Here is a 57671-nt window from a genome sequence, read left to right as displayed (position 1 = left end):
TGAACCAACAATTGTTCCCAAATATTCTAGAGATATTTCTGATATTGAAGATAAAATTATCTCTATGTATGGGCGTGGAATGACTATTTCTGAGATTAATGCTCATCTTGAAGAGATTTATGGATTGACGTTCTCAGCGTCGCAGATTAGTAGAATTACTGATAAGGTTTTTGAAGAGATAGATACTTGGAAAAATAGGCCATTACAAAAATGTTATCCTTTTGTTTTCATGGATGCAATACATTTCAATATTAAAAGTAATGGTAAAGTTTCAAATAGAGCTGCATATGTTGTTTTAGGAATAGACCTAGAAGGAAAAAAGGATATTTTGAGTATTGTAATAGGAGAGAATGAAAGTTCTAAATTTTGGTTAAAAGTTGTAGACGAATTAAGATCTAGAGGGGTTGAGGATATTTTTACTGTGTCTATTGATGGTTTAAAAGGATTTGGTGACGCAATCTCAACTATTTTTCCAGAGGCTCAAATACAACGTTGTATGGTACATCAAATTAGAAATACATTAAGATTTATGAATTATCAAGATAGAAAAAGCTACGCCCAACAACTTAAAAATATTTACAATGTTACTAATGCGGAATCAGCATTTCAAGCTTTGGAAGCTTTGAAAAATGACCTTCCTGAATTTGCGCCAGCTCTTAGAAGTTGGTATACTAATTGGAATGAGTTATCGCTTTTTTTCAACTTTCCTATGGAAATTAGAAAGATGATTTATACAACTAATATAATTGAAAGTTTAAATAGCCAATTTAGAAAAGTTAGTAATTCTAGATCTATTTACCCTAGTGAAGATGCTTTATTAAAGATTCTTTATCTTTCTAGTAAAAATATTATGAAAAAATGGAATCAAAAAATTAGAGGTTGGGAAGGAATTTTAAGAATGTTATCAATAGAGTATGAAGGTCGTTTAGAGAAATATTTGAAATAAAAAAAGCTATCTTATCAATAGGTACTTTTAAAAGTACCCAAGTTAAGATAGCCTATTTGGACATTTAAAATTTGATAGCTAAGAAGTTAATTTACACTAAATTTGGTATACTCCCCTTCATAGGCTCTTATAATGCATTTTACAAAGCCGTTTTTATTTATATTTTTCTAAAAACTCTACTATTGCTAAATTTAGCAAACTTGTTTTCGAATATCTCTTTTGATCAGCAACAAATTTATTGAACCTCTCTTCTATAGCCTTTGAGAGTCTAACTGTTGAAACTTTAACATCTTCTAACTTCACAAACTCATCTGGAACATATAATATATTTATATCATCTTTATCACATACTTTATCCTTCTTCAAAAGCTCTAACAAACTATCAGCATTATCCAACAAACTCTTTAGCTTTTCAAGGTCTTTAGTTGTTGGTATAAACTCTATTTGATTTTCTATCCCTTCATGCTGTATAGTTACTTCTAGGTTTTCTCTAACTAAATGATTCCCAAACTTTTCTATCCATTCTTTATAAGATTTAGGACTGCTTCTAAACTTTGTTTTTATAATTTCTTTTTCTTCAACCCCATTGTTAATCATTTCTTGAATCTCATTTATTTTTTTTCTCGTAGCTGGTTGCATTGTTGACGGTCCCCCTTAATGATATAGTCTAGCTATAATATATCATAGTTACAGGCAATAATTCCAATACTTTTCGAAGTAGTATACTATTAACATAACTGAATTACACACAATCTTTTTTCTAAGGGTTTTCGAATGTTTTCTTCTTTTAGTAAAAATTCATATACTACCCTTAGGATATAATACTACTATATCTAGATTTTTCAATACATTTCAGTGTAGTATACGATTCATACATTTGCGTTATACCGTAGCATTCATTTCTTTTAATATTTTGTTTACTCTGTTATTTAGTAACATACCTCTTAGTTTATTGCCGTTTTTATCCAAAAGTTTCTCTTTAGGAATATCCTCAACTGTATATATTTTTGTCTGCTCTAATTTAGGTTGTTCAAACTCTACAATTTCATATTTAGATTTATTAGCTATATCAAAACCTTTTTTATAAACGGATTATGTGTTTCTCTATTTTCTTCCAGGTATTTTTTATATAATTCTTCATAGTCAGCTTTAGATATTTTAATTTTATCTATTTTTTCTACTTGATTTACTAATTTATTTTCTTTTCTCTCTTGGCTTTGATCTTGATATTCTTTCAAATCCTTTTCCCCTAAGAATTGCTTTTTCTTTATAACTGAATTTTGTTCAACTTGCTTTTTCTTTTTAGCTTTCCAGGTGAAAACTAACGTTTCAACATTTCTTCCTTTTTTCAATTCTTTAAGTTCTAATCTTTCAAAGTTTTTTCCCAATTCTTCTAAACAAGGTTTAAAAATCTTTTGCCTTATATTTTTCATCAAATAAGTGTTAGGAATGCCCATTATTTCTCTAAACTCATTTATTTTTACAATATATTCTCCTGTACTCTCCCATTGTTTTAATAGTCTAAACAATGTTTTAGGATATATTCCTTTTAAACTCACAAGCTCTCTTAAATCAAACATTGTAAAATTTTTTACTAAATCATCTATCATATATTTAAATATTTCATTTACTGAAAAGACTATACTTTTATCCTTTGGTTTTATTGTTATAACATCAAACAACCCAAAAATAACTATGTCCCCATTTGGTAATTCTATCTCTTGATTTAATTCTTTTAATTTTCTTGATACTCCTCTTATATAATTAGTTAGTCTAGCTTGGTTTTGTTCTTCTTGTATTAACTCTTTAATTTCAGAGTAAGATATTATTATATCTTTAGTTTTTTCATCTCTAGACTTTAATAATAGACTAAAAAATACATCTAATTCTTTTGTTGTAAAATTCCCCAACTTCAATTTATTAATATCATTATGATATTTAATTAAGTCCATTCGCTCCCCCTTTTTACAATTTACTTTAATAGTAGTCATTAGGTTACCTTTCTTATATGAAAATATTTATCAATCAAAGAATAGCACCTTGAAAGGTAACTTGTCAATTACTAAATATACCTTTAGTAGTCATTAGGTTACCTTATAGTAGTCATTAGGTTACCTTATATTAGTCATTAGGTTACCTTATAGTAGTCATTAGGTTACCTTATACCATCTCAACTTCCTCTATAATTGATGTAAATCGACACTATTAAAAGTATTTAAAAATATTTAAAAGTATTTAAAAGAAAAATTTTTTAATTTCATGTAAATAAAAACCTAATTTAAATTTCCCAAATTGTAATAAGATATTTTTATATAAAAATTTAAGTTTTTTGAAATTATAGAAACTTCAATCTAAATCTTGTTTTAAAATCCATTTAAACGAGCTTATATACCTTTAAAATCGATTATAAACGCAATTACGATTAAAAATTACTTATACACATTTGTACATAGGTTAAAATTGATTATAAACTGAAAAGCTATATTTCAATTTCAAAAAAATTGCGGCATGTTAGTTTAATTGCTGATTTAAATTGAGAGAAATGGCTTAAAAAGTATTGTATTTATTGATTTTATAAACCCTTCTTCGCATTTGGCTACCATCTTTACTTGCAATTAAACTAACATGCCGTTCTTCAAATCAGACAAAGTATCAACAGCAGTGTTTCTGAATACAGCTCTACCGTTTACTATGCTTCTACCTTTTGCAAGACCTTGTGCATTAGTAGCAGACATAGTATTGATTTCCTTAACGTCTAACTGTAGCGAGAATTGTAACATTCTTAGCATACCAACTTTATATGCTACCCAGTCACCATCTAATCTAACAGTTTGTCTATTGGGACCAGTTACTTGCTGTCCGCCTTTGTAACCAGCAACGTCGCTCATATATCCTCTTCTGAAAAGCACATATGTTTTAACGTCTAAACCACTTATCGTATAATCGAAAAAGTTTTCCATATTGTCTCCTTTGTTAAAAAAAGAGGTGCTGAACCCAGCCAACACCTACTTTTCAAATATTATAATTTTGCTAATCCACCAGAGAACTCAGCAGTTTTGAATTTCTTAGTATCTACTACTTTGAACTTAACTGATAAGAATCCTTTAGAATCTAATTTAGACATGTCAGCTAAGAACTCAAACTTAGATATGATAGCGTCAGCTAGAGGTAATTCATTCTTGAAGATGTCTCTCATTTCATCTTCGAATAGAACCTTTTGCTCTTTCTGAGGGAACTTCTTACCTTTCTTCGAGTTAGCAACTTCTCTTAATCTCTTCAGGAAGTACAGTACACAACCGATTTGCGATCTTTCTTTGAAGTCAGAGTCGATTCTTGTCATTAGAGGACAATCAACAACTATTCCTTTTCCAGATACAGGATCAACATTAACAACAGTGAATCTGTTAGCTAATAAGATTCTTTGAGCTTCTCCAGGGAAGTTAATATCACACGCACCAGGTAATTCTTGTGCAACTGGCGATCTATCTTTCTCACCGTATGCTTTAACAGCAAATACAGCAGCAGTGTAAGAACCAGTTCTATCTTTAGAATCAACATTTGCGATCATAACATCAAATCCGTTTAAGTCGAACATTGCAGTATCAATCATTGTATCTAAAGTTATCATAGTTTTTCCTAAAACAATTTTAGCAGATAAAACTCTAGCTTTTAACACAACAGCTTTAACACCAACATAAGTTCTTAACTCAACGTTCATACCAGTTCTGAAAGCATCAGTGTACTCAACAAATAACTTGTCAGTGAATGGTTTTACTTCTCCAGCTCCACCGTTAGTTCTTTCATAATCGAAAACTCTAACTTGAGGGAAGTTAGAAACTCCACCAATACCATTAACTTTTTGAGAACCTACTACAACCGATAAGAACATTCCTAAGTCAATCTCTTTAGATGCAGATAGTCTCTTTTTAAATCCTCTTTTGAATTTAGGTAACTCAACTAAAGCATTTGCATATTTGATTAACTCTTCTGGATCGTTAGACTCAGGTGGCTTAACTCCCCAAACGATTAATGTTTCTGATAAGTTCTTAGTTAATTCTTGTGCGAACTCTAATGATTTCATAATTGGCTCTGCACCTTCAGGAACAAAGTTGATTATTTAAAAATCACGTGAATTGCATGAATTAGAGATGTAATTGAGCATTTTATCATGAAAAAATATGAGGTAGACGGTTCGTCTCATGATAAGATTTTTTTTGAAGAAAAATCAAAGATATGAATTAAAGCTTTTGAAATTGAAAATAAGATGGGTATTAATTTCAGGTGTAAAAATATAGCTAAAAACGGCTGGACTATTGTTAAAATTAAAACTGTAAGGTTTAGAGACGTTTAAAACTATAGTTTAGAATTGATTAGAAATATAAATTGAATTTTAATGAATAAGATGAGACGGTTCGTCTACTTTTGTGATCAATTGTTGATGAAATATAGTCCAATTAAATTTTATACAAACGAGTAACATTTGTTGTATAATAAAACCAACTGAAACTTTTAATATTTTAAATTTAAACTACTCACTAAGAAAAGAGGCCAACCGCAAGGAAGACCTCTTTTTTTAACTTAAATATTACTCTCTTCACACATTACCTTAGCTTGTTTTAACACAAGTTCTGTTGCATCCTCTGTATCTTCTGGAGGATAACCAAATTTTTTAAGAAGTCTTCTTATAGATCTTCTCATTTGAGCTTGTACACTCTCTTTATCATACCAATCTATAGTCATACTTTTCTTAATAGTCTCTGTCAGCTCTTTTGTTATCTGTACCAGTATATCGTCACCTAACATCTCTTTTACTTTTTCATCACGAGTTAAAGCATCATAGAAAGCTACCTCATCCTCTGTTAAACCAAGTGAATCTCCCTCTTTATGAGTCTCCATAAACTCCTTAGCCATCTTTATAAGTTCTTCCATTATCTCTAAACTTGTTAAAGCCTTATTTCTATAAGAACTCATAGCCTTTTGAAGTCTTTCTGAGAACTTCTCAGCTACTACTAGATTTTTTCTACTAGAGTATTTAATCTTACCCTCTATTAGCTTTCTTAACATCTCAACAGCTAAGTTTTTATACTTTATCTTCTCAACCTCTTTTAAAAACTCATCTGAAAGAATAGATATATCTGGATTATCAAGTCCTAACTCTGAATAAACATCTATAACATCTTCAGATATAATTGTCTTAGCCATAAGTGAAGCTATTTTTTCATTTATCTGAGCCTGAGTTAGTTTTTTAGGATTATCTTTATCCTCAGTTTCTAATTTAATAACACTAGCTTTAACAGCTTTAAAGTAACTTATCTCCTCATTTAAAGCCTGTCCATCACGAGTTGTTATACATAGAGAATGAGCCTTAGCCAGTGCTAAAACATTATCAATAAATCTTTTCTTAATTCCAGGTTCATCATTTTCAAAACCTAAGATGTAATCCATCCCCTCTATAATAATTCTAGCACGCTCTAAAGCACTATCACTTTTATATTTTGAATAATCAAAGTGATGGAATATCTCTTTTACAATCTCATAGTGTTCAATCATAAGTGCCACAGCTTTTTCTGTATCTACTCCTGTTGTCTTTTGATCGTTTGCTGTATATTGTCTTAGTGCTTTTTTAAGTGCATCTCCTATTCCAATATAGTCTACAACTAAGCCACCACTTTTATCTTTGTATACTCTATTTACCCTTGCAATAGCTTGCATTAAGTTATGCCCTACCATAGGTTTATCAATATACATAGTATGCATTGATGGAACGTCAAACCCTGTTAGCCACATATCACGAACTATAACAATCTCTAACTCATCACTGTCATCTTTCATTCTATTAGCGAGCTCTTCTCTTTCCTGTTTTGTTGTAAAGTGTTGCTTAAACTCCATAGGGTCTTTACTAATATCACTTGTCATAACAACTTTTATTTTACCTTTAGCTTTATCTTCATTGTGCCACTCTGGTCTTAAACTTACAATCTCATTATATAAATCCACACATATTTTACGAGACATAGCTACTATCATACATTTTCCAAAAGAGTTATTTTTTCATCTCCCAGTGTTCTATGAAATCCTGAGCCAAAGTTCTTATTCTATTTTGAGAACCAATAATAGCTTCCATTTTTGTAATATCTTTTTTGGTACGTTCAACAGTCATTTCTTCTTGACCTTCCATAATCTCTTCAAAGTCACCATCAAGTTCAGATAAAACAGGATATGGAATGTCTAGCTTTATAAATCTATTTTCATAATAGATTTTAACAGTAGCTCCATCTTCAACAGCTCTTGTCATATCGTAAGTATCTATATAGTCACCAAATACAGCAGTTGTAGATTTATCATCAAAGTCTATAGGAGTTCCTGTAAATCCAATATAGTTTGCATTGGGAAGTGCATCACGAATATGTTTAGCATACCCGTATTTACTGTTTCCATCTGCATCCATTTTAGCATCTAATCCATACTGCGATCTATGAGCCTCATCGGCTATAATATATATGTCATTTCTAGTACTAATAGCTTCTACAACTTCTCCAGCTTTAGGAGCAAACTTCTGAATTGTAGAGAATATTATTCCACCACTACTTACATTTAGTAGTTCTTTTAATCTATCTTTATCATCTGCTTGTTTTGGTGTCTCTATTAGATAACTTTGAGCTTTTGAGAACGTTCCGAAAAGTTGATTGTCCAAATCATTTCTATCAGTTAAAACTATAACTGTTGGATTGTTAAACTTTTTCATAAGTTGCCCTGTATAAAATGTCATAGTTAGAGATTTTCCACTACCTTGAGTATGCCAAACAACACCGATTTTTCCATCATTGCTACGAGCATCTGCTGTCTTTTCCAGTGCTTTTTTTATGGCAAAGAACTGGTGATACTGAGCTAATATCTTTATTTTTTCGTTTTTACTTTGAAGAAACAGGATATAGTCATGAGTTAATTCTAATACTCTTTCCTTAGATAACATTCCACGAGTTAAAACTTCCATCATTAAAGAGTTTGTATCTGCTATTGTAATTCCATCAATACTTCTAAAGCTCATGTATCTTTCTTCACTTGATGATATAGTTCCAGCTTTTGCATTAACTCCATCACTTATAACGATAAAAGAGTTATATTTAAAAAGATCTGTAATCTCATATTTGTATCTTTCAATTTGAGTATATGCTTCTTTTATACCTACGTTGTCATTACTTAGAGATTTTAACTCTATAACTACAAGAGGTAATCCATTGATAAATAGTATTATATCTGGTCTACGTTTAGTGTTTCCCACTATTGTAAATTGATTTATAGCTTGAAACTCATTTTTTTTAATATTTTTAAAATCTATTAAATATACTTTTCCACCAGAACGTTTGTTCCCATCTTTGTCTTTATACTCTCCTACATCCACTCCATTGACTAGCATACTATGAAACTCTTCATTACTCTTAATCAAGTTAGGATATGAAAGCTGTTTTACTTTTCTAATAGCTTCCTCTTTAGTAGAGGTTGGCATATCTTTATTTATGTTATAAACTGCTTCTCTTAAATTCTCTTCTAATACTACTGAATGGTAGTCATCTCTTTCTAATTTTCTACCATCAATACATTCCCATCCCAAATCTTCCAATATTTCAAGATAGGCTGCTTCTAATTCGTCCTCTGTAAAATTCATTGCTACCCCCTAATCATTAAAAATACTTTCTAATATTAGAAGTCTATATTTTCTAATATTTTATTCATAACTTCGTTAAAAAATTCGATTGTTTCATTATTTTTTTCTATTTTTTCAATATATTTTATATCAAAGCTTAGTTTGATAAGGTTTCCTACACAAATATTTACAAAGTTTCTATTTGAGTCTTCAAAATTTTCTTTAAATTGTGTTAAAAACGATTTTTTATCTACTACATATTTAGATATGTTATCTTTTAAATTTTCCCACTTTTCCTTATTATCTTTATAAGTAATTCCACTTATTTCATAATATATTTTGGCTATATCATCTCTAGATTCAAAATCTTCCCAAAAGATACCTTTTCCCATAATATGACCAAAACGTATATATTGATGTGTTGAAACATTATAATTCTCATCAAGTTTTAAATCTTTTACATTTAAATTATTTTTTAGGTTGTGTTCTACTTTTTTCAAGTTAAAATTTTTCTTGTATAAGGTTCTTGCTTGAGAATTACTATCACCAGGCCAAATATTTAAACTTATTTGATTTCCTTCTACATATATTTTAAATCTCTCTGCAATACGGGAATCTTTTAATTTTATAAAATCTAATTCTTCTTCAAAATCTTTTCCATGAAGACTTTGATTAATCTCTTTTTCGATTTGCTTTACTCTTCGCTCTATTCTCTCTAAAGAATGTTTTTCTGAAATTGGAACTACTGGGAGTAATTCAGGATAATTACCTTCTATAAAGTGATTAAATTCATTCAAAAATATATTGTGTGAATTTAATTTTTTATTAAATTTCTCCATAGAAATAGCAGCATTTAACAAGTCTCTCCAAACTAAAGAAACATAGTTCCACTTTTTCTCTTTATTACCCCACTTAAGGTTTTCCATTTGGTTATTAAGTTGAGCCCTTGGATCTTCATCGTGAGGCTTTACCTCTATAATAATCAAAACTTCTCCTATTTGAATAGATATATCTGTTATAGGTTCTCTTATTCGATTTTTTTCAGGAATATTTTCATTATAAAGTACAGTATTTAAAGTAGCTCCATAAATTTTTTCTATTCCTTCTTCTATATCAAAACTACTAGAAGTTCTTTGAGTATCTATTTGTATCTCGTCATCTAGTGATTTTTCTGTTAAATAGTTTCCTGTTATTTTATTTAAAAATATACTCAAAAATAATGGTTCTTTTTTTAGTAATATTAACAGTGCTCTTGTTAAATTATTTTCTCTTCCAGTGTATGAAAAAGGATTAAATATACTTAAATGTCTATTCATTAAATTATCCCCCCAAAATTAAAGCTAAATTCATATTTTTTAGCTATATTATAATCTAGTTATATCTTTTATTAAACTTAAGATATACTCTAACTCATCATCATTAGAAATTGAAACCTCATAATCTCCATTTCCCCAATGTCCTGTACTAGATACATCTTTTGATAAATTCTTAGAATCGTTTAAAGTACCCTTCTTTGCATTTAACCACATTTTAAGAGCATTCTTTTATAATCTAAAATCTATTATATTTTTTTTATTGCTTTTAATTGCAATATATAATTTTTTAGGCTCAATCTCTACATCTGGTATCATGTCTTCTATTTTTTCTAAAAATAATTTATATAGCTCAATTATGTTTCCATTAGAGTTTGTATAGTGATCATCTAAAGTGTATTTCTTTATCTCTTTAGATACTTGATTTATTTCCTCACTTTTTGATGAAATGGTATTTATACTTTCAGCATTATCTCTACCTTTTACAGTTTCAAAAGAAATAATATCTCCCATATATCTTTTGATTTCCTACAACACAATACGCAAATCTTTAAAGTTTAAACTATCTTTTTGAAATTTTGAAAAACTTTGAGATATAAATACTATTCTAGTTTGACTGCAATCTATCTCATCTCTTTTAAGAGTTTTATTCATTCTTTCGTTATATTCTAAAATTAACTCAGCTTTATTATTTAGCACGGTTGAAAGATAAGAATATCCTTGATCTATAACACTATAGCTAGTTCCTCTTTTATATTCAACAATAACGAAAGTTTTATTTTCTTTATCAAATCCAAGTGTATCAATTCTATATTTTTTCACTACAAATTCACTTTTTACTAATTCTAAGTTTAAGAGTTCTTGAAGATTATCTTCCATGAATTTTTGTAGCTCTTTCTCTAATTTAAACTCATTTTGTAAAATCCTTTCAGCTTTACCTTTAGATGTTTTAATAAGCATTAAATTATCTCACCCCCCACAACTTTAACATTTATACTTCTATCTCTCCACTCATAAGTTTAGGAAGAAGAATATCTCTTATTTCAGTTAGAACTTGGATTTCTTGTTGGTTTTCTCTTATTTGCTCAAAAATCTTTGTTATAATCTCATTAAATTTACTCATTAGTTTTTCATTGGGTAAATAAAAAGGTATATTTTTTATAATTTTAGAATTTACTGCTGTTGCGATTGATGAAGTATTTCCTAGAGAATTATAGTTAAAATTCTTTAAATAAAGATATAAAAATTCTGTCATATTAGTAATATTTTTATTTGTAAAGTGTGCGATAGCCTCATTAGTTGCCATAGCTTCATTGGTTATTACTACTCTACCTATTGTAAGTTTAAAACTTAATATAACTGTATTTGATTCCACCTTTTTTATATTAAATTTTTCAATGGCTTCTCGTGTAATTTTTTCTCCTGTATTTAAAATGTAAACCCCTGCTTCTCCTAAATCTTTTATTGAAGCCCATTTTATATCCTTTTCTTTTTTAGAAAACCATTGTGTTTCCTTTCTAGGAGGTGTTTTACCAATTGTTATATCAAAAAATTCAGAAATATTATCAAAACTCCATCCTTCTGGAATCTCTCCAAGTTCACTCTCTACCATTTTTCCACCACTACTTCTATATGGCTCTCCATTCTCATTTGGGAAATCAAAATCTATAAACCATCTTTTGAAAAGAGTTTGTGCCATCTCTTCAAGAGTTTTATTCATTTCATTATTAAGCTCTATTTTATCATCAAGAGCTGATAATATTGAGGCTATCTTCTGTTGAACTTTAATATCTTCTGGAATATAAAATTCATACTGCATAATAGCTGCTTTATCCCCCCTTGGCATTTTTGTTCCTTTAGAGGTATTTACTGTATAATCAAAAAATTTTTCTTCTGACATAATATAATATAGATAGTCATTTAAAATATTTTTTGAATTCAAACTTCTTATTATTAAAACATCGTTTGATGCTCCACCATTAAAATCAGCTTTCCATAATTTTTTAAAATAAGTTCTTATATTAGAAAAAAGTATATCATTTTCACTGAAACAATTAACCTTAGCATTTTGAGGTATATTTGTAGCTTTTGTCACTCCACCTCTATTTACTATCATATTTTCTGTTGAGATATAGTTATTTTCATTCAATTCAGAAGTATTTATCTTATTACTTATATATTCAGCTACTTCACCTAGTTTAACTCTTCTCCATCCTTCTTTTAACTCTTCCATATCTTTATTCTCCACCATTATATATCAAATCCTAACTTAGCTAGGTTAGCTCTTATCTCTTCTTCTAGGTGTCTGCTCTTTGCAAATTGCTCAGCTAGTTTTGCACTTAGATCTGCCATCTTTTCCTCGTAAGGGATTCCATCGTCCTCTGCTTCTTCTATTCCTACATATCTTCCTGGAGTTAAGATATATTCATGCCCTTTTATTTCTTCTAATGTTGCACTCTTACAGAAACCTTGAATATCTTCATACTCTCCCTCACCTTTATACGAACCTCTCCACATATGGTAAGTATCAGCTATCTTTTGAATATCTTCAGGTGATAACTCTCTTAAACTTCTTTCTACAAGAGCACCCATTTTTCTAGCATCTATAAATAGAATCTCTCCATTTCTTTCTCTATGCTTAGGGTTACTTTTGTTTCTATTTAAAAACCATATACACGCTGGAATTCCAGTAGTTAAAAATAGCTTATCAGGAAGAGCTACAACGCAATCTACTAAATCATCCTCTATCATATTCTTTCTAATCTCTCCCTCATTTGAAGTATTAGATGATAGCGATCCATTTGCTAGAACTATTCCAGCTGTTCCATTTGGTGATAAATGGTGTGCCATATGTTGTAGCCAAGCATAGTTAGCATTTCCCTCTGGAGGTGTACCATATTTCCATCTAGCATCTCCATCTAAAGATTCATGCCAGTAATCTTTTATATTAAACGGTGGATTAGCCATGATATAATCCATCTTCTTCCCTTTGTGTTGGTCTTTTGTAAATGTATCAGCTGGTTCCTCTCCTAAATCAACCTCTATTCCTCTAATAGCTAAGTTCATCTTACATAGTTTCCAAGTAGTTCCATTACTCTCTTGTCCAAATACAGATATATCTCCAATTCTTCCACTATGGTTTTCTATAAATTTTTCAGATTGAACAAACATACCTCCACTTCCACAAGCAGGGTCATATACTCTTCCCTTTGTAGGCTCTAAACACTCAACTATAGTTTTAACAATAGACTCTGGAGTATAGAATTGTCCTCCATTTTTTCCCTCTGAGTTAGCAAATTTTCCTAAGAAAAACTCATAAACTTGACCAAGTACATCTTGTCCTTTATCTGTTTTAGCTTGTAAGTTAATTCCACCAACTATATCTATTAATTCTCCTAGTTTTCCTTTATCTAAAAGAGGATTTGAATATATCTTATACAGAACATCCTTTAATGTTTTATTCTCTTTTTCAATAGCATACATAGCCTCATCAATTTTTATTCCAATCTCTGGAGTTTTTGCACTTTTAACTATCTCTGCCCATCTAGCTTCTTTAGGAACCCAGAAAATATTCTCTGCTGTATACTCATCTCTTTCCTCTTCGAAACCTTCTCCTTCTTCAACTAATTCATTATATTTGCTTTCAAATCTATCACTTATATACTTTAAAAATACCAATCCTAGAACCACATATTTATACTCTGCTGGATCCATATTGTTTCTTAATTTATCACACGCTTTCCAAAGATTATCTTTGAAATTATCCTTTTCTACTACTGCCATAAAATTCCCTCCTAATAATAAGTTTTACAATCATTATATTAACACTTATAGTTCATATTTCCTATATAAAATAACAATTAATTTAAATGCAATTCATCTTTTGTTTGCTGTAATCAGAATGACCATATGTAATTTAACTTTGGTTCTCAAGGGTCACTGGAGTGCACGCTTAATAGTTTCTCTTTTTTGCTATGCTAAATCGAGCAAACTAGCGTGTTTAGACGATTGACTCTTGCGAGTGTCTAACGACAAAAAAAAAAGTAGACGAACCGTCTACTCGATTAAGAAAATTTATTATTTTCAAGATAAAAAAAGAAAGATCCTAATTTGAATATAGGACCTGTCAGGAAAACGCGGAATAACAACGCTAAGAAATTATTTCTTAAACTATTGATTCTACTTATAAAGTTGCATACTTAGTGGAAACGTACAAAAAAATGACAAGTAATCTTTAAAATACAATGAAAATAAGGTATACTTTAAATAGAGTTGTTATTACCCTAATTCTATAAAGGAGGTGCGAAAATAATAGGAAAAAAAATTAAATCAATTGAATTAAAAGAGATGTCAAACGACATACAAGATTTAAAATAGTGAACAAGATTTAAGTTGTTCTTAATACGAAACTTTTTTTGTTTTTACATTTTTTATTACTTTAATAATTAAATGTGGTAGCCTCCAACTACCCTTTAACATATCAAAAAATTGATATGTTAAAGGGTAATACCAACTACTAAATTTAGTTGGAGGATTATCCTATGAAAAAAACAAAAAATCAGGTTAAGAGCAGCAAAATTAATTGGAGAAAGTATTTAGAGATTTTTTTAACGATTTTGTTAGAGATTTTTTTAACGAGTTTATCAAATCCAAAAATATCTTCTCCTATTCCAATATTTCAACCGAATTCTAAGTTGGAACAAAATTTTAGGAAAAAAGAAAATATAGATACAAACTTCGAAGTAATTAGAGACAGAGAAGTTATAAGAATTAAGTATCGAAAGTTAAAAATTACAGAGTATAAAAACGATGTAAATTAAAATGGGAGGATCAAAAATCCTCCCATTTTTCTTAAGTTGATGGGTATGGACGCTTGGCCTTTATAATAACTATTTTAAAAAGATTCCTTACATCATATCTCTATACTTTTTAAATGTTGGCTTAGTTATATTATATTTCTTTAATATATCAACTTGCTTCATCTGCCTTTGATTGAATAGCTCTATATCCTTTTTTAGTTTCTCCAGTTGCTCTCCTTTAATTTTGTTATCAGCACCAAATTTAACACCCTTCTCCATAGCTTTAGCTCTACCTTCTGCCGTCCTCTTGACAATCTTATTTCTCTCTTCCTCAGCTAGCAGTAACATTATTTCTATAACACCTTTTAACTGAGCTTGAATTAGTTTATCCGTAAAGCTTTTATTATCTTTTTTCAAGTTCTCAATATACATCTGAAATACTGCTGAATCTAATACAACTATATCTATTCCCTTTTCTATTAACTCTAGAATAAGGCTCATAGTCTCATCTTTATTTCTACCTAGCCTGTCTATTTCTTTAATAACAAGTATATCTCCAAATCTTAACATCTGTCTTAATGTATCAAGTCCTTCTCTGTGAAGAGTCGTCCCTGTATATTTATCAACTTGTATTGCTCTGGGGTTTACACCGTAATCTTCTAATGCTTTCAACTGTCTATCTAAATTCTGATGTCTAGTACTAACTCTTGCATATCCGTACATCATTTTAATCACTCCTTTATCTCTTAACTATTTACATATTACCATATAATCTTATAAAGGTAAAATTATATTTAATATAAAGGTTTACTTTAGATAAATTATTACAAAAAGTATAACACTTTATCTTTTAAATTCTCTTGAACTCAAAGGTAAATATATTATAACTTACTTTACTTTTTGAAATTAAAAAAGTTCGCTATTTTAGGGGTAGCTCTGTTAGAATTTAAAATTTTCAAAATCTTGGTTTTTTTCTTTTTCTAAAAAATCAATATATCTAGATATAAATACTAAAAAGTTTCTTTTCAATGTTTTATTATTATCTATTTTTTCTAACATTTCACCAATAGTTAATTTCTCATATATAGTTTCTTTTTGAAATTTTAGCAAACAACTATCAGTAAAATTTTTATATTGGTGTTCATCTAAAACATTTTTAATTAAATTCATTTTTTTTACAAAATCTTGAATATCGTTATCTTCTAATTCTATAAGGTCATTTTCAATGTTTTTTCTTTCCAAAAAACATACTATAATAAAAATAATAAAAACCGTAATTGTTGTGATTATAGTATGTTTATTATATATATATAGATAAATTTTAGAACCTAAAAATGCAGAGCTCACTATAAGTATAACGAATAGAATATTTATGAACTCATAAATGAAGTAAAGAAGAATAAATTCGATAAATTTATTTTCAGTTATGTAAATTTTTCTTAAAATTTTCTTCAACTTTTGATTATCATTAGATACATAAATTTCTCTAAATTTTATTCTAATGTCATTGTTTATTCTATTTTTTATTATTTTTGAAGTTTTAAAAAAATAAAATAAACTTTCAAATAAAATTATAAATAATGTTGTTTTTATATTTAAAATTGCTAATAATGTTTCGTTTTTTTCCTTTATAAAAAAAGCTAATAAAAATCCAATAGAAATATAAAATAACTTTTTAAAAATTATAAAAAATAATATCATTTTCATCACCATCTAAATTATTTGTAGTTTAAAAAAGGCAAGGATCACTCCTTGCCTTTTCCGTAAAAGTTGGTCATCTTTTACTTGATACTTAGCTTGTTGTCTCACTTAGTAAGTATTTTTACATAGTAAGAAGAAAATTATTAGGAATATTAATTTCAAAGAGTACACCCCCTTTCTAAAAGATTGGGTATAAACAATTTTCATTACTAAAGCTCAGTATCTAGGAATTATAATATCATTTATTGCAAAAAATAAAAAGAGGTTTAAGCTCGACCAAAAGCAAAAACCTCTTTATCAGTGTTCTCTTTATATAATATTCCTGATTGAATTATAATTCTTTTTTGTTGAAATGTCAAACAAGATCAATAGAAATTAAATAAATTGCTTTTCTATCTATTCCAACCTCCTATACATTTTTTCTTTATATGTAGCGAACACACATCTCATAACTAGGTTTTATTCTCTCTTTCAACTAATTTTTAAATGATACCGAAATATTAACTACAAAATTTTCAATTTCTAAGTTATATTCAATTATTTTAATATTTTAGTTTTAGATATATCGGCATTACTAAAATATTAGAATTATTGTATTATAGTTATTATTTTGATTATGTTGTTTTTTTAAACCTCTTTCAAAGCCTTATAATTTAATAGACGCTACATTTTTCCGTCGTTTTTCGTTTTTTAACTATTTTTAGAGAACTTTATTGCTAAGGCTCGGCTTATATCATTTGTATCTTTTTTTATTTAAAGTAGACGAACCGTCTACCTACAAAATAAAAGGATATTTTTCAACTACTACTTTTTATTAAAAAATTTTTTCTTCAAACTTTTTTCATATAATGAGTTGTCTAAGTTAATATAAAAAGTGTTATAAGTATAATTTAATCCCCCCCAAAGAAGAACCTCTACCTCCCCCCCAGAGGTTCTTTCTATTTTTTGAAAACCATGTTATACTTAACTGAAACAATTATCAGCTCTGATATTGTGATTAAGTACTTATGGAAAGAATGGTCTAGTCTATGCCATTCTTTTTTTATTGGTTTCTTTTATATTGAATCATTCCTATCTTATCAATTTGTGAACCTCTTTTAATATTAATGTAGACGAACCGTCTCGTAAAAAATTTATATTTGAAGAACGCACCTCTGTAAACTAGGTATATCTTCTCTCTTCTACAAAATTTTAACCTTGCAAATGTAACATCAGTTTCAATTCTTTCAGTTTTAAAACTATATTCAACTTTATCAGCATTTTTAATTTTCAACACTCAAGTATTATTAGTATAATACAACATTCTTTCATATATTTAAAATCTAAAGCATACAACCACTGGAAACGCCTCACAAAGCCAATATTTATCCAACACGCTACATTTTTGTAACGCTTTCTTAAAAACTACATCAATTTCAACTTGTATTCAATACGGGATATTTTAATGGTCGTTTCTCATTCAGTCACTTTAAAACGTGTTTATAAGCACTTTAACTTTTTAGGTATTTTAGTCATAGAATAATTAGATTATTGTTTTATGGGGTCTCGTCGATAACAATGGTAGAAACTTTAAAAAATATTTCTTGATTCTATTGACTTAAACGAAGAAAAAGTGACTTTTTTCGGAAAAAACGAACCGTCTCATAAAAAATTTATATTTGAAGAACGCACCTTCGTAAACTAGGTATATCTTCTCTCTCCTACAAAATTTCAAACTTAAAACTGAAATAACAGTTCCAATTCTTTCAACTTCTAAGGTATATTCAAACTTTTTAGCATTTTTAGTTTTTGGAATTTAGGAATTACTGGAATATTGGAACAACTACCGTATAGTCATAATTTTAATTATATTTTTTTCACAACCCCTCGCAAACCCAGTGTTTCTTCTACACGCCACATTTTCTACTCCTTTTTACAAAAGGTTTATCAAAGCCTTATAAAATCCAACACGGGACAAAAATGTCCCGCTTTATTATTTAAAACTTCTAAACCCCTTTTGTAAGTACTTTAACTTTTTAGGTATATTCACATTGCCATTCCAATGAGCACAAAGCTGGCTACCTTATATCACCTCGTATGGCACTGATTCTGTTATATCAACTCTCTCTCCAAGTCCACTATAACGCAAATATATCCCTTTGATCATAACACTTAGAAAGAACTCTCTTTGATGAATTTCAACGATTATTTGATTATCAATTTTATATTCTAATGAGTTTCTCATAGTTGGAAGTATGTTATTGATTCCTTTAGAAACGTCAGATGATAACTTACTTCTTTTTCACGAAGACATGAGAATTCTCCATACTCTGTAAATAAATATAGATTCACGATTCTACCTTAAAAGAATAATGCTTTTATAGGTTTTCTAGTTTCATCTAAATTGTTACAAATCTTAAAAACATCAGCACGCTTTATTCATTCAACCACATTATAAGCTATCAAGAATGAAGTCAGAATGTTTATTCAATCAATGCAATCATTTTAAATCAACTCAACGAGATTGTGTATTGTCCAACAATGAAATTATAGCTATATCGATTAATATCTTTTTAATAATAACAACTTTTCCAAAGATTGCACTAATTTTTTTATATAAACCAGTTTAACTTAATCTGAATATTAAACAAAACCTTTATAATCATCAACATGGATACAAAGCATTACATTGGTAAAATAAAATCTACCTCCATATATAGTCTGTACAATGAGACGATTCGTCCACCTTTATAAATGAAAAGGGAAATAATAACCCACCACTTTCAACATAATAATCGGAGAGGTATTACGTTACCTCTCCTTACTGGCTATACATTTATAAACCTTCTTATATTGTAATGCTTTATAATCAATTATACATCTTAATTTCTCTAGTTTGATATAATCTTTATAGTTCTTTTAGAAATCCAAAGTTATTAACAGAATTGAAAAATAATATAGAAATTTATATATCATTTTCCAATTTCTCACTATTCATTGGACAAATAAATTCTATTAAAAATACATTATAAACCTTTGATTTTATTAGGTTTTTGATTCTTTTTTACAACTTTTTTGATGTTTTTCCCCCTTGTTAATGGGGGAAAATAGGCATTTTTTGTTGTAAAGTTTTTTACCCTTTTCTAGCTTTATTTATTCTATCCCAATCTTTATAATTTCCTCTAAATTCAACCATAGCTTTCAAAATACTTTTAAGGTACTTTGTTACACTTGCTTTACTCTCAAAATCAAGAAAACTTTCTTTCCTGTAATTTTCTAACCATTTATTTTTCGTTTGTTTCATTCTAATATAATCAAATACACCATCAAAAACTCTTTTTGTCAGAAATAATTCGTGATTATAATTTACAAAAGCCTTAAAATTAGAGTATTTATTTTCTTTTTTTTTGGCTTTCTCAATTCTTTCGCATATGATTTTCACATATAATTCTTCTAACTTTTCAAAATGATTCAAAGAGTTTTTTAATTTAATTTCAACAGCTTTTAAAGTTTCCAATTCATTAAGCTTTGAAACCCTTTTCACTCTTATTTCCGTTCGTGTATTATATTCATAACTCGGCTCAACCTTGTGTTTATCATAAATACATAACTCTATATTCCTATTCTTAAGCAGGTAACTTCTTGTTTTTTGATCAAATAAATTTTTAGTTTCTAAAACTTGTATCTCTTTTAGCTCTATGGCAAAAGTCCAATTATTATGTTTGAAATCTTTTTATTTCCTTCAAAATTTTTAAAACTGTCAATGCATATATCTATTCTTTTGTTAACATATTGTGTTACATCAGCTTTTTCAATACTTTTCTTTTTCCAGCAAATATTCTTGTAAATTTTTACTTCCACTTTCCCGTTATGAATATTTAACTTCACTGTCATCAATTCATCTTTTCTACTTAAAATTTTAATTGAATTGTTTTTTTAAAGTTTCTAAATTTGTTATGATATTAAGACACTCTGTATCTATACCTGCTTTATCTTTCAACACTAAAATACCTCCACAGAAGTATCAATCCATAATTCCATTTTAAATTATTCAGTTGATACTCTTTTTTATTTTTTTCAAATAAAATTATAGAGAACAAAACCGACTTTATCAAAAAACGGAATACAACTCTATCTGTTATGAGTCCCATCAGGAAAACTTTCAATAACAACGCTAAGGATTTTAGAACATCCATTTAACCTTTGATTCTATTGAGAAAATTGAATATTTGGTGCCGAAGGACAAAAAAACCGACGCTTGGTCAATAGAGTTATCTTTTTTATAATTACAGCAAATTCACTAACGCTAATGGATTAATTTGAAAAAAGAATAACCTTACTTTAATAGTAATAATATATAAGTTTTATAAAAATATATTACATATTTGGAGGTTCTTTATGGAAAATATTGATTTTAATAATATTGAGTTTGCCATTATCATTCAATGTTCAATTGCAAAAAGAAGATGCAGTGGATTCTATTGCGTTCAATCATTTTATGATAAGAAGGGGGCATTTTCAAATTATCCAAAAGATAAAAATATAATGTATTTATCTATGGAATGTGGAGGATGCTGCGGAAAAGGAGTTTCAAGCTTACTTGGACATTTTAATAGAAAAATGGTTGATTTTTATAAAATTCCTAAGGATAAGACAGTAGTTCACTTAGCTTCTTGTATGACAAATGATCATCACCATTATGATAGATGTCCTCATCTTGAATACATCAAAGATATCATTGTTAGAAAGCATGGATTTAAAAATATTATAGAAGGTTCTTTTATTTGGTCTGGTTCTGAAGAGTTGCGTGAATCTGGAAAATACAATACTTATTAAAATCAAAAACTAAATTTTTCTCAAGGTACTTTCTATAAACTTTAAATTTATATAACGATTGGAGGGAATTGATATGACTGATGATGATCTTTTATTAAAAGCAAAAAATGGAAATCATGAAGCAATGGAAAAAGTTATAAATCAATACCAAAAACTAGTTTATAAAAACAGCCAAAATTTTTTCTTAAGAGGCGGAGAAGGAAATGATTTGGAACAAGAAGGATATATTGGATTAATTAAGGCAATCAAAGCATATAAACCAAATACGGAAGCTACTTTTACTACTTTTGCAAATCTTTGTATCCGGAGACAACTGATTACAACAATAAAAAAAGCTAATACAGACAAACATAAAATTTTTAATGATTCTATAATTAAAGATAGTTATTCTGAAAATATTGAAAAAATAGATTATAAAACTCTATCCTTATGTTTTCATACACCAGAAGAGTTGCTTTTAGGAAAAGAGTTAGTTGAACTATTAAATAATTATTTAGATAAAAATTTAAGTGACTTTGAAAAACAAGTTTTTAGTCATTTGATTCAACAAAAAACATATATAGAAATTGCAGACATATTAGGTGATACACCAAAACGTATAGATAATACTATTCAAAGAATTAAAAAAAAGGTGAAAAGATACTTAAACAATAAAAATGAGGTATACTAAAGTATACCTCATCTCTTCATAGGAGGGTTTCCCAAATTTAGTGTAAATTGTAAAAATTGAATATATATATTTTACCTTCTTGGCTATTAATTTGTATAATTAAATTAATAACTGAGGAGGTTTTTTTATGGCTAGAAAAAATTCAGAAGTAAATCCACTTGTTAAACAATTAATTGAAGAGAATAAGATTAAATCTGCTAACGACGCTCAAGATTTTATGAAAAATATGTTTAAGGATATGGTTAATATCTTGATGCAAGCTGAGTTTGATGAATCTATTGGATATGATAAATACGACAGAGAATCAAGCGCCAACACTACCAACAGTAGAAATGGATACAATTCTAAGCAAGTTAATACTTCTCTTGGAAAAGTTCAAGTTGATATTCCTAGAGATAGGGAAGGTCAATTTGAACCAACAATTGTTCCCAAATATTCTAGAGATATTTCTGATATTGAAGATAAAATTATCTCTATGTATGGGCGTGGAATGACTATTTCTGAGATTAATGCTCATCTTGAAGAGATTTATGGATTGACGTTCTCAGCGTCGCAGATTAGTAGAATTACTGATAAGGTTTTTGAAGAGATAGATACTTGGAAAAATAGGCCATTACAAAAATGTTATCCTTTTGTTTTCATGGATGCAATACATTTCAATATTAAAAGTAATGGTAAAGTTTCAAATAGAGCTGCATATGTTGTTTTAGGAATAGACCTAGAAGGAAAAAAGGATATTTTGAGTATTGTAATAGGAGAGAATGAAAGTTCTAAATTTTGGTTAAAAGTTGTAGACGAATTAAGATCTAGAGGGGTTGAGGATATTTTTACTGTGTCTATTGATGGTTTAAAAGGATTTGGTGACGCAATCTCAACTATTTTTCCAGAGGCTCAAATACAACGTTGTATGGTACATCAAATTAGAAATACATTAAGATTTATGAATTATCAAGATAGAAAAAGCTACGCCCAACAACTTAAAAATATTTACAATGTTACTAATGCGGAATCAGCATTTCAAGCTTTGGAAGCTTTGAAAAATGACCTTCCTGAATTTGCGCCAGCTCTTAGAAGTTGGTATACTAATTGGAATGAGTTATCGCTTTTTTTCAACTTTCCTATGGAAATTAGAAAGATGATCTATACAACAAATATAATTGAAAGTTTAAATAGCCAATTTAGAAAAGTTAGTAATTCTAGATCTATTTACCCTAGTGAAGATGCTTTATTAAAGATTCTTTATCTTTCTAGTAAAAATATTATGAAAAAATGGAATCAAAAAATTAGAGGTTGGGAAGGAATCTTAAGAATGTTATCAATAGAGTATGAAGGTCGTTTAGAGAAATATTTGAAATAAAAAAAGCTATCTTATCAATAAGTACCTTTAAAAGTACCCAAGTTAAGATAGCCTATTTGGACATTTAAAATTTGATAGCTAAGAAGTTAATTTACACTAAATTTGGTATACTCCCTCTTTATGTTGTAGCATAGTTCCCCATTACTATGCAAAAAAAAGTATCCAGTCTCTTTCTTATTTTCCTATTAAAGGAAATCCAAGTTGGGATGTTGTAGTTAGTTATAAAAAAGGAACTTACTTGTCAAAGGCCTGTAAAACTTTTATTGAATTAACTAAGACATATTTTAATTTTACACTTGATATTTAAAACTTAACTCTGAAATAATATATAAATTAAATATATTTATCTATTCAATATACAAAAAAAGTTGCAGCTTTAAGCTGCAACTTTTTAATAATCAAACTGTCTATAATATCTTCTAATATCTAGAGAGTGTTTTGTATTATCTTCAAAATGAAACGCCAATCGATCAACCAAAACTGTTGATGCAATTGTTGGTGCTATTATCCAACGATATTTTTCATCTATTCCGTTTAATTTAAAATCTAATGTATCAATAATACTTAATTTTTTTGTATATTTCTTCAAAAACTTTTCAGCTCTATCATCTAAAACTCTTGTTTTTCCAGAACCTTTAACTAAAAATACACAAGTATCTTCCTCTACTATTTCTAAAGTTCCATGGAAAAATTCTGAACTTGTAACAGACTTTGTTTTTAACCATTGCATCTCTTCTAACAAACACATTGAGAATAGATACGTCTCACCCCACACTTCACCACCACCAATCCAAATCATATATGGCTCTTTATAATACTGTTTTGCCATTTCTTTTGCTTGAGGATCAAATTGTAATTTTGCCTCTAATAAATTTTCTGGTAGTAATAATAACTGATTTCCAAAATCATTATAATCTAAAAACTCTCCTCTATTTGACAAAATTTTAAAAAATAACCAAAATAATAGCATATACTCATACTCTACACCATTTTCATGTCTCATTGGAATTACATAATTAGAATTTTTAGCTAAAGGAGATTCTAAATTTTTTGTACAAGATATAACTCTTATCCCCATCTCTTTATATTTTTTAGCCATTTCAACTGTTTCTTTTGTATCTCCTGATTTTGACAAAGTTATTATTAATGATTTTTCTGTTAAAGCCTTATGTCCTCTTACAATTAACTCCGCTGCTTGTTCTACATAAACAGGTAGTTCTGTAAGTTGCTTTGCAATCTCTCCCATTGCCATTAAAGGTGCTAAACTACCACCAACTGCTGTAAAGAATATATTTGAAAATCCATCTTTTGTAACTATATTAGCAATTTCTTCTGCTATTGGTTTAGCCTCCCCTATTAGTTTAGCACTATTTCTATACTCCTCCTCTTTAAATTTTAACATTTCAGAATATTTTGACATAATTACCCTCCATTTATATTTATATTTTACTTTTTAAAACTAAATCAAAATCTGTAAAAATCTTTTTTTCTACATTAATTTTCTTTTCTTGAGCTATTTTATAGCTTAATATTTGAATTGGAATAATATATAACAAAGTTAAAAAATTTGGATTTACATCTTTTGATACATTCAAATTTATTGTTTGATTATCTTTATTCTTACTATTTGTTATAATTGTTGAAAATCCAATATAGTTTTCCATATATTTTTTTAAAGTATGTAATCTTTTTGACAATGTAATATTTAAGTCTAAATCTAAATAAAATATGGCATTTGAATTATTAGCTTCTAAATATGGTCCATGCATGTATGCTTCAAGTTCATGACCTGTTGATGGACATCTAACTACTTCTGTAAATTTAGTTTCGAACTCTTTTGTAATACCATAATTTGCCCCATAACCTAAACATATAAATCTATTTATCTCTCTTAAAATTTCTTTATTTTTTTCAAAGTATAAATTAGTATTTTCAATAACTGTGTTTATATTGCCAATCAAATATTCCAACTCTTCAAAATATTTAAAATGTTGATTTTTTAAATTTATTCCCAATAAGAATAAATTTAAAACAGTTCCACTAAAACCTTTAGTTACAAATCCTACATTTTCTATACCTATATTTAAATCTAAAATATATTGTGAATATTTTGTTATTGGACTTTCTAAGTTGTTTGTTACTATTATTACTGGTTTTTTTAATACTTCAGCTATTTTTTTAGTAGCATTTATTGTTGAAGTGCTTTTTCCACTTTGAGATATTACAATAATCAAATCTAAATCTAAATCTATTTTTTCATAATCATAAAAAATAGATGGTTCCTCTATAAAAACTTTAGCTTCTAATATATCTTGTAAAAAATATTTGACTGTAATTGCCGCATTAATAGAAGAACCTGTAGCTAAAATTAAAATTCTTTTAATTTTATAGTCTTTTAAATCTTTTAAAATATGTTTATTTTTATCTTGAAAATTTAATAAAATATTTGTTAAAGTATTCTTTTCATCATGTATATTGCTTAACATAGTTTCCATAAATGTACCTCTTAAAAGAACCCAACTAAAGTTCCAAAAATTCCAAATATTGCCATTCCTAAAAGTATTGTTATTGGTTTAACATTTTTATTTAATAAATAATACACAATACCAAACATTCCTAATTTTAAAATACCAGGCATTATATCATCTAAAATACTTTGGACTTCTATTGTTGAACCTCCAGCTTTAAAAGCTAATGGTGTTGAAATATCTACCATTCTTGCTGTCATTCCTCCAATAACAATTAATCCTAATATAGTTGCTCCGTAAGTAACTTTCTCAACTGCTCCTGATTTTTCAAGTTTAGTTAAAAAGTCTACCCCAATTTATACCCTAACTTTATAAAAAGATATCTTATAATTATATGTGGAATATTAAATACCAATAGAAATAGAATTGGACCTAATATATTTCCTTGTAATGAAAGAGCTGTTCCTATTCCTGTAGCAATTAATCTTAAAGTTCCCCAAAAGAAAGAATCTCCTATCCCTGATAATGGACCCATTAATGCTGTTTTTATTCCATTTATTGAGTTTTCATCAAATTTTCCATCTTTTTATTTCCCTCTTCAAGAACTACTGATATTCCTAACATTAAAGTTACAATCCAAGGAGTCATATTAAAAAACTCTAGATGACGTTTCAAAGCTTTTTTTAATTCTAAATGATTATTTGTATATATTTTTTTTAATATTGGTGCTATTGCATATGCATATGCTAAGTTCATTTGTCTTTCATAATTCCATGAGAATTCCATTTGAAAAGATCTCCAAAATATCTTATTCAAATCTTTTTGCGTAATATCTTTCTCATCTTTTTTATTAGAAATCATCATCACCATCTCCTTTCTCACTTAAGTTTCCACTTTCTACTAACTGTCTTTGTGACATTGGATTTACTGTTATTAATGCTATTAAAGCACCAAATATTGCAATTCCTGTCAATGGGATTTCTGTATAAATTGCAATGGCAAAGCCAACGAAAAAATATGGTAAAACTTTTTTATTTATAAGAAGTTTTGCTAACATTGCAAATCCAAGAGTTGGAATTAATCCAGTTGTTATTGCTAACCCTTTATGAATAAATTCTGGTATTGCCTGTAAAACCAAAGATACTGCATTACTTCCTAATAAATATGAAAAGAATACTATTATCGCCAACATCAAAGATAAACCAAATCCAGATATTAAATGCATACGCTCTATTCCTTTTATATTACACTCATCTGCATATTCATCAGCTTTGTGACCTAATATTGGTATAACAACTCCTAGATACGCATTTTTTAAAATTAAAGTAAATGTTGCAATTGGTAAAGCCAGTAATAAAGCTGTCTCTGCACCAGCACCTGAAGATATTGCAAAGGCAACTCCTAATATTCCTCCAGTTACTACATCTGGTGGAATTGCTTCTCCATAGCAAAAGATCCAATAAAAGCTAACTCCAATGTAGCTCCCATTATCAATCCCATTTTTAAATCTCCCATTACTAACCCAGTTAAAAATCCAGTTACTATTGGTCTTGATATTAAGCTTGTTCCTAAGGCATAATCACATTGAGCTATAAAAGCTACTAATGCTAATAAAAATGCTTGCATCATATCTATCCTCCCCTTTTCTATCTATATAAAACTTTATTATCATTAGCTACTTGTCTAATTTCAATCTCAATCCCCAAACTTTGAAGTTCTTTTAAAAGGTTTTCTTCTTCTTCTAATAGATTTACTGCTTTTGATATATTTCTGCTATTTTCTCTCGCTTTAACTCCTCCTAGATTTATTTGTTTTATGTTACCTACCTCACTGGCTATTTTATAAGCATCCTCAACAGATTCTACAACTATAAAAAGTTTATATTTATCTGTAACACCAGATTTTAAAGCTTGTATTGAGTCCTCTATATTTTTTATTACTAATTTTACTTCTTGTGGTTTTGCTAACTTCATTGTTGTTTTTCTTAATTCATCATTTACTACACTGTCATTAGCTATCAATATACAATCTGCTCCTAAATTTTGTATCCATGAAAATGCAACTTGTCCATGTAACAATCTATGATCTACCCTTAATAAAAGAATCATAACACTCCTCCATTTTTAGAACTCTTGGTCCTCTTCTATTTTTTTTTCTAGCTCATCATTACAATAAATTAAAGAATTACTACATTCTTCTATACTTTCACGTATCAATTCCTTTATATTGTCATAATCATTTTGTTTTTCTATTAATGTTAAAATTAATGGTAAATTTACTCCTGAAACAATATTTAAATTTTTATAGTTAGATATATTTTCTAAAAACTCATTATTTACACTTCCTCCAAATATATCTGTTAAAACAATTAACTCTTCTTTCGGATATTTTTTTAAAATAAATTCAACTTCTTCTTTTAAATTAAAATTTTGAGTTATATAACAATTTAATATTTCTAAATTATCAATATTTCCAATAATTAATTCGATAGATGTTTTTATTCCTTCTGCAAATTTTCCATGAGTTGCAACTATAAATTGAATCATTTTATCCCTCCTTTTTTTATTGTTATTATTGATATACCTTTTTTAATTTTTTTAGTCAAATTTTTCATATTTTTTGTTTATTTCTCTAGATTATTCGATATTAATGAGGTATTATATTACTGTAAAATCAATGTTTTTTTATATACTCACGTTTTTTTATATATAATTTTTTCGTTTACTTTAATCTATTTTTTTAACAAAAGGAGATACTATAATGAAAAAAAATCTAATTATTGAAAAAAATTTTACACATTACTCATTTATGAATAGCAAGGTAACTTTTTCAAAACGATTTTCTAAAAATGATATATTGCTCAAAGAGTATATAATAAAAGAAATAATTGAAAAGGATTTAAGAAAAATAACTTTAACAAAATCAAAATTTTTAAAAATTTTGAATTTAAGTCAATTTGATACTATCGATTCTTTTTTAACTAAATTTACCTCTAAACGAATTAACATAACTTATGAAAAATCTGAACTTAACTCTTTTGAATTATCTTTATGTATCATATCTTCATACTTAAAAAATAATGATACCTATGAATTAAATATTAACAATGATTTTTATAAAATTTTTAATACTGAAAAAAATGATTTTAAACTTTTTCAATTAAATATACTTTTAAGTTTTAATTCATCTTATTCAAGAAATTTATTTCTTTTTATTAAAACTATGTATAATAATTCCACTATAGATATTTCTCTAGAAAATCTTAAAAATATAATTGACTTTGAAAATAAGTATTCTCGATTTTATGATCTTGAAAATAGTATCTTAATCCCAGCTTTAAAAGAGATTGAAACCTTTACTGGCTATAAAATTGAATATCACAAAATTAAGAAAAATTTATGTAATAATAGTAAAGTGATTGGAATAAAATTTATAATTATTAGTACTCCTGAAACTATCAAAGAAAAAAATTTAAGTGCTCTTTTTAATTTAATTAAACCTTATTCTGAGAACACTACATATTTAAACCAATTAATTGAAAAATATTATGAATCTAAAAGTTATGAATATTTAAAAAATAATATTTATTATTCTTTTATTCATAATAACGGTAATTTTGATAAATTTTTAATAGAGTCTATAAAATACAACTATGTTCAAACTAAACATAATACAAAACTTAAAACTTATTCTGAGAAATATAGACTTATAAGTAATACAAAAATCAAAATTAATGATTTTAATATGTTTAAAAATACTCTTTTTAAAAATTGACAATGTCAATTTATCTCACGCTTATTTAGTTTCTAACTTTTTTAAAGTTTTGAACTCTGATAATCTAAAAGCAAACGATGACTCACCATATAGTAAATTTATTAATAATCTTAATAAGAATAAAACAAGTTTTTATGAAGACAATAAAATTATTATTTTAGCTGAGTTTAACGCTAGTTACTTTAAAAGTTGGATATCTATTTTTTTTAAAGAGTAATACGAGGGTTTCCCAAATTTAGTGTAAATTGTAAAAATTGAATATATATATTTTACCTTCTTGGCTATTAATTTGTATAATTAAATTAATAACTGAGGAGGTTTTTTTATGGCTAGAAAAATTCAGAAGTAAATCCACTTGTTAAACAATTAATTGAAGAAAACAAGATTAAATCTGCTAATGATGCCCAAGATTTTATGAAAAGTATGTTTAAAGATATGGTTAATATCTTGATGCAAGCTGAATTTGATGAATCTATTGGATATGACAAATACGACAGAGAATCAAGCGCCAACACTACCAACAGTAGAAATGGATACAATTCTAAGCAAGTTAATACTTCTCTTGGAAAAGTTCAAGTTGATATTCCTAGAGATAGGGAAGGTCAATTTGAACCAACAATTGTTCCCAAATATTCTAGAGATATTTCTGATATTGAAGATAAAATTATCTCTATGTATGGGCGTGGAATGACTATTTCTGAGATTAATGCTCATCTTGAAGAGATTTATGGATTGACGTTCTCAGCGTCGCAGATTAGTAGAATTACTGATAAGGTTTTTGAAGAGATAGATACTTGGAAAAATAGGCCATTACAAAAATGTTATCCTTTTGTTTTCATGGATGCAATACATTTCAATATTAAAAGTAATGGTAAAGTTTCAAATAGAGCTGCATATGTTGTTTTAGGAATAGACCTAGAAGGAAAAAAGGATATTTTGAGTATTGTAATAGGAGAGAATGAAAGTTCTAAATTTTGGTTAAAAGTTGTAGACGAATTAAGATCTAGAGGGTTGAGGATATTTTTACTGTGTCTATTGATGGTTTAAAAGGATTTGGTGACGCAATCTCAACTATTTTTCCAGAGGCTCAAATACAACGTTGTATGGTACATCAAATTAGAAATACATTAAGATTTATGAATTATCAAGATAGAAAAAGCTACGCCCAACAACTTAAAAATATTTACAATGTTACTAATGCGGAATCAGCATTTCAAGCTTTGGAAGCTTTGAAAAATGACCTTCCTGAATTTGCGCCAGCTCTTAGAAGTTGGTATACTAATTGGAATGAGTTATCGCTTTTTTTCAACTTTCCTATGGAAATTAGAAAGATGATTTATACAACTAATATAATTGAAAGTTTAAATAGCCAATTTAGAAAAGTTAGTAATTCTAGATCTATTTACCCTAGTGAAGATGCTTTATTAAAGATTCTTTATCTTTCTAGTAAAAATATTATGAAAAAATGGAATCAAAAAATTAGAGGTTGGGAAGGAATTTTAAGAATGTTATCAATAGAGTATGAAGGTCGTTTAGAGAAATATTTGAAATAAAAAAAGCTATCTTATCAATAGGTACTTTTAAAAGTACCCAAGTTAAGATAGCCTATTTGGACATTTAAAATTTGATAGCTAAGAAGATTTACACTAAATTTGGTATACTCCCCTTCATAGGCTCTTATAATGCATTTTACAAAGCCGTTTTTATTTATATTTTTCTAAAAACTCTACTATTGCTAAATTTAGCAAACTTGTTTTCGAATATCTCTTTTGATCAGCAACAAATTTATTGAACCTCTCTTCTATAGCCTTTGAGAGTCTAACTGTTGAAACTTTAACATCTTCTAACTTCACAAACTCATCTGGAACATATAATATATTTATATCATCTTTATCACATACTTTATCCTTCTTCAAAAGCTCTAACAAACTATCAGCATTATCCAACAAACTCTTTAGCTTTTCAAGGTCTTTAGTTGTTGGTATAAACTCTATTTGATTTTCTATCCCTTCATGCTGTATAGTTACTTCTAGGTTTTCTCTAACTAAATGATTCCCAAACTTTTCTATCCATTCTTTATAAGATTTAGGACTGCTTCTAAACTTTGTTTTTATAATTTCTTTTTCTTCAACCCCATTGTTAATCATTTCTTGAATCTCATTTATTTTTTTTCTCGTAGCTGGTTGCATTGTTGACGGTCCCCCTTAATGATATAGTCTAGCTATAATATATCATAGTTACAGGCAATAATTCCAATACTTTTCGAAGTAGTATACTATTAACATAACTGAATTACACACAATCTTTTTTCTAAGGGTTTTCGAATGTTTTCTTCTTTTAGTAAAAATTCATATACTACCCTTAGGATATAATACTACTATATCTAGATTTTTCAATACATTTCAGTGTAGTATACGATTCATACATTTGCGTTATACCGTAGCATTCATTTCTTTTAATATTTTGTTTACTCTGTTATTTAGTAACATACCTCTTAGTTTATTGCCGTTTTTATCCAAAAGTTTCTCTTTAGGAATATCCTCAACTGTATATATTTTTGTCTGCTCTAATTTAGGTTGTTCAAACTCTACAATTTCATATTTAGATTTATTAGCTATATCAAAACCTTTTTTTATAAACGGATTATGTGTTTCTCTATTTTCTTCCAGGTATTTTTTATATAATTCTTCATAGTCAGCTTTAGATATTTTAATTTTATCTATTTTTTCTACTTGATTTACTAATTTATTTTCTTTTCTCTCTTGGCTTTGATCTTGATATTCTTTCAAATCCTTTTCCCCTAAGAATTGCTTTTTCTTTATAACTGAATTTTGTTCAACTTGCTTTTTCTTTTTAGCTTTCCAGGTGAAAACTAACGTTTCAACATTTCTTCCTTTTTTCAATTCTTTAAGTTCTAATCTTTCAAAGTTTTTTCCCAATTCTTCTAAACAAGGTTTAAAAATCTTTTGCCTTATATTTTTCATCAAATAAGTGTTAGGAATGCCCATTATTTCTCTAAACTCATTTATTTTTACAATATATTCTCCTGTACTCTCCCATTGTTTTAATAGTCTAAACAATGTTTTAGGATATATTCCTTTTAAACTCACAAGCTCTCTTAAATCAAACATTGTAAAAATCTTTACTAAATCATCTATCATATATTTAAATATTTCATTTACTGAAAAGACTATACTTTTATCCTTTGGTTTTATTGTTATAACATCAAACAACCCAAAAATAACTATGTCCCCATTTGGTAATTCTATCTCTTGATTTAATTCTTTTAATTTTCTTGATACTCCTCTTATATAATTAGTTAGTCTAGCTTGGTTTTGTTCTTCTTGTATTAACTCTTTAATTTCAGAGTAAGATATTATTATATCTTTAGTTTTTTCATCTCTAGACTTTAATAATAGACTAAAAAATACATCTAATTCTTTTGTTGTAAAATTCCCCAACTTCAATTTATTAATATCATTATGATATTTAATTAAGTCCATTCGCTCCCCCTTTTTACAATTTACTTTAATAGTAGTCATTAGGTTACCTTTCTTATATGAAAATATTTATCAATCAAAGAATAGCACCTTGAAAGGTAACTTGTCAATTACTAAATATACCTTTAGTAGTCATTAGGTTACCTTATAGTAGTCATTAGGTTACCTTATATTAGTCATTAGGTTACCTTATAGTAGTCATTAGGTTACCTTATACCATCTCAACTTCCTCTATAATTGATGTAAATCGACACTATTAAAAGTATTTAAAAATATTTAAAAGTATTTAAAAGAAAAATTTTTTAATTTCATGTAAATAAAAACCTAATTTAAATTTCCCAAATTGTAATAAGATATTTTTATATAAAAATTTAAGTTTTTTGAAATTATAGAAACTTCAATCTAAATCTTGTTTTAAAATCCATTTAAACGAGCTTATATACCTTTAAAATCGATTATAAACGCAATTACGATTAAAAATTACTTATACACATTTGTACATAGGTTAAAATTGATTATAAACTGAAAAGCTATATTTCAATTTCAAAAAAATTGCGGCATGTTAGTTTAATTGCTGATTTAAATTGAGAGAAATGGCTTAAAAAGTATTGTATTTATTGATTTTATAAACCCTTCTTCGCATTTGGCTACCATCTTTACTTGCAATTAAACTAACATGCCGTTCTTCAAATCAGACAAAGTATCAACAGCAGTGTTTCTGAATACAGCTCTACCGTTTACTATGCTTCTACCTTTTGCAAGACCTTGTGCATTAGTAGCAGACATAGTATTGATTTCCTTAACGTCTAACTGTAGCGAGAATTGTAACATTCTTAGCATACCAACTTTATATGCTACCCAGTCACCATCTAATCTAACAGTTTGTCTATTGGGACCAGTTACTTGCTGTCCGCCTTTGTAACCAGCAACGTCGCTCATATATCCTCTTCTGAAAAGCACATATGTTTTAACGTCTAAACCACTTATCGTATAATCGAAAAAGTTTTCCATATTGTCTCCTTTGTTAAAAAGAGGTGCTGAACCCAGCCAACACCTACTTTTCAAATATTATAATTTTGCTAATCCACCAGAGAACTCAGCAGTTTTGAATTTCTTAGTATCTACTACTTTGAACTTAACTGATAAGAATCCTTTAGAATCTAATTTAGACATGTCAGCTAAGAACTCAAACTTAGATATGATAGCGTCAGCTAGAGGTAATTCATTCTTGAAGATGTCTCTCATTTCATCTTCGAATAGAACCTTTTGCTCTTTCTGAGGGAACTTCTTACCTTTCTTCGAGTTAGCAACTTCTCTTAATCTCTTCAGGAAGTACAGTACACAACCGATTTGCGATCTTTCTTTGAAGTCAGAGTCGATTCTTGTCATTAGAGGACAATCAACAACTATTCCTTTTCCAGATACAGGATCAACATTAACAACAGTGAATCTGTTAGCTAATAAGATTCTTTGAGCTTCTCCAGGAAGTTAATATCACACGCACCAGGTAATTCTTGTGCAACTGGCGATCTATCTTTCTCACCGTATGCTTTAACAGCAAATACAGCAGCAGTGTAAGAACCAGTTCTATCTTTAGAATCAACATTTGCGATCATAACATCAAATCCGTTTAAGTCGAACATTGCAGTATCAATCATTGTATCTAAAGTTATCATAGTTTTTCCTAAAACAATTTTAGCAGATAAAACTCTAGCTTTTAACACAACAGCTTTAACACCAACATAAGTTCTTAACTCAACGTTCATACCAGTTCTGAAAGCATCAGTGTACTCAACAAATAACTTGTCAGTGAATGGTTTTACTTCTCCAGCTCCACCGTTAGTTCTTTCATAATCGAAAACTCTAACTTGAGGGAAGTTAGAAACTCCACCAATACCATTAACTTTTTGAGAACCTACTACAACCGATAAGAACATTCCTAAGTCAATCTCTTTAGATGCAGATAGTCTCTTTTTAAATCCTCTTTTGAATTTAGGTAACTCAACTAAAGCATTTGCATATTTGATTAACTCTTCTGGATCGTTAGACTCAGGTGGCTTAACTCCCCAAACGATTAATGTTTCTGATAAGTTCTTAGTTAATTCTTGTGCGAACTCTAATGATTTCATAATTGGCTCTGCACCTTCAGGAACAAAGTTGATTATTTAAAAATCACGTGAATTGCATGAATTAGAGATGTAATTGAGCATTTTATCATGAAAAAATATGAGGTAGACGGTTCGTCTCATGATAAGATTTTTTTTGAAGAAAAATCAAAGATATGAATTAAAGCTTTTGAAATTGAAAATAAGATGGGTATTAATTTCAGGTGTAAAAATATAGCTAAAAACGGCTGGACTATTGTTAAAATTAAAACTGTAAGGTTTAGAGACGTTTAAAACTATAGTTTAGAATTGATTAGAAATATAAATTGAATTTTAATGAATAAGATGAGACGGTTCGTCTACTTTTGTGATCAATTGTTGATGAAATATAGTCCAATTAAATTTTATACAAACGAGTAACATTTGTTGTATAATAAAACCAACTGAAACTTTTAATATTTTAAATTTAAACTACTCACTAAGAAAAGAGGCCAACCGCAAGGAAGACCTCTTTTTTTAACTTAAATATTACTTCTTCTACATTACCTTAGCTTGTTTTAACACAAGTTCTGTTGCATCCTCTGTATCTTCTGGAGGATAACCAAATTTTTTAAGAAGTCTTCTTATAGATCTTCTCATTTGAGCTTGTACACTCTCTTTATCATACCAATCTATAGTCATACTTTTCTTAATAGTCTCTGTCAGCTCTTTTGTTATCTGTACCAGTATATCGTCACCTAACATCTCTTTTACTTTTTCATCACGAGTTAAAGCATCATAGAAAGCTACCTCATCCTCTGTTAAACCAAGTGAATCTCCCTCTTTATGAGTCTCCATAAACTCCTTAGCCATCTTTATAAGTTCTTCCATTATCTCTAAACTTGTTAAAGCCTTATTTCTATAAGAACTCATAGCCTTTTGAAGTCTTTCTGAGAACTTCTCAGCTACTACTAGATTTTTTCTACTAGAGTATTTAATCTTACCCTCTATTAGCTTTCTTAACATCTCAACAGCTAAGTTTTTATACTTTATCTTCTCAACCTCTTTTAAAAACTCATCTGAAAGAATAGATATATCTGGATTATCAAGTCCTAACTCTGAATAAACATCTATAACATCTTCAGATATAATTGTCTTAGCCATAAGTGAAGCTATTTTTTCATTTATCTGAGCCTGAGTTAGTTTTTTAGGATTATCTTTATCCTCAGTTTCTAATTTAATAACACTAGCTTTAACAGCTTTAAAGTAACTTATCTCCTCATTTAAAGCCTGTCCATCACGAGTTGTTATACATAGAGAATGAGCCTTAGCCAGTGCTAAAACATTATCAATAAATCTTTTCTTAATTCCAGGTTCATCATTTTCAAAACCTAAGATGTAATCCATCCCCTCTATAATAATTCTAGCACGCTCTAAAGCACTATCACTTTTATATTTTGAATAATCAAAGTGATGGAATATCTCTTTTACAATCTCATAGTGTTCAATCATAAGTGCCACAGCTTTTTCTGTATCTACTCCTGTTGTCTTTTGATCGTTTGCTGTATATTGTCTTAGTGCTTTTTTAAGTGCATCTCCTATTCCAATATAGTCTACAACTAAGCCACCACTTTTATCTTTGTATACTCTATTTACCCTTGCAATAGCTTGCATTAAGTTATGCCCTACCATAGGTTTATCAATATACATAGTATGCATTGATGGAACGTCAAACCCTGTTAGCCACATATCACGAACTATAACAATCTCTAACTCATCACTGTCATCTTTCATTCTATTAGCGAGCTCTTCTCTTTCCTGTTTTGTTGTAAAGTGTTGCTTAAACTCCATAGGGTCTTTACTAATATCACTTGTCATAACAACTTTTATTTTACCTTTAGCTTTATCTTCATTGTGCCACTCTGGTCTTAAACTTACAATCTCATTATATAAATCCACACATATTTTACGAGACATAGCTACTATCATACATTTTCCAAAAGAGTTATTTTTTCTCATCTCCCAGTGTTCTATGAAATCCTGAGCCAAAGTTCTTATTCTATTTTGAGAACCAATAATAGCTTCCATTTTTGTAATATCTTTTTTGGTACGTTCAACAGTCATTTCTTCTTGACCTTCCATAATCTCTTCAAAGTCACCATCAAGTTCAGATAAAACAGGATATGGAATGTCTAGCTTTATAAATCTATTTTCATAATAGATTTTAACAGTAGCTCCATCTTCAACAGCTCTTGTCATATCGTAAGTATCTATATAGTCACCAAATACAGCAGTTGTAGATTTATCATCAAAGTCTATAGGAGTTCCTGTAAATCCAATATAGTTTGCATTGGGAAGTGCATCACGAATATGTTTAGCATACCCGTATTTACTGTTTCCATCTGCATCCATTTTAGCATCTAATCCATACTGCGATCTATGAGCCTCATCGGCTATAATATATATGTCATTTCTAGTACTAATAGCTTCTACAACTTCTCCAGCTTTAGGAGCAAACTTCTGAATTGTAGAGAATATTATTCCCACTACTACTTACATTTAGTAGTTCTTTTAATCTATCTTTATCATCTGCTTGTTTTGGTGTCTCTATTAGATAACTTTGAGCTTTTGAGAACGTTCCGAAAAGTTGATTGTCCAAATCATTTCTATCAGTTAAAACTATAACTGTTGGATTGTTAAACTTTTTCATAAGTTGCCCTGTATAAAATGTCATAGTTAGAGATTTTCCACTACCTTGAGTATGCCAAACAACACCGATTTTTCCATCATTGCTACGAGCATCTGCTGTCTTTTCCAGTGCTTTTTTTATGGCAAAGAACTGGTGATACTGAGCTAATATCTTTATTTTTTCGTTTTTACTTTGAAGAAACAGGATATAGTCATGAGTTAATTCTAATACTCTTTCCTTAGATAACATTCCACGAGTTAAAACTTCCATCATTAAAGAGTTTGTATCTGCTATTGTAATTCCATCAATACTTCTAAAGCTCATGTATCTTTCTTCACTTGATGATATAGTTCCAGCTTTTGCATTAACTCCATCACTTATAACGATAAAAGAGTTATATTTAAAAAGATCTGTAATCTCATATTTGTATCTTTCAATTTGAGTATATGCTTCTTTTATACCTACGTTGTCATTACTTAGAGATTTTAACTCTATAACTACAAGAGGTAATCCATTGATAAATAGTATTATATCTGGTCTACGTTTAGTGTTTCCCACTATTGTAAATTGATTTATAGCTTGAAACTCATTTTTTTTAATATTTTTAAAATCTATTAAATATACTTTTCCACCAGAACGTTTGTTCCCATCTTTGTCTTTATACTCTCCTACATCCACTCCATTGACTAGCATACTATGAAACTCTTCATTACTCTTAATCAAGTTAGGATATGAAAGCTGTTTTACTTTTCTAATAGCTTCCTCTTTAGTAGAGGTTGGCATATCTTTATTTATGTTATAAACTGCTTCTCTTAAATTCTCTTCTAATACTACTGAATGGTAGTCATCTCTTTCTAATTTTCTACCATCAATACATTCCCATCCCAAATCTTCCAATATTTCAAGATAGGCTGCTTCTAATTCGTCCTCTGTAAAATTCATTGCTACCCCCTAATCATTAAAAATACTTTCTAATATTAGAAGTCTATATTTTCTAATATTTTATTCATAACTTCGTTAAAAAATTCGATTGTTTCATTATTTTTTTCTATTTTTTCAATATATTTTATATCAAAGCTTAGTTTGATAAGGTTTCCTACACAAATATTTACAAAGTTTCTATTTGAGTCTTCAAAATTTTCTTTAAATTGTGTTAAAAACGATTTTTTATCTACTACATATTTAGATATGTTATCTTTTAAATTTTCCCACTTTTCCTTATTATCTTTATAAGTAATTCCACTTATTTCATAATATATTTTGGCTATATCATCTCTAGATTCAAAATCTTCCCAAAAGATACCTTTTCCCATAATATGACCAAAACGTATATATTGATGTGTTGAAACATTATAATTCTCATCAAGTTTTAACTTTTACATTTAAATTATTTTTTAGGTTGTGTTCTACTTTTTTCAAGTTAAAATTTTTCTTGTATAAGGTTCTTGCTTGAGAATTACTATCACCAGGCCAAATATTTAAACTTATTTGATTTCCTTCTACATATATTTTAAATCTCTCTGCAATACGGGAATCTTTTAATTTTATAAAATCTAATTCTTCTTCAAAATCTTTTCCATGAAGACTTTGATTAATCTCTTTTTCGATTTGCTTTACTCTTCGCTCTATTCTCTCTAAAGAATGTTTTTCTGAAATTGGAACTACTGGGAGTAATTCAGGATAATTACCTTCTATAAAGTGATTAAATTCATTCAAAAATATATTGTGTGAATTTAATTTTTTATTAAATTTCTCCATAGAAATAGCAGCATTTAACAAGTCTCTCCAAACTAAAGAAACATAGTTCCACTTTTTCTCTTTATTACCCCACTTAAGGTTTTCCATTTGGTTATTAAGTTGAGCCCTTGGATCTTCATCGTGAGGCTTTACCTCTATAATAATCAAAACTTCTCCTATTTGAATAGATATATCTGTTATAGGTTCTCTTATTCGATTTTTTCAGGAATATTTTCATTATAAAGTACAGTATTTAAAGTAGCTCCATAAATTTTTTCTATTCCTTCTTCTATATCAAAACTACTAGAAGTTCTTTGAGTATCTATTTGTATCTCGTCATCTAGTGATTTTTCTGTTAAATAGTTTCCTGTTATTTTATTTAAAAATATACTCAAAAATAATGGTTCTTTTTTTAGTAATATTAACAGTGCTCTTGTTAAATTATTTTCTCTTCCAGTGTATGAAAAAGGATTAAATATACTTAAATGTCTATTCATTAAATTATCCCCCCAAAATTAAAGCTAAATTCATATTTTTTAGCTATATTATAATCTAGTTATATCTTTTATTAAACTTAAGATATACTCTAACTCATCATCATTAGAAATTGAAACCTCATAATCTCCATTTCCCCAATGTCCTGTACTAGATACATCTTTTGATAAATTCTTAGAATCGTTTAAAGTACCCTTCTTTGCATTTAACCACATTTTAAGAGCATTCTTTTATAATCTAAAATCTATTATATTTTTTTTATTGCTTTTAATTGCAATATATAATTTTTTAGGCTCAATCTCTACATCTGGTATCATGTCTTCTATTTTTTCTAAAAATAATTTATATAGCTCAATTATGTTTCCATTAGAGTTTGTATAGTGATCATCTAAAGTGTATTTCTTTATCTCTTTAGATACTTGATTTATTTCCTCACTTTTTGATGAAATGGTATTTATACTTTCAGCATTATCTCTACCTTTTACAGTTTCAAAAGAAATAATATCTCCCATATATCTTTTGATTTCGTACAACTCAATAGGCAAATCTTTAAAGTTTAAACTATCTTTTTGAAATTTTGAAAAACTTTGAGATATAAAAACTATTCTAGTTTGACTCCAATCTATCTCATCTCTTTTAAGAGTTTTATTCATTCTTTCGTTATATTCTAAAATTAACTCAGCTTTATTATTTAGCACGGTTGAAAGATAAGAATATCCTTGATCTATAACACTATAGCTAGTTCCTCTTTTATATTCAACAATAACGAAAGTTTTATTTTCTTTATCAAATCCAAGTGTATCAATTCTATATTTTTTCACTACAAATTCACTTTTTACTAATTCTAAGTTTAAGAGTTCTTGAAGATTATCTTCCATGAATTTTTGTAGCTCTTTCTCTAATTTAAACTCATTTTGTAAAATCCTTTCAGCTTTACCTTTAGATGTTTTAATAAGCATTAAATTATCTCACCCCCCACAACTTTAACATTTATACTTCTATCTCTCCACTCATAAGTTTAGGAAGAAGAATATCTCTTATTTCAGTTAGAACTTGGATTTCTTGTTGGTTTTCTCTTATTTGCTCAAAAATCTTTGTTATAATCTCATTAAATTTACTCATTAGTTTTTCATTGGGTAAATAAAAAGGTATATTTTTTATAATTTTAGAATTTACTGCTGTTGCGATTGATGAAGTATTTCCTAGAGAATTATAGTTAAAATTCTTTAAATAAAGATATAAAAATTCTGTCATATTAGTAATATTTTTATTTGTAAAGTGTGCGATAGCCTCATTAGTTGCCATAGCTTCATTGGTTATTACTACTCTACCTATTGTAAGTTTAAAACTTAATATAACTGTATTTGATTCCACCTTTTTATATTAAATTTTTCAATGGCTTCTCGTGTAATTTTTTCTCCTGTATTTAAAATGTAAACCCCTGCTTCTCCTAAATCTTTTATTGAAGCCCATTTTATATCCTTTTCTTTTTTAGAAAACCATTGTGTTTCCTTTCTAGGAGGTGTTTTACCAATTGTTATATCAAAAAATTCAGAAATATTATCAAAACTCCATCCTTCTGGAATCTCTCCAAGTTCACTCTCTACCATTTTTCCACCACTACTTCTATATGGCTCTCCATTCTCATTTGGGAAATCAAAATCTATAAACCATCTTTTGAAAAGAGTTTGTGCCATCTCTTCAAGAGTTTTATTCATTTCATTATTAAGCTCTATTTTATCATCAAGAGCTGATAATATTGAGGCTATCTTCTGTTGAACTTTAATATCTTCTGGAATATAAAATTCATACTGCATAATAGCTGCTTTATCCCCCCTTGGCATTTTTGTTCCTTTAGAGGTATTTACTGTATAATCAAAAAATTTTTCTTCTGACATAATATAATATAGATAGTCATTTAAAATATTTTTTTGAATTCAAACTTTTATTATTAAAACATCGTTTGATGCTCCACCATTAAAATCAGCTTTCCATAATTTTTTAAAATAAGTTCTTATATTAGAAAAAAGTATATCATTTTCACTGAAACAATTAACCTTAGCATTTTGAGGTATATTTGTAGCTTTTGTCACTCCACCTCTATTTACTATCATATTTTCTGTTGAGATATAGTTATTTTCATTCATTCAATTCAGAAGTATTTATCTTATTACTTATATATTCAGCTACTTCACCTAGTTTAACTCTTCTCCATCCTTCTTTTAACTCTTCCATATCTTTATTCTCCACCATTATATATCAAATCCTAACTTAGCTAGGTTAGCTCTTATCTCTTCTTCTAGGTGTCTGCTCTTTGCAAATTGCTCAGCTAGTTTTGCACTTAGATCTGCCATCTTTTCCTCGTAAGGGATTCCATCGTCCTCTGCTTCTTCTATTCCTACATATCTTCCTGGAGTTAAGATATATTCATGCCCTTTTATTTCTTCTAATGTTGCACTCTTACAGAAACCTTGAATATCTTCATACTCTCCCTCACCTTTATACGAACCTCTCCACATATGGTAAGTATCAGCTATCTTTTGAATATCTTCAGGTGATAACTCTCTTAAACTTCTTTCTACAAGAGCACCCATTTTTCTAGCATCTATAAATAGAATCTCTCCATTTCTTTCTCTATGCTTAGGGTTACTTTTGTTTCTATTTAAAAACCATATACACGCTGGAATTCCAGTAGTTAAAAATAGCTTATCAGGAAGAGCTACAACGCAATCTACTAAATCATCCTCTATCATATTCTTTCTAATCTCTCCCTCATTTGAAGTATTAGATGATAGCGATCCATTTGCTAGAACTATTCCAGCTGTTCCATTTGGTGATAAATGGTGTGCCATATGTTGTAGCCAAGCATAGTTAGCATTTCCCTCTGGAGGTGTACCATATTTCCATCTAGCATCTCCATCTAAAGATTCATGCCAGTAATCTTTTATATTAAACGGTGGATTAGCCATGATATAATCCATCTTCTTCCCTTTGTGTTGGTCTTTTGTAAATGTATCAGCTGGTTCCTCTCCTAAATCAACCTCTATTCCTCTAATAGCTAAGTTCATCTTACATAGTTTCCAAGTAGTTCCATTACTCTCTTGTCCAAATACAGATATATCTCCAATTCTTCCACTATGGTTTTCTATAAATTTTTCAGATTGAACAAACATACCTCCACTTCCACAAGCAGGGTCATATACTCTTCCCTTTGTAGGCTCTAAACACTCAACTATAGTTTTAACAATAGACTCTGGAGTATAGAATTGTCCTCCATTTTTTCCCTCTGAGTTAGCAAATTTTCCTAAGAAAAACTCATAAACTTGACCAAGTACATCTTGTCCTTTATCTGTTTTAGCTTGTAAGTTAATTCCACCAACTATATCTATTAATTCTCCTAGTTTTCCTTTATCTAAAAGAGGATTTGAATATATCTTATACAGAACATCCTTTAATGTTTTATTCTCTTTTTCAATAGCATACATAGCCTCATCAATTTTTATTCCAATCTCTGGAGTTTTTGCACTTTTAACTATCTCTGCCCATCTAGCTTCTTTAGGAACCCAGAAAATATTCTCTGCTGTATACTCATCTCTTTCCTCTTCGAAACCTTCTCCTTCTTCAACTAATTCATTATATTTGCTTTCAAATCTATCACTTATATACTTTAAAAATACCAATCCTAGAACCACATATTTATACTCTGCTGGATCCATATTGTTTCTTAATTTATCACACGCTTTCCAAAGATTATCTTTGAAATTATCCTTTTCTACTACTGCCATAAAATTCCCTCCTAATAATAAGTTTTACAATCATTATATTAACACTTATAGTTCATATTTCCTATATAAAATAACAATTAATTTAAATGCAATTCATCTTTTGTTTGCTGTAATCAGAATGACCATATGTAATTTAACTTTGGTTCTCAAGGGTCACTGGAGTGCACGCTTAATAGTTTCTCTTTTTTGCTATGCTAAATCGAGCAAACTAGCGTGTTTAGACGATTGACTCTTGCGAGTGTCTAACGACAAAAAAATAAAAGTAGACGAACCGTCTACTCGATTAAGAAAATTTATTATTTTCAAGATAAAAAAAGAAAGATCCTAATTTGAATATAGGACCTGTCAGGAAAACGCGGAATAACAACGCTAAGAAATTATTTCTTAAACTATTGATTCTACTTATAAAGTTGCATACTTAGTGGAAACGTACAAAAAAATGACAAGTAATCTTTAAAATACAATGAAAATAAGGTATACTTTAAATAGAGTTGTTATTACCCTAATTCTATAAAGGAGGTGCGAAAATAATAGGAAAAAAAATTAAATCAATTGAATTAAAAGAGATGTCAAACGACATACAAGATTTAAAATAGTGAACAAGATTTAAGTTGTTCTTAATACGAAACTTTTTTTGTTTTTACATTTTTTATTACTTTAATAATTAAATGTGGTAGCCTCCAACTACCCTTTAACATATCAAAAAATTGATATGTTAAAGGGTAATACCAACTACTAAATTTAGTTGGAGGATTATCCTATGAAAAAAACAAAAAATCAGGTTAAGAGCAGCAAAATTAATTGGAGAAAGTATTTAGAGATTTTTTTAACGATTTTGTTAGAGATTTTTTTAACGAGTTTATCAAATCCAAAAATATCTTCTCCTATTCCAATATTTCAACCGAATTCTAAGTTGGAACAAAATTTTAGGAAAAAAGAAAATATAGATACAAACTTCGAAGTAATTAGAGACAGAGAAGTTATAAGAATTAAGTATCGAAAGTTAAAAATTACAGAGTATAAAAACGATGTAAATTAAAATGGGAGGATCAAAAATCCTCCCATTTTTCTTAAGTTGATGGGTATGGACGCTTGGCCTTTATAATAACTATTTTAAAAAGATTCCTTACATCATATCTCTATACTTTTTAAATGTTGGCTTAGTTATATTATATTTCTTTAATATATCAACTTGCTTCATCTGCCTTTGATTGAATAGCTCTATATCCTTTTTTAGTTTCTCCAGTTGCTCTCCTTTAATTTTGTTATCAGCACCAAATTTAACACCCTTCTCCATAGCTTTAGCTCTACCTTCTGCCGTCCTCTTGACAATCTTATTTCTCTCTTCCTCAGCTAGCAGTAACATTATTTCTATAACACCTTTAACTGAGCTTGAATTAGTTTATCCGTAAAGCTTTTATTATCTTTTTTCAAGTTCTCAATATACATCTGAAATACTGCTGAATCTAATACAACTATATCTATTCCCTTTTCTATTAACTCTAGAATAAGGCTCATAGTCTCATCTTTATTTCTACCTAGCCTGTCTATTTCTTTAATAACAAGTATATCTCCAAATCTTAACATCTGTCTTAATGTATCAAGTCCTTCTCTGTGAAGAGTCGTCCCTGTATATTTATCAACTTGTATTGCTCTGGGGTTTACACCGTAATCTTCTAATGCTTTCAACTGTCTATCTAAATTCTGATGTCTAGTACTAACTCTTGCATATCCGTACATCATTTTAATCACTCCTTTATCTCTTAACTATTTACATATTACCATATAATCTTATAAAGGTAAAATTATATTTAATATAAAGGTTTACTTTAGATAAATTATTACAAAAAGTATAACACTTTATCTTTTAAATTCTCTTGAACTCAAAGGTAAATATATTATAACTTACTTTACTTTTTGAAATTAAAAAAGTTCGCTATTTTAGGGGTAGCTCTGTTAGAATTTAAAATTTTCAAAATCTTGGTTTTTATTTTTTTTCTAAAAAATCAATATATCTAGATATAAATACTAAAAAGTTTCTTTTCAATGTTTTATTATTATCTATTTTTTCTAACATTTCACCAATAGTTAATTTCTCATATATAGTTTCTTTTTGAAATTTTAGCAAACAACTATCAGTAAAATTTTTATATTGGTGTTCATCTAAAACATTTTTAATTAAATTCATTTTTTTTACAAAATCTTGAATATCGTTATCTTCTAATTCTATAAGGTCATTTTCAATGTTTTTTTCTTTCCAAAAAACATACTATAATAAAAATAATAAAAACCGTAATTGTTGTGATTATAGTATGTTTATTATATATATATAGATAAATTTTAGAACCTAAAAATGCAGAGCTCACTATAAGTATAACGAATAGAATATTTATGAACTCATAAATGAAGTAAAGAAGAATAAATTCGATAAATTTATTTTCAGTTATGTAAATTTTTCTTAAAATTTTCTTCAACTTTTGATTATCATTAGATACATAAATTTCTCTAAATTTTATTCTAATGTCATTGTTTATTCTATTTTTTATTATTTTTGAAGTTTTAAAAAAATAAAATAAACTTTCAAATAAAATTATAAATAATGTTGTTTTTATATTTAAAATTGCTAATAATGTTTCGTTTTTTTCCTTTATAAAAAAAGCTAATAAAAATCCAATAGAAATATAAAATAACTTTTTAAAAATTATAAAAAATAATATCATTTTCATCACCATCTAAATTATTTGTAGTTTAAAAAAGGCAAGGATCACTCCTTGCCTTTTCCGTAAAAGTTGGTCATCTTTTACTTGATACTTAGCTTGTTGTCTCACTTAGTAAGTATTTTTACATAGTAAGAAGAAAATTATTAGGAATATTAATTTCAAAGAGTACACCCCCTTTCTAAAAGATTGGGTATAAACAATTTTCATTACTAAAGCTCAGTATCTAGGAATTATAATATCATTTATTGCAAAAAATAAAAAGAGGTTTAAGCTCGACCAAAAGCAAAAACCTCTTTATCAGTGTTCTCTTTATATAATATTCCTGATTGAATTATAATTCTTTTTTGTTGAAATGTCAAACAAGATCAATAGAAATTAAATAAATTGCTTTTCTATCTATTCCAACCTCCTATACATTTTTTCTTTATATGTAGCGAACACACATCTCATAACTAGGTTTTATTCTCTCTTTCAACTAATTTTTAAATGATACCGAAATATTAACTACAAAATTTTCAATTTCTAAGTTATATTCAATTATTTTAATATTTTAGTTTTAGATATATCGGCATTACTAAAATATTAGAATTATTGTATTATAGTTATTATTTTGATTATGTTGTTTTTTAAACCTCTTTCAAAGCCTTATAATTTAATAGACGCTACATTTTTCCGTCGTTTTTCGTTTTTTAACTATTTTTAGAGAACTTTATTGCTAAGGCTCGGCTTATATCATTTGTATCTTTTTTTATTTAAAGTAGACGAACCGTCTACCTACAAAATAAAAGGATATTTTTCAACTACTACTTTTTATTAAAAAATTTTTTCTTCAAACTTTTTTCATATAATGAGTTGTCTAAGTTAATATAAAAAGTGTTATAAGTATAATTTAATCCCCCCCAAAGAAGAACCTCTACCTCCCCCCCAGAGGTTCTTTCTATTTTTTGAAAACCATGTTATACTTAACTGAAACAATTATCAGCTCTGATATTGTGATTAAGTACTTATGGAAAGAATGGTCTAGTCTATGCCATTCTTTTTTTATTGGTTTCTTTTATATTGAATCATTCCTATCTTATCAATTTGTGAACCTCTTTTAATATTAATGTAGACGAACCGTCTCGTAAAAAATTTATATTTGAAGAACGCACCTCTGTAAACTAGGTATATCTTCTCTCTTCTACAAAATTTTAACCTTGCAAATGTAACATCAGTTTCAATTCTTTCAGTTTTAAAACTATATTCAACTTTATCAGCATTTTTAATTTTCAACACTCAAGTATTATTAGTATAATACAACATTCTTTCATATATTTAAAATCTAAAGCATACAACCACTGGAAACGCCTCACAAAGCCAATATTTATCCAACACGCTACATTTTTGTAACGCTTTCTTAAAAACTACATCAATTTCAACTTGTATTCAATACGGATATTTTAATGGTCCTTTCTCATTCAGTCACTTTAAAAGGTGTTTATAAGCACTTTAACTTTTTAGGTATTTTAATCATAGAATAATTAGATTATTGTTTTATGGGGTCTCGACGATAACAATGGTAGAAACTTTAAAAAAATATTTCTTGATTCTATTGACTTAAACGAAGAAAAAGTGACTTTTTTCGGAAAAAACGAACCGTCTCATAAAAAATTTATATTTGAAGAACGCACCTTCGTAAACTAGGTATATCTTCTCTCTCCTACAAAATTTCAAACTTAAAACTGAAATAACAGTTCCAATTCTTTCAACTTCTAAGGTATATTCAAACTTTTTAGCATTTTTAGTTTTTGGAATTTAGGAATTACTGGAATATTGGAACAACTACCGTATAGTCATAATTTTAATTATATTTTTTTCACAACCCCTCGCAAACCCAGTGTTTCTTCTACACGCCACATTTTCTACTCCTTTTTACAAAAGGTTTATCAAAGCCTTATAAAATCCAACACGGGACAAAAATGTCCCGCTTTATTATTTAAAACTTCTAAACCCCTTTTGTAAGTACTTTAACTTTTTAGGTATATTCACATTGCCATTCCAATGAGCACAAAGCTGGCTACCTTATATCACCTCGTATGGCACTGATTCTGTTATATCAACTCTCTCTCCAAGTCCACTATAACGCAAATATATCCCTTTGATCATAACACTTAGAAAGAACTCTCTTTGATGAATTTCAACGATTATTTGATTATCAATTTTATATTCTAATGAGTTTCTCATAGTTGGAAGTATGTTATTGATTCCTTTAGAAACGTCAGATGATAACTTACTTCTTTTTCACGAAGACATGAGAATTCTCCATACTCTGTAAATAAATATAGATTCACGATTCTACCTTAAAAGAATAATGCTTTTATAGGTTTTCTAGTTTCATCTAAATTGTTACAAATCTTAAAAACATCAGCACGCTTTATTCATTCAACCACATTATAAGCTATCAAGAATGAAGTCAGAATGTTTATTCAATCAATGCAATCATTTTAAATCAACTCAACGAGATTGTGTATTGTCCAACAATGAAATTATAGCTATATCGATTAATATCTTTTTAATAATAACAACTTTTCCAAAGATTGCACTAATTTTTTTATATAAACCAGTTTAACTTAATCTGAATATTAAACAAAACCTTTATAATCATCAACATGGATACAAAGCATTACATTGGTAAAATAAAATCTACCTCCATATATAGTCTGTACAATGAGACGATTCGTCCACCTTTATAAATGAAAAGGGAAATAATAACCCACCACTTTCAACATAATAATCGGAGAGGTATTACGTTACCTCTCCTTACTGGCTATACATTTATAAACCTTCTTATATTGTAATGCTTTATAATCAATTATACATCTTAATTTCTCTAGTTTGATATAATCTTTATAGTTCTTTTAGAAATCCAAAGTTATTAACAGAATTGAAAAATAATATAGAAATTTATATATCATTTTCCAATTTCTCACTATTCATTGGACAAATAAATTCTATTAAAAATACATTATAAACCTTTGATTTTATTAGGTTTTTTGATTCTTTTTTTACAACTTTTTTTGATGTTTTTCCCCCTTGTTAATGGGGGAAAATAGGCATTTTTTGTTGTAAAGTTTTTTACCCTTTTCTAGCTTTATTTATTCTATCCCAATCTTTATAATTTCCTCTAAATTCAACCATAGCTTTCAAAATACTTTTAAGGTACTTTGTTACACTTGCTTTACTCTCAAAATCAAGAAAACTTTCTTTCCTGTAATTTTCTAACCATTTATTTTTCGTTTGTTTCATTCTAATATAATCAAATACACCATCAAAAACTCTTTTTGTCAGAAATAATTCGTGATTATAATTTACAAAAGCCTTAAAATTAGAGTATTTATTTTCTTTTTTGGCTTTCTCAATTCTTTCGCATATGATTTTCACATATAATTCTTCTAACTTTTCAAAATGATTCAAAGAGTTTTTTAATTTAATTTCAACAGCTTTTAAAGTTTCCAATTCATTAAGCTTTGAAACCCTTTTCACTCTTATTTCCGTTCGTGTATTATATTCATAACTCGGCTCAACCTTGTGTTTATCATAAATACATAACTCTATATTCCTATTCTTAAGCAGGTAACTTCTTGTTTTTTGATCAAATAAATTTTTAGTTTCTAAAACTTGTATCTCTTTTAGCTCTATGGCAAAAAGTCCAATTATTATGTTTGAAATCTTTTTATTTCCTTCAAAATTTTTAAAACTGTCAATGCATATATCTATTCTTTTGTTAACATATTGTGTTACATCAGCTTTTTTCAATACTTTTCTTTTTTCCAGCAAATATTCTTGTAAATTTTTTACTTCCACTTTCCCGTTATGAATATTTAACTTCACTCTCATCAATTCATCTTTTCTACTTAAAATTTTAATTGAATTGTTTTTTTCTAAAGTTTCTAAATTTGTTATGATATTAAGACACTCTGTATCTATACCTGCTTTATCTTTCAACACTAAAATACCTCCACAGAAGTATCAATCCATAATTCCATTTTAAATTATTCAGTTGATACTCTTTTTTATTTTTTTCAAATAAAATTATAGAGAACAAAACCGACTTTATCAAAAAACGGAATACAACTCTATCTGTTATGAGTCCCATCAGGAAAACTTTCAATAACAACGCTAAGGATTTTAGAACATCCATTTAACCTTTGATTCTATTGAGAAAATTGAATATTTGGTGCCGAAGGACAAAAAAACCGACGCTTGGTCAATAGAGTTATCTTTTTTATAATTACAGCAAATTCACTAACGCTAATGGATTAATTTGAAAAAAGAATAACCTTACTTTAATAGTAATAATATATAAGTTTTATAAAAATATATTACATATTTGGAGGTTCTTTATGGAAAATATTGATTTTAATAATATTGAGTTTGCCATTATCATTCAATGTTCAATTGCAAAAAGAAGATGCAGTGGATTCTATTGCGTTCAATCATTTTATGATAAGAAGGGGCATTTTCAAATTATCCAAAAGATAAAAATATAATGTATTTATCTATGGAATGTGGAGGATGCTGCGGAAAAGGAGTTTCAAGCTTACTTGGACATTTTAATAGAAAAATGGTTGATTTTTATAAAATTCCTAAGGATAAGACAGTAGTTCACTTAGCTTCTTGTATGACAAATGATCATCACCATTATGATAGATGTCCTCATCTTGAATACATCAAAGATATCATTGTTAGAAAGCATGGATTTAAAAATATTATAGAAGGTTCTTTTATTTGGTCTGGTTCTGAAGAGTTGCGTGAATCTGGAAAATACAATACTTATTAAAATCAAAAACTAAATTTTTCTCAAGGTACTTTCTATAAACTTTAAATTTATATAACGATTGGAGGGAATTGATATGACTGATGATGATCTTTTATTAAAAGCAAAAAATGGAAATCATGAAGCAATGGAAAAAGTTATAAATCAATACCAAAACTAGTTTATAAAAACAGCCAAAATTTTTTCTTAAGAGGCGGAGAAGGAAATGATTTGGAACAAGAAGGATATATTGGATTAATTAAGGCAATCAAAGCATATAAACCAAATACGGAAGCTACTTTTACTACTTTTGCAAATCTTTGTATCCGGAGACAACTGACTACAACAATCAAAAAGCTAATACAGACAAACATAAAATTTTTAATGATTCTATAATTAAAGATAGTTATTCTGAAAATATTGAAAAAATAGATTATAAAACTCTATCCTTATGTTTTCATACACCAGAAGAGTTGCTTTTAGGAAAAGAGTTAGTTGAACTATTAAATAATTATTTAGATAAAAATTTAAGTGACTTTGAAAAACAAGTTTTTAGTCATTTGATTCAACAAAAAACATATATAGAAATTGCAGACATATTAGGTGATACACCAAAACGTATAGATAATACTATTCAAAGAATTAAAAAAAAGGTGAAAAGATACTTAAACAATAAAAATGAGGTATACTAAAGTATACCTCATCTCTTCATAGGAGGGTTTCCCAAATTTAGTGTAAATTGTAAAAATTGAATATATATATTTTACCTTCTTGGCTATTAATTTGTATAATTAAATTAATAACTGAGGAGGTTTTTTATGGCTAGAAAAAATTCAGAAGTAAATCCACTTGTTAAACAATTAATTGAAGAGAATAAGATTAAATCTGCTAACGACGCTCAAGATTTTATGAAAAATATGTTTAAGGATATGGTTAATATCTTGATGCAAGCTGAGTTTGATGAATCTATTGGATATGATAAATACGACAGAGAATCAAGCGCCAACACTACCAACAGTAGAAATGGATACAATTCTAAGCAAGTTAATACTTCTCTTGGAAAAGTTCAAGTTGATATTCCTAGAGATAGGGAAGGTCAATTTGAACCAACAATTGTTCCCAAATATTCTAGAGATATTTCTGATATTGAAGATAAAATTATCTCTATGTATGGGCGTGGAATGACTATTTCTGAGATTAATGCTCATCTTGAAGAGATTTATGGATTGACGTTCTCAGCGTCGCAGATTAGTAGAATTACTGATAAGGTTTTTGAAGAGATAGATACTTGGAAAAATAGGCCATTACAAAAATGTTATCCTTTTGTTTTCATGGATGCAATACATTTCAATATTAAAAGTAATGGTAAAGTTTCAAATAGAGCTGCATATGTTGTTTTAGGAATAGACCTAGAAGGAAAAAAGGATATTTTGAGTATTGTAATAGGAGAGAATGAAAGTTCTAAATTTTGGTTAAAAGTTGTAGACGAATTAAGATCTAGAGGGGTTGAGGATATTTTTACTGTGTCTATTGATGGTTTAAAAGGATTTGGTGACGCAATCTCAACTATTTTTCCAGAGGCTCAAATACAACGTTGTATGGTACATCAAATTAGAAATACATTAAGATTTATGAATTATCAAGATAGAAAAAGCTACGCCCAACAACTTAAAAATATTTACAATGTTACTAATGCGGAATCAGCATTTCAAGCTTTGGAAGCTTTGTAAAAATGACCTTCCTGAATTTGCGCCAGCTCTTAGAAGTTGGTATACTAATTGGAATGAGTTATCGCTTTTTTTCAACTTTCCTATGGAAATTAGAAAGATGATCTATACAACAAATATAATTGAAAGTTTAAATAGCCAATTTAGAAAAGTTAGTAATTCTAGATCTATTTACCCTAGTGAAGATGCTTTATTAAAGATTCTTTATCTTTCTAGTAAAAATATTATGAAAAAATGGAATCAAAAAAATTAGAGGTTGGGAAGGAATCTTAAGAATGTTATCAATAGAGTATGAAGGTCGTTTAGAGAAATATTTGAAATAAAAAAAGCTATCTTATCAATAAGTACCTTTAAAAGTACCCAAGTTAAGATAGCCTATTTGGACATTTAAAATTTGATAGCTAAGAAGTTAATTTACACTAAATTTGGTATACTCCCTCTTTATGTTGTAGCATAGTTCCCCATTACTATGCAAAAAAAAGTATCCAGTCTCTTTCTTATTTTCCTATTAAAGGAAATCCAAGTTGGGATGTTGTAGTTAGTTATAAAAAAGGAACTTACTTGTCAAAGGCCTGTAAAACTTTTATTGAATTAACTAAGACATATTTTAATTTTACACTTGATATTTAAAACTTAACTCTGAAATAATATATAAATTAAATATATTTATCTATTCAATATACAAAAAAAGTTGCAGCTTTAAGCTGCAACTTTTAATAATCAAACTGTCTATAATATCTTCTAATATCTAGAGAGTGTTTTGTATTATCTTCAAAATGAAACGCCAATCGATCAACCAAAACTGTTGATGCAATTGTTGGTGCTATTATCCAACGATATTTTTCATCTATTCCGTTTAATTTAAAATCTAATGTATCAATAATACTTAATTTTTTGTATATTTCTTCAAAAACTTTTCAGCTCTATCATCTAAAACTCTTGTTTTTCCAGAACCTTTAACTAAAAATACACAAGTATCTTCCTCTACTATTTCTAAAGTTCCATGGAAAAATTCTGAACTTGTAACAGACTTTGTTTTTAACCATTGCATCTCTTCTAACAAACACATTGAGAATAGATACGTCTCACCCCACACTTCACCACCACCAATCCAAATCATATATGGCTCTTTATAATACTGTTTTGCCATTTCTTTTGCTTGAGGATCAAATTGTAATTTTGCCTCTAATAAATTTTCTGGTAGTAATAATAACTGATTTCCAAAATCATTATAATCTAAAAACTCTCCTCTATTTGACAAAATTTTAAAAAATAACCAAAATAATAGCATATACTCATACTCTACACCATTTTCATGTCTCATTGGAATTACATAATTAGAATTTTTAGCTAAAGGAGATTCTAAATTTTTTGTACAAGATATAACTCTTATCCCCATCTCTTTATATTTTTTAGCCATTTCAACTGTTTCTTTTGTATCTCCTGATTTTGACAAAGTTATTATTAATGATTTTTCTGTTAAAGCCTTATGTCCTCTTACAATTAACTCCGCTGCTTGTTCTACATAAACAGGTAGTTCTGTAAGTTGCTTTGCAATCTCTCCCATTGCCATTAAAGGTGCTAAACTACCACCAACTGCTGTAAAGAATATATTTGAAAATCCATCTTTTGTAACTATATTAGCAATTTCTTCTGCTATTGGTTTAGCCTCCCCTATTAGTTTAGCACTATTTCTATACTCCTCCTCTTTAAATTTTAACATTTCAGAATATTTTGACATAATTACCCTCCATTTATATTTATATTTTACTTTTTAAAACTAAATCAAAATCTGTAAAAGACCTTTTTTCTACATTAATTTTCTTTTCTTGAGCTATTTTATAGCTTAATATTTGAATTGGAATAATATATAACAAAGTTAAAAAATTTGGATTTACATCTTTTGATACATTCAAATTTATTGTTTGATTATCTTTATTCTTACTATTTGTTATAATTGTTGAAAATCCAATATAGTTTTCCATATATTTTTTTAAAGTATGTAATCTTTTTGACAATGTAATATTTAAGTCTAAATCTAAATAAAATATGGCATTTGAATTATTAGCTTCTAAATATGGTCCATGCATGTATGCTTCAAGTTCATGACCTGTTGATGGACATCTAACTACTTCTGTAAATTTAGTTTCGAACTCTTTTGTAATACCATAATTTGCCCCATAACCTAAACATATAAATCTATTTATCTCTCTTAAAATTTCTTTATTTTTTTCAAAGTATAAATTAGTATTTTCAATAACTGTGTTTATATTGCCAATCAAATATTCCAACTCTTCAAAATATTTAAAATGTTGATTTTTTAAATTTATTCCCAATAAGAATAAATTTAAAACAGTTCCACTAAAACCTTTAGTTACAAATCCTACATTTTCTATACCTATATTTAAATCTAAAATATATTGTGAATATTTTGTTATTGGACTTTCTAAGTTGTTTGTTACTATTATTACTGGTTTTTTTAATACTTCAGCTATTTTTTTAGTAGCATTTATTGTTGAAGTGCTTTTTCCACTTTGAGATATTACAATAATCAAATCTAAATCTAAATCTATTTTTTCATAATCATAAAAATAAATGGTTCCTCTATAAAAACTTTAGCTTCTAATATATCTTGTAAAAATATTTGACTGTAATTGCCGCATTAATAGAAGAACCTGTAGCTAAAATTAAAATTCTTTAATTTTATAGTCTTTTAAATCTTTTAAAATATGTTTATTTTTATCTTGAAAATTTAATAAAATATTTGTTAAAGTATTCTTTTCATCATGTATATTGCTTAACATAGTTTCCATAAATGTACCTCTTAAAAGAACCCAACTAAAGTTCCAAAAATTCCAAATATTGCCATTCCTAAAAGTATTGTTATTGGTTTAACATTTTTATTTAATAAATAATACACAATACCAAACATTCCTAATTTTAAAATACCAGGCATTATATCATCTAAAATACTTTGGACTTCTATTGTTGAACCTCCAGCTTTAAAAGCTAATGGTGTTGAAATATCTACCATTCTTGCTGTCATTCCTCCAATAACAATTAATCCTAATATAGTTGCTCCGTAAGTAACTTTCTCAACTGCTCCTGATTTTTCAAGTTTAGTTAAAAAGTCTACCCCCAATTTATACCCTAACTTTATAAAAAGATATCTTATAATTATATGTGGAATATTAAATACCAATAGAAATAGAATTGGACCTAATATATTTCCTTGTAATGAAAGAGCTGTTCCTATTCCTGTAGCAATTAATCTTAAAGTTCCCCAAAAGAAAGAATCTCCTATCCCTGATAATGGACCCATTAATGCTGTTTTTATTCCATTTATTGAGTTTTCATCAAATTTTCCATCTTTTTTATTTTCCTCTTCAAGAACTACTGATATTCCTAACATTAAAGTTACAATCCAAGGAGTCATATTAAAAAACTCTAGATGACGTTTCAAAGCTTTTTTTAATTCTAAATGATTATTTGTATATATTTTTTTTAATATTGGTGCTATTGCATATGCATATGCTAAGTTCATTTGTCTTTCATAATTCCATGAGAATTCCATTTGAAAAGATCTCCAAAATATCTTATTCAAATCTTTTTGCGTAATATCTTTCTCATCTTTTTTATTAGAAATCATCATCACCATCTCCTTTCTCACTTAAGTTTCCACTTTCTACTAACTGTCTTTGTGACATTGGATTTACTGTTATTAATGCTATTAAAGCACCAAATATTGCAATTCCTGTCAATGGGATTTCTGTATAAATTGCAATGGCAAAGCCAACGAAAAAATATGGTAAAACTTTTTATTTATAAGAAGTTTTGCTAACATTGCAAATCCAAGAGTTGGAATTAATCCAGTTGTTATTGCTAACCCTTTATGAATAAATTCTGGTATTGCCTGTAAAACCAAAGATACTGCATTACTTCCTAATAAATATGAAAAGAATACTATTATCGCCAACATCAAAGATAAACCAAATCCAGATATTAAATGCATACGCTCTATTCCTTTTATATTACACTCATCTGCATATTCATCAGCTTTGTGACCTAATATTGGTATAACAACTCCTAGATACGCATTTTTTAAAATTAAAGTAAATGTTGCAATTGGTAAAGCCAGTAATAAAGCTGTCTCTGCACCAGCACCTGAAGATATTGCAAAGGCAACTCCTAATATTCCTCCAGTTACTACATCTGGTGGAATTGCTCCTCAATAGCAAAAGATCCAATAAAAGCTAACTCAATGTAGCTCCCATTATCAATCCCATTTTTAAATCTCCCATTACTAACCCAGTTAAAAATCCAGTTACTATTGGTCTTGATATTAAGCTTGTTCCTAAGGCATAATCACATTGAGCTATAAAGCTACTAATGCTAATAAAAACGCTTGCATCATATCTATCCTCCCCTTTTCTATCTATATAAAACTTTATTATCATTAGCTACTTGTCTAATTTCAATCTCAATCCCCAAACTTTGAAGTTCTTTTAAAAGGTTTTCTTCTTCTTCTAATAGATTTACTGCTTTTGATATATTTCTGCTATTTTCTCTCGCTTTAACTCCTCCTAGATTTATTTGTTTTATGTTACCTACCTCACTGGCTATTTTATAAGCATCCTCAACAGATTCTACA

The 57671-nt window shown here is 28.0% G+C and carries 67 protein-coding genes and 4 pseudogenes (1 of these 71 running past the window's edge); 15 read left to right on the top strand and 56 right to left on the bottom strand.

The window, feature by feature from the left end; all coding sequences use genetic code 11:
• Positions 1-946, top strand: the 3' portion of a protein-coding gene (locus NON08_RS14305) for an IS256 family transposase (protein WP_256692286.1). The gene continues 284 nt to the left of window position 1, outside the view; only the last 946 of its 1230 coding nucleotides appear in the window; the start codon falls outside the window, past its left edge; the stop codon is at positions 944-946.
• A gap of 153 nt (positions 947-1099) precedes the next feature.
• Here the strand turns inward: NON08_RS14305 and NON08_RS14300 are convergent, their stop codons facing one another.
• The 12 genes from NON08_RS14300 to NON08_RS14245 all read right to left on the bottom strand — a co-directional run bounded on the left by NON08_RS14300 (position 1100) and on the right by NON08_RS14245 (position 13687).
• Positions 1100-1585, bottom strand: coding sequence for a hypothetical protein (locus NON08_RS14300; protein WP_256692265.1), 486 nt, complete (start codon positions 1583-1585; stop codon positions 1100-1102).
• Between the two features lie 425 nt (positions 1586-2010).
• Positions 2011-2898 carry a replication initiation protein gene (locus NON08_RS14295; RefSeq protein ID WP_256692285.1) on the bottom strand — a complete coding sequence of 296 codons (888 nt, stop codon included), beginning with the start codon at positions 2896-2898 and terminating at the stop codon, positions 2011-2013.
• Between the two features lie 663 nt (positions 2899-3561).
• Positions 3562-3834, bottom strand: coding sequence for a hypothetical protein (locus NON08_RS14290; RefSeq protein ID WP_256692263.1), 273 nt, complete (start codon positions 3832-3834; stop codon positions 3562-3564).
• A 131-nt stretch (positions 3835-3965) separates the two neighbouring features.
• Positions 3966-5027 (bottom strand): hypothetical protein, encoded by a 1062-nt coding sequence (locus tag NON08_RS14285; protein ID WP_256692284.1) that lies wholly within the window; start codon positions 5025-5027, stop codon positions 3966-3968.
• A gap of 497 nt (positions 5028-5524) precedes the next feature.
• Positions 5525-6973, bottom strand: a complete 1449-nt coding sequence (locus NON08_RS14280) for a type I restriction enzyme endonuclease domain-containing protein (protein WP_256692283.1) — start codon at positions 6971-6973, stop codon at positions 5525-5527.
• Between the two features lie 16 nt (positions 6974-6989).
• On the bottom strand, positions 6990-8612 hold the full coding sequence (locus NON08_RS14275; RefSeq protein ID WP_256692282.1) for a type I restriction endonuclease subunit R: 1623 nt from the start codon (positions 8610-8612) through the stop codon (positions 6990-6992).
• Positions 8613-8647: 35 nt separating this feature from the next.
• On the bottom strand, positions 8648-9907 hold the full coding sequence (locus tag NON08_RS14270; protein WP_256692281.1) for a hypothetical protein: 1260 nt from the start codon (positions 9905-9907) through the stop codon (positions 8648-8650).
• Positions 9908-9955: 48 nt separating this feature from the next.
• Positions 9956-10120 (bottom strand): hypothetical protein, encoded by a 165-nt coding sequence (locus tag NON08_RS14265; protein WP_256692255.1) that lies wholly within the window; start codon positions 10118-10120, stop codon positions 9956-9958.
• A gap of 15 nt (positions 10121-10135) precedes the next feature.
• Positions 10136-10417 carry a DUF5655 domain-containing protein gene (locus tag NON08_RS14260; protein WP_256692280.1) on the bottom strand — a complete coding sequence of 94 codons (282 nt, stop codon included), beginning with the start codon at positions 10415-10417 and terminating at the stop codon, positions 10136-10138.
• Between the two features lie 15 nt (positions 10418-10432).
• On the bottom strand, positions 10433-10864 hold the full coding sequence (locus NON08_RS14255; protein ID WP_256692279.1) for a hypothetical protein: 432 nt from the start codon (positions 10862-10864) through the stop codon (positions 10433-10435).
• A gap of 31 nt (positions 10865-10895) precedes the next feature.
• Positions 10896-12137: a restriction endonuclease subunit S gene (locus NON08_RS14250; RefSeq protein ID WP_256692278.1), complete on the bottom strand. Its 1242-nt coding sequence runs from the start codon at positions 12135-12137 to the stop codon at positions 10896-10898.
• Between the two features lie 17 nt (positions 12138-12154).
• Positions 12155-13687 (bottom strand): type I restriction-modification system subunit M, encoded by a 1533-nt coding sequence (locus NON08_RS14245; protein ID WP_256692251.1) that lies wholly within the window; start codon positions 13685-13687, stop codon positions 12155-12157.
• Positions 13688-14445: 758 nt separating this feature from the next.
• On the opposite strand from NON08_RS14245, the gene NON08_RS14240 reads away from it, so the two are divergent.
• Entirely contained in the window at positions 14446-14724 is a 279-nt protein-coding gene (locus tag NON08_RS14240) for a hypothetical protein (RefSeq protein ID WP_256692250.1), read from the top strand.
• Between the two features lie 87 nt (positions 14725-14811).
• On the opposite strand, the gene NON08_RS14235 is transcribed toward NON08_RS14240, so the two are convergent.
• From NON08_RS14235 to NON08_RS14210, 6 genes are all read right to left on the bottom strand, one after another.
• Positions 14812-15429 (bottom strand): recombinase family protein, encoded by a 618-nt coding sequence (locus tag NON08_RS14235; RefSeq protein WP_256692277.1) that lies wholly within the window; start codon positions 15427-15429, stop codon positions 14812-14814.
• Between the two features lie 213 nt (positions 15430-15642).
• Positions 15643-16404 carry a hypothetical protein gene (locus NON08_RS14230; RefSeq protein ID WP_256692276.1) on the bottom strand — a complete coding sequence of 254 codons (762 nt, stop codon included), beginning with the start codon at positions 16402-16404 and terminating at the stop codon, positions 15643-15645.
• 1042 nt (positions 16405-17446) lie between these two features.
• Positions 17447-17680: a hypothetical protein gene (locus NON08_RS14225; protein WP_256692245.1), complete on the bottom strand. Its 234-nt coding sequence runs from the start codon at positions 17678-17680 to the stop codon at positions 17447-17449.
• 786 nt (positions 17681-18466) lie between these two features.
• A complete protein-coding gene (locus NON08_RS14220; protein ID WP_256692244.1) occupies positions 18467-18628 on the bottom strand; it encodes a hypothetical protein in 162 nt (53 codons plus the stop codon).
• Between the two features lie 888 nt (positions 18629-19516).
• Positions 19517-19927, bottom strand: a complete 411-nt coding sequence (locus NON08_RS14215; RefSeq protein ID WP_256692275.1) for a hypothetical protein — start codon at positions 19925-19927, stop codon at positions 19517-19519.
• A gap of 152 nt (positions 19928-20079) precedes the next feature.
• The gene (locus NON08_RS14210; RefSeq protein ID WP_256692274.1) at positions 20080-20277 is read right to left on the bottom strand and encodes a hypothetical protein; all 198 of its coding nucleotides are present in this window, start codon (positions 20275-20277) and stop codon (positions 20080-20082) included.
• Positions 20278-20781: 504 nt separating this feature from the next.
• Between NON08_RS14210 and NON08_RS14205 the strand changes: the two genes are divergently transcribed.
• From NON08_RS14205 to NON08_RS14195, 3 genes are all read left to right on the top strand, one after another.
• Positions 20782-21219, top strand: a complete 438-nt coding sequence (locus NON08_RS14205; RefSeq protein WP_256692273.1) for a CGGC domain-containing protein — start codon at positions 20782-20784, stop codon at positions 21217-21219.
• Between the two features lie 73 nt (positions 21220-21292).
• Positions 21293-21889, top strand: a complete 597-nt coding sequence (locus NON08_RS14200) for a sigma-70 family RNA polymerase sigma factor (RefSeq protein WP_256692272.1) — start codon at positions 21293-21295, stop codon at positions 21887-21889.
• Positions 21890-22016: 127 nt separating this feature from the next.
• Positions 22017-23246: an IS256 family transposase gene (locus NON08_RS14195; protein WP_256692271.1), complete on the top strand. Its 1230-nt coding sequence runs from the start codon at positions 22017-22019 to the stop codon at positions 23244-23246.
• Between the two features lie 391 nt (positions 23247-23637).
• On the opposite strand, the gene NON08_RS14190 is transcribed toward NON08_RS14195, so the two are convergent.
• The 7 genes and pseudogenes from NON08_RS14190 to NON08_RS14160 form a co-directional block, all read right to left on the bottom strand.
• The gene (locus tag NON08_RS14190; RefSeq protein WP_231549786.1) at positions 23638-24666 is read right to left on the bottom strand and encodes an SIS domain-containing protein; all 1029 of its coding nucleotides are present in this window, start codon (positions 24664-24666) and stop codon (positions 23638-23640) included.
• A 19-nt stretch (positions 24667-24685) separates the two neighbouring features.
• Positions 24686-25741, bottom strand: a complete 1056-nt coding sequence (locus tag NON08_RS14185; protein ID WP_256692270.1) for an SIS domain-containing protein — start codon at positions 25739-25741, stop codon at positions 24686-24688.
• A gap of 11 nt (positions 25742-25752) precedes the next feature.
• Positions 25753-26249, bottom strand: a pseudogene (locus NON08_RS15165) (PTS system mannose/fructose/sorbose family transporter subunit IID).
• Positions 26250-26269: 20 nt separating this feature from the next.
• Positions 26270-26575, bottom strand: a complete 306-nt coding sequence (locus tag NON08_RS15160) for a PTS system mannose/fructose/sorbose family transporter subunit IID (RefSeq protein WP_256692269.1) — start codon at positions 26573-26575, stop codon at positions 26270-26272.
• Positions 26565-27340 (bottom strand): annotated as a pseudogene (locus NON08_RS14170) (PTS mannose/fructose/sorbose/N-acetylgalactosamine transporter subunit IIC). The gene NON08_RS15160 and the pseudogene NON08_RS14170 overlap by 11 nt, the downstream one beginning before the upstream one ends.
• A 20-nt stretch (positions 27341-27360) precedes the next feature.
• Positions 27361-27822 (bottom strand): PTS sugar transporter subunit IIB, encoded by a 462-nt coding sequence (locus NON08_RS14165; protein WP_256692268.1) that lies wholly within the window; start codon positions 27820-27822, stop codon positions 27361-27363.
• A gap of 15 nt (positions 27823-27837) precedes the next feature.
• Positions 27838-28260, bottom strand: a complete 423-nt coding sequence (locus NON08_RS14160; protein WP_256692267.1) for a PTS sugar transporter subunit IIA — start codon at positions 28258-28260, stop codon at positions 27838-27840.
• Positions 28261-28474: 214 nt separating this feature from the next.
• Between NON08_RS14160 and NON08_RS14155 the strand changes: the two genes are divergently transcribed.
• Together NON08_RS14155 and NON08_RS14150 are read left to right on the top strand one after the other, a co-directional pair.
• Positions 28475-29488: a replication initiation protein gene (locus NON08_RS14155; RefSeq protein WP_256692266.1), complete on the top strand. Its 1014-nt coding sequence runs from the start codon at positions 28475-28477 to the stop codon at positions 29486-29488.
• A gap of 369 nt (positions 29489-29857) precedes the next feature.
• Positions 29858-31041: pseudogene (locus tag NON08_RS14150) on the top strand (IS256 family transposase).
• A gap of 150 nt (positions 31042-31191) precedes the next feature.
• Here the strand turns inward: NON08_RS14150 and NON08_RS14145 are convergent.
• From NON08_RS14145 to NON08_RS14070, 16 genes are all read right to left on the bottom strand, one after another.
• A complete protein-coding gene (locus tag NON08_RS14145; RefSeq protein ID WP_256692265.1) occupies positions 31192-31677 on the bottom strand; it encodes a hypothetical protein in 486 nt (161 codons plus the stop codon).
• Between the two features lie 243 nt (positions 31678-31920).
• Positions 31921-32991 carry a replication initiation protein gene (locus NON08_RS14140; protein ID WP_256692264.1) on the bottom strand — a complete coding sequence of 357 codons (1071 nt, stop codon included), beginning with the start codon at positions 32989-32991 and terminating at the stop codon, positions 31921-31923.
• A gap of 663 nt (positions 32992-33654) precedes the next feature.
• Positions 33655-33927 carry a hypothetical protein gene (locus NON08_RS14135; protein WP_256692263.1) on the bottom strand — a complete coding sequence of 91 codons (273 nt, stop codon included), beginning with the start codon at positions 33925-33927 and terminating at the stop codon, positions 33655-33657.
• A gap of 129 nt (positions 33928-34056) precedes the next feature.
• Entirely contained in the window at positions 34057-34233 is a 177-nt protein-coding gene (locus NON08_RS14130; RefSeq protein WP_256692262.1) for a hypothetical protein, read from the bottom strand.
• A 212-nt stretch (positions 34234-34445) separates the two neighbouring features.
• Positions 34446-35117 (bottom strand): hypothetical protein, encoded by a 672-nt coding sequence (locus NON08_RS14125; protein WP_256692261.1) that lies wholly within the window; start codon positions 35115-35117, stop codon positions 34446-34448.
• Between the two features lie 513 nt (positions 35118-35630).
• The gene (locus NON08_RS14120) at positions 35631-37619 is read right to left on the bottom strand and encodes a type I restriction endonuclease subunit R (protein ID WP_256692260.1); all 1989 of its coding nucleotides are present in this window, start codon (positions 37617-37619) and stop codon (positions 35631-35633) included.
• Positions 37579-38703 (bottom strand): type I restriction endonuclease, encoded by a 1125-nt coding sequence (locus NON08_RS14115; RefSeq protein WP_256692259.1) that lies wholly within the window; start codon positions 38701-38703, stop codon positions 37579-37581. The genes NON08_RS14120 and NON08_RS14115 overlap by 41 nt, the downstream gene beginning before the upstream one ends.
• A gap of 35 nt (positions 38704-38738) precedes the next feature.
• Complete coding sequence (locus tag NON08_RS14110; RefSeq protein ID WP_256692258.1) at positions 38739-39074, bottom strand: hypothetical protein; 336 nt, start codon at positions 39072-39074, stop codon at positions 38739-38741.
• Between the two features lie 49 nt (positions 39075-39123).
• Positions 39124-39666 carry a hypothetical protein gene (locus NON08_RS14105; RefSeq protein WP_256692257.1) on the bottom strand — a complete coding sequence of 181 codons (543 nt, stop codon included), beginning with the start codon at positions 39664-39666 and terminating at the stop codon, positions 39124-39126.
• A gap of 41 nt (positions 39667-39707) precedes the next feature.
• Complete coding sequence (locus tag NON08_RS14100; RefSeq protein ID WP_256692256.1) at positions 39708-39995, bottom strand: hypothetical protein; 288 nt, start codon at positions 39993-39995, stop codon at positions 39708-39710.
• Between the two features lie 48 nt (positions 39996-40043).
• A complete protein-coding gene (locus NON08_RS14095) occupies positions 40044-40208 on the bottom strand; it encodes a hypothetical protein (RefSeq protein WP_256692255.1) in 165 nt (54 codons plus the stop codon).
• A 15-nt stretch (positions 40209-40223) separates the two neighbouring features.
• Positions 40224-40952: a hypothetical protein gene (locus NON08_RS14090; RefSeq protein ID WP_256692254.1), complete on the bottom strand. Its 729-nt coding sequence runs from the start codon at positions 40950-40952 to the stop codon at positions 40224-40226.
• Between the two features lie 31 nt (positions 40953-40983).
• The gene (locus NON08_RS14085; RefSeq protein WP_256692253.1) at positions 40984-41367 is read right to left on the bottom strand and encodes a restriction endonuclease subunit S; all 384 of its coding nucleotides are present in this window, start codon (positions 41365-41367) and stop codon (positions 40984-40986) included.
• Positions 41343-41918 (bottom strand): restriction endonuclease subunit S, encoded by a 576-nt coding sequence (locus tag NON08_RS14080; RefSeq protein ID WP_256692293.1) that lies wholly within the window; start codon positions 41916-41918, stop codon positions 41343-41345. The genes NON08_RS14085 and NON08_RS14080 overlap by 25 nt, the downstream gene beginning before the upstream one ends.
• Before the next feature lie 12 nt (positions 41919-41930).
• Positions 41931-42140: a hypothetical protein gene (locus NON08_RS14075; RefSeq protein WP_256692252.1), complete on the bottom strand. Its 210-nt coding sequence runs from the start codon at positions 42138-42140 to the stop codon at positions 41931-41933.
• Between the two features lie 105 nt (positions 42141-42245).
• Positions 42246-43778, bottom strand: coding sequence for a type I restriction-modification system subunit M (locus tag NON08_RS14070; RefSeq protein WP_256692251.1), 1533 nt, complete (start codon positions 43776-43778; stop codon positions 42246-42248).
• A gap of 760 nt (positions 43779-44538) precedes the next feature.
• On the opposite strand from NON08_RS14070, the gene NON08_RS14065 reads away from it, so the two are divergent.
• Entirely contained in the window at positions 44539-44817 is a 279-nt protein-coding gene (locus tag NON08_RS14065; protein ID WP_256692250.1) for a hypothetical protein, read from the top strand.
• 87 nt (positions 44818-44904) lie between these two features.
• Here NON08_RS14065 and NON08_RS14060 read toward each other — a convergent pair whose 3' ends face one another.
• The 7 genes from NON08_RS14060 to NON08_RS14030 form a co-directional block, all read right to left on the bottom strand.
• Complete coding sequence (locus NON08_RS14060) at positions 44905-45144, bottom strand: hypothetical protein (RefSeq protein WP_256692249.1); 240 nt, start codon at positions 45142-45144, stop codon at positions 44905-44907.
• 5 nt (positions 45145-45149) lie between these two features.
• Positions 45150-45521, bottom strand: coding sequence for a recombinase family protein (locus tag NON08_RS14055; RefSeq protein ID WP_256692248.1), 372 nt, complete (start codon positions 45519-45521; stop codon positions 45150-45152).
• 244 nt (positions 45522-45765) lie between these two features.
• The gene (locus NON08_RS14050) at positions 45766-45966 is read right to left on the bottom strand and encodes a hypothetical protein (protein ID WP_256692247.1); all 201 of its coding nucleotides are present in this window, start codon (positions 45964-45966) and stop codon (positions 45766-45768) included.
• A 52-nt stretch (positions 45967-46018) separates the two neighbouring features.
• Positions 46019-46498, bottom strand: a complete 480-nt coding sequence (locus NON08_RS14045; RefSeq protein WP_256692246.1) for a hypothetical protein — start codon at positions 46496-46498, stop codon at positions 46019-46021.
• A 1041-nt stretch (positions 46499-47539) separates the two neighbouring features.
• A complete protein-coding gene (locus NON08_RS14040) occupies positions 47540-47773 on the bottom strand; it encodes a hypothetical protein (RefSeq protein WP_256692245.1) in 234 nt (77 codons plus the stop codon).
• Positions 47774-48559: 786 nt separating this feature from the next.
• Positions 48560-48721, bottom strand: coding sequence for a hypothetical protein (locus NON08_RS14035; RefSeq protein ID WP_256692244.1), 162 nt, complete (start codon positions 48719-48721; stop codon positions 48560-48562).
• Between the two features lie 891 nt (positions 48722-49612).
• Positions 49613-50485, bottom strand: coding sequence for a hypothetical protein (locus NON08_RS14030; RefSeq protein WP_256692243.1), 873 nt, complete (start codon positions 50483-50485; stop codon positions 49613-49615).
• A 395-nt stretch (positions 50486-50880) separates the two neighbouring features.
• On the opposite strand from NON08_RS14030, the gene NON08_RS14025 reads away from it, so the two are divergent.
• The 7 genes from NON08_RS14025 (at position 50881) to NON08_RS14000 (ending at position 53273) form a co-directional block, all read left to right on the top strand.
• Positions 50881-51027: a CGGC domain-containing protein gene (locus tag NON08_RS14025; protein WP_256692242.1), complete on the top strand. Its 147-nt coding sequence runs from the start codon at positions 50881-50883 to the stop codon at positions 51025-51027.
• Entirely contained in the window at positions 51027-51317 is a 291-nt protein-coding gene (locus tag NON08_RS14020) for a CGGC domain-containing protein (protein WP_256692241.1), read from the top strand. Before NON08_RS14025 ends, NON08_RS14020 begins: the two co-directional genes overlap by 1 nt.
• Before the next feature lie 58 nt (positions 51318-51375).
• Entirely contained in the window at positions 51376-51474 is a 99-nt protein-coding gene (locus NON08_RS14015; protein WP_256692240.1) for a helix-turn-helix domain-containing protein, read from the top strand.
• Between the two features lie 50 nt (positions 51475-51524).
• Positions 51525-51689, top strand: coding sequence for a sigma factor (locus tag NON08_RS15155; protein WP_413774065.1), 165 nt, complete (start codon positions 51525-51527; stop codon positions 51687-51689).
• Entirely contained in the window at positions 51614-51985 is a 372-nt protein-coding gene (locus NON08_RS14010; protein WP_256692239.1) for a hypothetical protein, read from the top strand. The genes NON08_RS15155 and NON08_RS14010 overlap by 76 nt, the downstream gene beginning before the upstream one ends.
• A gap of 126 nt (positions 51986-52111) precedes the next feature.
• Positions 52112-53023, top strand: coding sequence for an IS256 family transposase (locus tag NON08_RS14005; RefSeq protein ID WP_256692238.1), 912 nt, complete (start codon positions 52112-52114; stop codon positions 53021-53023).
• Positions 52977-53273 carry a transposase gene (locus tag NON08_RS14000; protein WP_319941570.1) on the top strand — a complete coding sequence of 99 codons (297 nt, stop codon included), beginning with the start codon at positions 52977-52979 and terminating at the stop codon, positions 53271-53273. The genes NON08_RS14005 and NON08_RS14000 overlap by 47 nt, the downstream gene beginning before the upstream one ends.
• Positions 53274-53906: 633 nt before the next feature.
• Here NON08_RS14000 and NON08_RS13995 read toward each other — a convergent pair.
• From NON08_RS13995 to NON08_RS13960, 8 genes and pseudogenes are all read right to left on the bottom strand, one after another.
• Positions 53907-54761, bottom strand: coding sequence for an SIS domain-containing protein (locus NON08_RS13995; protein ID WP_256692237.1), 855 nt, complete (start codon positions 54759-54761; stop codon positions 53907-53909).
• Between the two features lie 19 nt (positions 54762-54780).
• A complete protein-coding gene (locus NON08_RS13990) occupies positions 54781-55575 on the bottom strand; it encodes an SIS domain-containing protein (RefSeq protein WP_256692236.1) in 795 nt (264 codons plus the stop codon).
• Positions 55576-55707: 132 nt separating this feature from the next.
• A complete protein-coding gene (locus tag NON08_RS13985) occupies positions 55708-55833 on the bottom strand; it encodes a hypothetical protein (protein ID WP_256692235.1) in 126 nt (41 codons plus the stop codon).
• An 11-nt stretch (positions 55834-55844) separates the two neighbouring features.
• Complete coding sequence (locus NON08_RS13980) at positions 55845-56669, bottom strand: PTS system mannose/fructose/sorbose family transporter subunit IID (RefSeq protein ID WP_256692234.1); 825 nt, start codon at positions 56667-56669, stop codon at positions 55845-55847.
• Positions 56659-56781: a hypothetical protein gene (locus tag NON08_RS13975; protein ID WP_256692233.1), complete on the bottom strand. Its 123-nt coding sequence runs from the start codon at positions 56779-56781 to the stop codon at positions 56659-56661. Before NON08_RS13975 ends, NON08_RS13980 begins: the two co-directional genes overlap by 11 nt.
• Positions 56782-56799: 18 nt before the next feature.
• Positions 56800-57194 (bottom strand): annotated as a pseudogene (locus NON08_RS13970) (PTS sugar transporter subunit IIC); the annotation flags it as partial.
• A gap of 79 nt (positions 57195-57273) precedes the next feature.
• Positions 57274-57477 (bottom strand): PTS sugar transporter subunit IIC, encoded by a 204-nt coding sequence (locus tag NON08_RS13965; RefSeq protein WP_256692232.1) that lies wholly within the window; start codon positions 57475-57477, stop codon positions 57274-57276.
• The coding region (locus NON08_RS13960) for a PTS sugar transporter subunit IIB (RefSeq protein ID WP_256692231.1) at positions 57452-57671 on the bottom strand (220 nt) is incomplete at its 5' end. The genes NON08_RS13960 and NON08_RS13965, both read right to left, overlap by 26 nt.

Source organism: Cetobacterium sp. NK01, from assembly GCF_024506395.1.
Lineage (GTDB): Bacteria > Fusobacteriota > Fusobacteriia > Fusobacteriales > Fusobacteriaceae > Cetobacterium_A > Cetobacterium_A somerae_A.
Note: the sequence above shows the minus strand (reverse complement) of the source record. Positions and strands in the feature narration are given on the sequence as shown.

Bases quoted from the DNA above. Each gene is read 5' to 3' on its own strand.
- NON08_RS14300 (WP_256692265.1), bottom strand. From the start codon at position 1,585: ATGCAACCAGCTACGAGAAAAAAAATAAATGAGATTCAAGAAATGATT.
- NON08_RS14295 (WP_256692285.1), bottom strand. From the start codon at position 2,898: ATGGACTTAATTAAATATCATAATGATATTAATAAATTGAAGTTGGGG.
- NON08_RS14290 (WP_256692263.1), bottom strand. From the start codon at position 3,834: ATGAGCGACGTTGCTGGTTACAAAGGCGGACAGCAAGTAACTGGTCCC.
- NON08_RS14285 (WP_256692284.1), bottom strand. From the start codon at position 5,027: ATGAAATCATTAGAGTTCGCACAAGAATTAACTAAGAACTTATCAGAA.
- NON08_RS14280 (WP_256692283.1), bottom strand. From the start codon at position 6,973: ATGATAGTAGCTATGTCTCGTAAAATATGTGTGGATTTATATAATGAG.
- NON08_RS14275 (WP_256692282.1), bottom strand. From the start codon at position 8,612: ATGAATTTTACAGAGGACGAATTAGAAGCAGCCTATCTTGAAATATTG.
- NON08_RS14270 (WP_256692281.1), bottom strand. From the start codon at position 9,907: ATGAATAGACATTTAAGTATATTTAATCCTTTTTCATACACTGGAAGA.
- NON08_RS14265 (WP_256692255.1), bottom strand. From the start codon at position 10,120: ATGTGGTTAAATGCAAAGAAGGGTACTTTAAACGATTCTAAGAATTTA.
- NON08_RS14260 (WP_256692280.1), bottom strand. From the start codon at position 10,417: ATGGGAGATATTATTTCTTTTGAAACTGTAAAAGGTAGAGATAATGCT.
- NON08_RS14255 (WP_256692279.1), bottom strand. From the start codon at position 10,864: ATGCTTATTAAAACATCTAAAGGTAAAGCTGAAAGGATTTTACAAAAT.
- NON08_RS14250 (WP_256692278.1), bottom strand. From the start codon at position 12,137: ATGGAAGAGTTAAAAGAAGGATGGAGAAGAGTTAAACTAGGTGAAGTA.
- NON08_RS14245 (WP_256692251.1), bottom strand. From the start codon at position 13,687: ATGGCAGTAGTAGAAAAGGATAATTTCAAAGATAATCTTTGGAAAGCG.
- NON08_RS14240 (WP_256692250.1), top strand. From the start codon at position 14,446: ATGAAAAAAACAAAAAATCAGGTTAAGAGCAGCAAAATTAATTGGAGA.
- NON08_RS14235 (WP_256692277.1), bottom strand. From the start codon at position 15,429: ATGATGTACGGATATGCAAGAGTTAGTACTAGACATCAGAATTTAGAT.
- NON08_RS14230 (WP_256692276.1), bottom strand. From the start codon at position 16,404: ATGATATTATTTTTTATAATTTTTAAAAAGTTATTTTATATTTCTATT.
- NON08_RS14220 (WP_256692244.1), bottom strand. From the start codon at position 18,628: ATGAGAAACTCATTAGAATATAAAATTGATAATCAAATAATCGTTGAA.
- NON08_RS14210 (WP_256692274.1), bottom strand. From the start codon at position 20,277: ATGACAGTGAAGTTAAATATTCATAACGGGAAAGTGGAAGTAAAAATT.
- NON08_RS14205 (WP_256692273.1), top strand. From the start codon at position 20,782: ATGGAAAATATTGATTTTAATAATATTGAGTTTGCCATTATCATTCAA.
- NON08_RS14200 (WP_256692272.1), top strand. From the start codon at position 21,293: ATGACTGATGATGATCTTTTATTAAAAGCAAAAAATGGAAATCATGAA.
- NON08_RS14195 (WP_256692271.1), top strand. From the start codon at position 22,017: ATGGCTAGAAAAAATTCAGAAGTAAATCCACTTGTTAAACAATTAATT.
- NON08_RS14190 (WP_231549786.1), bottom strand. From the start codon at position 24,666: ATGTCAAAATATTCTGAAATGTTAAAATTTAAAGAGGAGGAGTATAGA.
- NON08_RS14185 (WP_256692270.1), bottom strand. From the start codon at position 25,741: ATGGAAACTATGTTAAGCAATATACATGATGAAAAGAATACTTTAACA.
- NON08_RS15160 (WP_256692269.1), bottom strand. From the start codon at position 26,575: ATGATTTCTAATAAAAAAGATGAGAAAGATATTACGCAAAAAGATTTG.
- NON08_RS14165 (WP_256692268.1), bottom strand. From the start codon at position 27,822: ATGATTCTTTTATTAAGGGTAGATCATAGATTGTTACATGGACAAGTT.
- NON08_RS14160 (WP_256692267.1), bottom strand. From the start codon at position 28,260: ATGATTCAATTTATAGTTGCAACTCATGGAAAATTTGCAGAAGGAATA.
- NON08_RS14155 (WP_256692266.1), top strand. From the start codon at position 28,475: ATGAAAAAAAATCTAATTATTGAAAAAAATTTTACACATTACTCATTT.
- NON08_RS14145 (WP_256692265.1), bottom strand. From the start codon at position 31,677: ATGCAACCAGCTACGAGAAAAAAAATAAATGAGATTCAAGAAATGATT.
- NON08_RS14140 (WP_256692264.1), bottom strand. From the start codon at position 32,991: ATGGACTTAATTAAATATCATAATGATATTAATAAATTGAAGTTGGGG.
- NON08_RS14135 (WP_256692263.1), bottom strand. From the start codon at position 33,927: ATGAGCGACGTTGCTGGTTACAAAGGCGGACAGCAAGTAACTGGTCCC.
- NON08_RS14130 (WP_256692262.1), bottom strand. From the start codon at position 34,233: ATGAGAGACATCTTCAAGAATGAATTACCTCTAGCTGACGCTATCATA.
- NON08_RS14125 (WP_256692261.1), bottom strand. From the start codon at position 35,117: ATGAAATCATTAGAGTTCGCACAAGAATTAACTAAGAACTTATCAGAA.
- NON08_RS14115 (WP_256692259.1), bottom strand. From the start codon at position 38,703: ATGAATTTTACAGAGGACGAATTAGAAGCAGCCTATCTTGAAATATTG.
- NON08_RS14110 (WP_256692258.1), bottom strand. From the start codon at position 39,074: ATGGGAAAAGGTATCTTTTGGGAAGATTTTGAATCTAGAGATGATATA.
- NON08_RS14100 (WP_256692256.1), bottom strand. From the start codon at position 39,995: ATGAATAGACATTTAAGTATATTTAATCCTTTTTCATACACTGGAAGA.
- NON08_RS14095 (WP_256692255.1), bottom strand. From the start codon at position 40,208: ATGTGGTTAAATGCAAAGAAGGGTACTTTAAACGATTCTAAGAATTTA.
- NON08_RS14090 (WP_256692254.1), bottom strand. From the start codon at position 40,952: ATGCTTATTAAAACATCTAAAGGTAAAGCTGAAAGGATTTTACAAAAT.
- NON08_RS14075 (WP_256692252.1), bottom strand. From the start codon at position 42,140: ATGAATGAAAATAACTATATCTCAACAGAAAATATGATAGTAAATAGA.
- NON08_RS14070 (WP_256692251.1), bottom strand. From the start codon at position 43,778: ATGGCAGTAGTAGAAAAGGATAATTTCAAAGATAATCTTTGGAAAGCG.
- NON08_RS14065 (WP_256692250.1), top strand. From the start codon at position 44,539: ATGAAAAAAACAAAAAATCAGGTTAAGAGCAGCAAAATTAATTGGAGA.
- NON08_RS14060 (WP_256692249.1), bottom strand. From the start codon at position 45,144: ATGTTACTGCTAGCTGAGGAAGAGAGAAATAAGATTGTCAAGAGGACG.
- NON08_RS14055 (WP_256692248.1), bottom strand. From the start codon at position 45,521: ATGATGTACGGATATGCAAGAGTTAGTACTAGACATCAGAATTTAGAT.
- NON08_RS14050 (WP_256692247.1), bottom strand. From the start codon at position 45,966: ATGAATTTAATTAAAAATGTTTTAGATGAACACCAATATAAAAATTTT.
- NON08_RS14045 (WP_256692246.1), bottom strand. From the start codon at position 46,498: ATGATATTATTTTTTATAATTTTTAAAAAGTTATTTTATATTTCTATT.
- NON08_RS14035 (WP_256692244.1), bottom strand. From the start codon at position 48,721: ATGAGAAACTCATTAGAATATAAAATTGATAATCAAATAATCGTTGAA.
- NON08_RS14025 (WP_256692242.1), top strand. From the start codon at position 50,881: ATGGAAAATATTGATTTTAATAATATTGAGTTTGCCATTATCATTCAA.
- NON08_RS14020 (WP_256692241.1), top strand. From the start codon at position 51,027: ATGTATTTATCTATGGAATGTGGAGGATGCTGCGGAAAAGGAGTTTCA.
- NON08_RS14005 (WP_256692238.1), top strand. From the start codon at position 52,112: ATGGCTAGAAAAAATTCAGAAGTAAATCCACTTGTTAAACAATTAATT.
- NON08_RS14000 (WP_319941570.1), top strand. From the start codon at position 52,977: ATGTTACTAATGCGGAATCAGCATTTCAAGCTTTGGAAGCTTTGTAAA.
- NON08_RS13995 (WP_256692237.1), bottom strand. From the start codon at position 54,761: ATGTCAAAATATTCTGAAATGTTAAAATTTAAAGAGGAGGAGTATAGA.
- NON08_RS13985 (WP_256692235.1), bottom strand. From the start codon at position 55,833: ATGGAAACTATGTTAAGCAATATACATGATGAAAAGAATACTTTAACA.
- NON08_RS13980 (WP_256692234.1), bottom strand. From the start codon at position 56,669: ATGATTTCTAATAAAAAAGATGAGAAAGATATTACGCAAAAAGATTTG.
- NON08_RS13965 (WP_256692232.1), bottom strand. From the start codon at position 57,477: ATGATAATAAAGTTTTATATAGATAGAAAAGGGGAGGATAGATATGAT.